46 protein-coding genes and 3 pseudogenes are annotated in these 49,307 nt (G+C 62.4%); 26 read left to right on the top strand and 23 right to left on the bottom strand.

Going from position 1 to position 49,307, the window contains the following annotated elements; translation table 11 throughout:
* From A3AI_RS49125 to A3AI_RS0138160, 4 genes and pseudogenes are all read right to left on the bottom strand, one after another.
* A pseudogene (locus tag A3AI_RS49125) lies at positions 1-180 on the bottom strand (IS110 family transposase); the annotation flags it as partial.
* A gap of 100 nt (positions 181-280) precedes the next feature.
* Positions 281-1,237 (bottom strand): ABC transporter substrate-binding protein, encoded by a 957-nt coding sequence (locus A3AI_RS0138170; RefSeq protein ID WP_051382718.1) that lies wholly within the window; start codon positions 1,235-1,237, stop codon positions 281-283.
* Positions 1,238-1,593: 356 nt separating this feature from the next.
* The gene (locus tag A3AI_RS0138165) at positions 1,594-4,137 is read right to left on the bottom strand and encodes an arylsulfatase (protein ID WP_084801181.1); all 2,544 of its coding nucleotides are present in this window, start codon (positions 4,135-4,137) and stop codon (positions 1,594-1,596) included.
* A gap of 314 nt (positions 4,138-4,451) precedes the next feature.
* On the bottom strand, positions 4,452-5,147 hold the full coding sequence (locus A3AI_RS0138160) for an alpha/beta fold hydrolase (RefSeq protein ID WP_024520548.1): 696 nt from the start codon (positions 5,145-5,147) through the stop codon (positions 4,452-4,454).
* Positions 5,148-6,271: 1,124 nt separating this feature from the next.
* Here A3AI_RS0138160 and A3AI_RS0138155 point away from each other — a divergent pair.
* Positions 6,272-6,565, top strand: coding sequence for a hypothetical protein (locus tag A3AI_RS0138155; RefSeq protein ID WP_156928131.1), 294 nt, complete (start codon positions 6,272-6,274; stop codon positions 6,563-6,565).
* Positions 6,566-6,734: 169 nt separating this feature from the next.
* On the opposite strand, the gene A3AI_RS0138150 is transcribed toward A3AI_RS0138155, so the two are convergent.
* Positions 6,735-8,210 (bottom strand): DHA2 family efflux MFS transporter permease subunit, encoded by a 1,476-nt coding sequence (locus A3AI_RS0138150; RefSeq protein WP_024520546.1) that lies wholly within the window; start codon positions 8,208-8,210, stop codon positions 6,735-6,737.
* Positions 8,211-8,342: 132 nt separating this feature from the next.
* Between A3AI_RS0138150 and A3AI_RS0138145 the strand changes: the two genes are divergently transcribed.
* The 4 genes from A3AI_RS0138145 to A3AI_RS0138130 all read left to right on the top strand — a co-directional run bounded on the left by A3AI_RS0138145 (position 8,343) and on the right by A3AI_RS0138130 (position 11,831).
* Positions 8,343-8,594 carry a hypothetical protein gene (locus tag A3AI_RS0138145; protein ID WP_024520545.1) on the top strand — a complete coding sequence of 84 codons (252 nt, stop codon included), beginning with the start codon at positions 8,343-8,345 and terminating at the stop codon, positions 8,592-8,594.
* A gap of 190 nt (positions 8,595-8,784) precedes the next feature.
* On the top strand, positions 8,785-10,281 hold the full coding sequence (gene guaB, locus A3AI_RS0138140; RefSeq protein WP_024520544.1) for an IMP dehydrogenase: 1,497 nt from the start codon (positions 8,785-8,787) through the stop codon (positions 10,279-10,281).
* A 148-nt stretch (positions 10,282-10,429) separates the two neighbouring features.
* Positions 10,430-11,452: an NADPH-dependent curcumin/dihydrocurcumin reductase gene (gene curA / locus A3AI_RS0138135; protein ID WP_036051274.1), complete on the top strand. Its 1,023-nt coding sequence runs from the start codon at positions 10,430-10,432 to the stop codon at positions 11,450-11,452.
* Positions 11,453-11,546: 94 nt separating this feature from the next.
* Complete coding sequence (locus A3AI_RS0138130) at positions 11,547-11,831, top strand: hypothetical protein (protein WP_024520542.1); 285 nt, start codon at positions 11,547-11,549, stop codon at positions 11,829-11,831.
* 86 nt (positions 11,832-11,917) lie between these two features.
* Here the strand turns inward: A3AI_RS0138130 and A3AI_RS0138125 are convergent, their stop codons facing one another.
* The gene (locus tag A3AI_RS0138125) at positions 11,918-12,751 is read right to left on the bottom strand and encodes a metallophosphoesterase family protein (RefSeq protein WP_024520541.1); all 834 of its coding nucleotides are present in this window, start codon (positions 12,749-12,751) and stop codon (positions 11,918-11,920) included.
* A 128-nt stretch (positions 12,752-12,879) separates the two neighbouring features.
* Between A3AI_RS0138125 and A3AI_RS44395 the strand changes: the two are divergent.
* The 3 genes and pseudogenes from A3AI_RS44395 to guaA all read left to right on the top strand — a co-directional run bounded on the left by A3AI_RS44395 (position 12,880) and on the right by guaA (position 16,330).
* Positions 12,880-13,300, top strand: a pseudogene (locus A3AI_RS44395) (MAPEG family protein).
* Positions 13,301-13,335: 35 nt separating this feature from the next.
* The gene (locus A3AI_RS0138115; protein ID WP_024520540.1) at positions 13,336-14,637 is read left to right on the top strand and encodes an RsmB/NOP family class I SAM-dependent RNA methyltransferase; all 1,302 of its coding nucleotides are present in this window, start codon (positions 13,336-13,338) and stop codon (positions 14,635-14,637) included.
* A gap of 94 nt (positions 14,638-14,731) precedes the next feature.
* Positions 14,732-16,330, top strand: coding sequence for a glutamine-hydrolyzing GMP synthase (guaA, locus tag A3AI_RS0138110; protein WP_024520539.1), 1,599 nt, complete (start codon positions 14,732-14,734; stop codon positions 16,328-16,330).
* A gap of 151 nt (positions 16,331-16,481) precedes the next feature.
* Here guaA and A3AI_RS0138105 read toward each other — a convergent pair whose 3' ends face one another.
* Both A3AI_RS0138105 and A3AI_RS0138100 read right to left on the bottom strand, forming a co-directional pair.
* Complete coding sequence (locus A3AI_RS0138105; protein WP_024520538.1) at positions 16,482-17,081, bottom strand: NADPH-dependent F420 reductase; 600 nt, start codon at positions 17,079-17,081, stop codon at positions 16,482-16,484.
* A 209-nt stretch (positions 17,082-17,290) separates the two neighbouring features.
* Complete coding sequence (locus tag A3AI_RS0138100; protein ID WP_024520537.1) at positions 17,291-18,025, bottom strand: SDR family NAD(P)-dependent oxidoreductase; 735 nt, start codon at positions 18,023-18,025, stop codon at positions 17,291-17,293.
* A 294-nt stretch (positions 18,026-18,319) separates the two neighbouring features.
* Here A3AI_RS0138100 and A3AI_RS0138095 point away from each other — a divergent pair, with 294 nt between their 5' ends.
* Entirely contained in the window at positions 18,320-19,216 is an 897-nt protein-coding gene (locus A3AI_RS0138095) for a LysR family transcriptional regulator (RefSeq protein WP_024520536.1), read from the top strand.
* Positions 19,217-19,657: 441 nt separating this feature from the next.
* Here the strand turns inward: A3AI_RS0138095 and A3AI_RS0138090 are convergent, their stop codons facing one another.
* Together A3AI_RS0138090 and A3AI_RS49650 are read right to left on the bottom strand one after the other, a co-directional pair.
* On the bottom strand, positions 19,658-20,557 hold the full coding sequence (locus A3AI_RS0138090) for an MBL fold metallo-hydrolase (RefSeq protein ID WP_024520535.1): 900 nt from the start codon (positions 20,555-20,557) through the stop codon (positions 19,658-19,660).
* A gap of 225 nt (positions 20,558-20,782) precedes the next feature.
* Positions 20,783-20,908 (bottom strand): annotated as a pseudogene (locus A3AI_RS49650) (oxidoreductase); the annotation flags it as partial.
* A 47-nt stretch (positions 20,909-20,955) separates the two neighbouring features.
* Here A3AI_RS49650 and A3AI_RS0138075 point away from each other — a divergent pair.
* Positions 20,956-22,047 carry a LysR family transcriptional regulator gene (locus tag A3AI_RS0138075; protein WP_245287045.1) on the top strand — a complete coding sequence of 364 codons (1,092 nt, stop codon included), beginning with the start codon at positions 20,956-20,958 and terminating at the stop codon, positions 22,045-22,047.
* Between the two features lie 196 nt (positions 22,048-22,243).
* Here A3AI_RS0138075 and A3AI_RS0138070 read toward each other — a convergent pair whose 3' ends face one another.
* A complete protein-coding gene (locus A3AI_RS0138070; RefSeq protein WP_024520532.1) occupies positions 22,244-23,233 on the bottom strand; it encodes an LLM class flavin-dependent oxidoreductase in 990 nt (329 codons plus the stop codon).
* A gap of 175 nt (positions 23,234-23,408) precedes the next feature.
* Complete coding sequence (locus A3AI_RS0138065; RefSeq protein WP_024520531.1) at positions 23,409-23,909, bottom strand: peptide deformylase; 501 nt, start codon at positions 23,907-23,909, stop codon at positions 23,409-23,411.
* Between the two features lie 275 nt (positions 23,910-24,184).
* Between A3AI_RS0138065 and A3AI_RS0138060 the strand changes: the two genes are divergently transcribed.
* Entirely contained in the window at positions 24,185-25,405 is a 1,221-nt protein-coding gene (locus A3AI_RS0138060; RefSeq protein WP_024520530.1) for an MFS transporter, read from the top strand.
* 85 nt (positions 25,406-25,490) lie between these two features.
* Positions 25,491-25,838 carry a Lin0512 family protein gene (locus A3AI_RS0138055; protein ID WP_024520529.1) on the top strand — a complete coding sequence of 116 codons (348 nt, stop codon included), beginning with the start codon at positions 25,491-25,493 and terminating at the stop codon, positions 25,836-25,838.
* A 1-nt stretch (position 25,839) separates the two neighbouring features.
* Here A3AI_RS0138055 and A3AI_RS0138050 read toward each other — a convergent pair whose 3' ends face one another.
* The gene (locus A3AI_RS0138050) at positions 25,840-26,292 is read right to left on the bottom strand and encodes a MarR family transcriptional regulator (protein WP_024520528.1); all 453 of its coding nucleotides are present in this window, start codon (positions 26,290-26,292) and stop codon (positions 25,840-25,842) included.
* A 101-nt stretch (positions 26,293-26,393) separates the two neighbouring features.
* Between A3AI_RS0138050 and A3AI_RS0138045 the strand changes: the two genes are divergently transcribed.
* Positions 26,394-28,217: a chloride channel protein gene (locus A3AI_RS0138045; RefSeq protein ID WP_024520527.1), complete on the top strand. Its 1,824-nt coding sequence runs from the start codon at positions 26,394-26,396 to the stop codon at positions 28,215-28,217.
* A gap of 39 nt (positions 28,218-28,256) precedes the next feature.
* Here the strand turns inward: A3AI_RS0138045 and A3AI_RS0138040 are convergent, their stop codons facing one another.
* Both A3AI_RS0138040 and A3AI_RS0138035 read right to left on the bottom strand, forming a co-directional pair.
* Positions 28,257-28,901 carry a Vgb family protein gene (locus tag A3AI_RS0138040; RefSeq protein WP_024520526.1) on the bottom strand — a complete coding sequence of 215 codons (645 nt, stop codon included), beginning with the start codon at positions 28,899-28,901 and terminating at the stop codon, positions 28,257-28,259.
* A gap of 36 nt (positions 28,902-28,937) precedes the next feature.
* Entirely contained in the window at positions 28,938-30,158 is a 1,221-nt protein-coding gene (locus tag A3AI_RS0138035) for a hypothetical protein (RefSeq protein WP_024520525.1), read from the bottom strand.
* Positions 30,159-30,381: 223 nt separating this feature from the next.
* On the opposite strand from A3AI_RS0138035, the gene A3AI_RS0138030 reads away from it, so the two are divergent.
* The 3 genes from A3AI_RS0138030 (at position 30,382) to ybaK (ending at position 32,123) form a co-directional block, all read left to right on the top strand.
* The gene (locus A3AI_RS0138030) at positions 30,382-31,185 is read left to right on the top strand and encodes a DUF899 domain-containing protein (RefSeq protein ID WP_024520524.1); all 804 of its coding nucleotides are present in this window, start codon (positions 30,382-30,384) and stop codon (positions 31,183-31,185) included.
* Positions 31,163-31,435, top strand: coding sequence for a hypothetical protein (locus A3AI_RS0138025; protein WP_024520523.1), 273 nt, complete (start codon positions 31,163-31,165; stop codon positions 31,433-31,435). Before A3AI_RS0138030 ends, A3AI_RS0138025 begins: the two co-directional genes overlap by 23 nt.
* 214 nt (positions 31,436-31,649) lie before the next feature.
* The gene (gene ybaK, locus A3AI_RS0138015; RefSeq protein ID WP_024520522.1) at positions 31,650-32,123 is read left to right on the top strand and encodes a Cys-tRNA(Pro) deacylase; all 474 of its coding nucleotides are present in this window, start codon (positions 31,650-31,652) and stop codon (positions 32,121-32,123) included.
* Positions 32,124-32,185: 62 nt separating this feature from the next.
* Here ybaK and A3AI_RS0138010 read toward each other — a convergent pair whose 3' ends face one another.
* Positions 32,186-33,784 (bottom strand): arylsulfatase, encoded by a 1,599-nt coding sequence (locus A3AI_RS0138010; RefSeq protein ID WP_024520521.1) that lies wholly within the window; start codon positions 33,782-33,784, stop codon positions 32,186-32,188.
* Positions 33,785-34,328: 544 nt separating this feature from the next.
* Here A3AI_RS0138010 and A3AI_RS0138005 point away from each other — a divergent pair.
* Positions 34,329-34,673: a DUF1428 domain-containing protein gene (locus A3AI_RS0138005; RefSeq protein WP_024520520.1), complete on the top strand. Its 345-nt coding sequence runs from the start codon at positions 34,329-34,331 to the stop codon at positions 34,671-34,673.
* 3 nt (positions 34,674-34,676) lie between these two features.
* Positions 34,677-35,291 carry a class I SAM-dependent methyltransferase gene (locus tag A3AI_RS0138000; protein WP_024520519.1) on the top strand — a complete coding sequence of 205 codons (615 nt, stop codon included), beginning with the start codon at positions 34,677-34,679 and terminating at the stop codon, positions 35,289-35,291.
* Between the two features lie 34 nt (positions 35,292-35,325).
* Here the strand turns inward: A3AI_RS0138000 and A3AI_RS0137995 are convergent, their stop codons facing one another.
* Positions 35,326-36,192, bottom strand: coding sequence for an SDR family NAD(P)-dependent oxidoreductase (locus tag A3AI_RS0137995; RefSeq protein ID WP_024520518.1), 867 nt, complete (start codon positions 36,190-36,192; stop codon positions 35,326-35,328).
* Positions 36,193-36,262: 70 nt separating this feature from the next.
* Between A3AI_RS0137995 and A3AI_RS0137990 the strand changes: the two genes are divergently transcribed.
* The 4 genes from A3AI_RS0137990 (at position 36,263) to A3AI_RS0137970 (ending at position 38,989) form a co-directional block, all read left to right on the top strand.
* Positions 36,263-36,967, top strand: a complete 705-nt coding sequence (locus tag A3AI_RS0137990; protein WP_024520517.1) for a glutathione S-transferase family protein — start codon at positions 36,263-36,265, stop codon at positions 36,965-36,967.
* A 335-nt stretch (positions 36,968-37,302) separates the two neighbouring features.
* Positions 37,303-38,253, top strand: a complete 951-nt coding sequence (locus A3AI_RS0137980) for an oxygenase MpaB family protein (RefSeq protein ID WP_024520516.1) — start codon at positions 37,303-37,305, stop codon at positions 38,251-38,253.
* A 140-nt stretch (positions 38,254-38,393) separates the two neighbouring features.
* Positions 38,394-38,525, top strand: a complete 132-nt coding sequence (locus A3AI_RS50070; protein WP_283807317.1) for a hypothetical protein — start codon at positions 38,394-38,396, stop codon at positions 38,523-38,525.
* A 107-nt stretch (positions 38,526-38,632) separates the two neighbouring features.
* Positions 38,633-38,989, top strand: a complete 357-nt coding sequence (locus tag A3AI_RS0137970; protein ID WP_024520515.1) for an ArsC family reductase — start codon at positions 38,633-38,635, stop codon at positions 38,987-38,989.
* 37 nt (positions 38,990-39,026) lie between these two features.
* Here A3AI_RS0137970 and A3AI_RS48425 read toward each other — a convergent pair whose 3' ends face one another.
* A complete protein-coding gene (locus A3AI_RS48425; RefSeq protein WP_024520514.1) occupies positions 39,027-39,290 on the bottom strand; it encodes a hypothetical protein in 264 nt (87 codons plus the stop codon).
* Between the two features lie 371 nt (positions 39,291-39,661).
* A complete protein-coding gene (locus A3AI_RS0137960) occupies positions 39,662-40,129 on the bottom strand; it encodes a hypothetical protein (protein WP_024520513.1) in 468 nt (155 codons plus the stop codon).
* A gap of 253 nt (positions 40,130-40,382) precedes the next feature.
* Between A3AI_RS0137960 and A3AI_RS0137955 the strand changes: the two genes are divergently transcribed.
* A complete protein-coding gene (locus A3AI_RS0137955; RefSeq protein ID WP_024520512.1) occupies positions 40,383-40,604 on the top strand; it encodes a response regulator transcription factor in 222 nt (73 codons plus the stop codon).
* 560 nt (positions 40,605-41,164) lie between these two features.
* Entirely contained in the window at positions 41,165-41,392 is a 228-nt protein-coding gene (locus tag A3AI_RS0137950) for a hypothetical protein (protein WP_024520511.1), read from the top strand.
* A gap of 645 nt (positions 41,393-42,037) precedes the next feature.
* Here A3AI_RS0137950 and A3AI_RS0137945 read toward each other — a convergent pair.
* Complete coding sequence (locus A3AI_RS0137945) at positions 42,038-42,928, bottom strand: LysR family transcriptional regulator (RefSeq protein WP_024520510.1); 891 nt, start codon at positions 42,926-42,928, stop codon at positions 42,038-42,040.
* Between the two features lie 166 nt (positions 42,929-43,094).
* Here A3AI_RS0137945 and A3AI_RS0137940 point away from each other — a divergent pair, with 166 nt between their 5' ends.
* Entirely contained in the window at positions 43,095-43,841 is a 747-nt protein-coding gene (locus A3AI_RS0137940) for an SDR family NAD(P)-dependent oxidoreductase (RefSeq protein ID WP_024520509.1), read from the top strand.
* 59 nt (positions 43,842-43,900) lie between these two features.
* Here the strand turns inward: A3AI_RS0137940 and A3AI_RS0137935 are convergent, their stop codons facing one another.
* Positions 43,901-45,898, bottom strand: a complete 1,998-nt coding sequence (locus A3AI_RS0137935) for a hypothetical protein (RefSeq protein ID WP_024520508.1) — start codon at positions 45,896-45,898, stop codon at positions 43,901-43,903.
* A 242-nt stretch (positions 45,899-46,140) separates the two neighbouring features.
* Between A3AI_RS0137935 and ggt the strand changes: the two genes are divergently transcribed.
* Positions 46,141-47,853 carry a gamma-glutamyltransferase gene (gene ggt, locus A3AI_RS0137930; protein WP_024520507.1) on the top strand — a complete coding sequence of 571 codons (1,713 nt, stop codon included), beginning with the start codon at positions 46,141-46,143 and terminating at the stop codon, positions 47,851-47,853.
* A 255-nt stretch (positions 47,854-48,108) separates the two neighbouring features.
* Here ggt and A3AI_RS0137920 read toward each other — a convergent pair whose 3' ends face one another.
* Both A3AI_RS0137920 and A3AI_RS44390 read right to left on the bottom strand, forming a co-directional pair.
* Positions 48,109-48,309, bottom strand: coding sequence for a hypothetical protein (locus tag A3AI_RS0137920; protein WP_024520506.1), 201 nt, complete (start codon positions 48,307-48,309; stop codon positions 48,109-48,111).
* Between the two features lie 706 nt (positions 48,310-49,015).
* Positions 49,016-49,307 (bottom strand): transposase (locus A3AI_RS44390; protein WP_024517233.1); only part of this gene is annotated, 292 nt, incomplete at its 5' end.

Below are 49,307 nucleotides of genomic sequence, written 5' to 3'. Positions count from 1 at the left end.
ATGGTGGGATGACGCGCAAGCCTCAATGCCGACCATGCACGGCGGCAGTTTCTGGAAAAATGCCAAGATGTGTCGGCGCCGCAACTGACGGCGCAAAACGACCTGGCCGGCTGCATCAACGCCGTGTACTTGAAAGACCGACTTTGCGATATCCAGACCGATCGTCGAAATTGACTGCATAGGCTGCTCCTCCGAATCGTGGAGCCTCAATCGGCACCCACTCCTTGGCGCTCTCGCGCCGGTGGAGGAGCCGTCCACAGCATCAACAACAGACATCCTGCTATTCGATCACCTCGTCAGCCCGTGAGAGCACTGTGTCTGGAATGGCTAGGTCCAGTGCCTTCGCAGTTCTCAAGTTTATCGCCAGTTCATATCTGTCGGGCGCCTGTACTGGCAGGTCGGCAGGCTGCTCGCCCTTGAGAATGCGATCGACGTAGCCAGCCGCACGGCGATGCTGATCGCGAAAACTAGGTCCGTATGAGATCAATCCTCCGGCGGCGGCAAAGAGGCCGCGCTCAAAATAGACCGCAGGCATTTTGAGTTGGGCGGCGAGCGCAATTATCAGTTCGCGATTGGCCACCGCGGAGGTGCTTGAAGTAACTATCATGCCACCGTTTGCAGAGCGAGTGAATGCCGCGACAGCGCGCTCAATGTGGGCTGGATCACGCACATCGATGGGGCGCAGGTCCACGCCGAGCGAGGGCGCCACCGATTGGATGACGGCAAACTGGCCAGTGCCCGCAGTTATCGTGGGGTCTCGTAGGACTGCCACTCGCCTGATCTTCGGTGCGACCTCCTTGAGCAGTTCGAGCCATTTGCCGGCCAAGCTATATTCGAGCATGAGGAAGCCGGTCGCGTTGCCGCCCGGTTCTGCGAGACTATCAACAAAACCGGCGCCGACTGGATCGGGAACAATCGCAAACACAATCGGAACGGTGCGGGTTGCATCCAGCAAGGCAGCCACGCTATCAGGGCCGATCGCCAGGATGACATCCGGCGCAAGCGCGGCCAATTCCGCCGCGTATTTCCGAATGCGACCGGGGTCGCTTTCACCCCATCGAATGTCGAACCGCGCATTGCGGCCATCGCTCCAGCCCAATCGCTGAAGTTCTTGGAGAAACGCCGAAAGATTGGCCTGTACCGCCAAATCGCCTTCGCCGACACCATAGAATATAGCGATGTGCCGTACCCGCTCGTTCCGCTGCGCGCGCGCCGCAACTGGCCAGAGCGTCGCCATAGCAACACCTGTGACGAATTGGCGTCGTCGCATCGTGCCTCCCAGGGACGCGAGAACCACTGCGCGCAACCTAACACATTGCGAATTACGAAATTGCTTTAAGTTGCCCCAAATCGCTGCCCGTTCTGAAGTCCGAAACGGATCACGTGCCGAAACACCCGCAACGAGCAAATCACGTCGGCTCTACCCCCGAAAGGAGACCTCAGTGAATTTGGCTGGATTGGTCGCGAAGGGGCATTTGCAGACATGCGGCCCGACAACAACGCTCCGTCGGGCCGAGTAGATCAAGGTGTCAGCTCTGACTTCAAAGTCAGCATTCGGGGGAGCCCTATCAGGTAGTAGCAACCGGCTCAATCTCATTGAACGGCCAGCGCGAAATCCCTCTTTAGCTGTTCAAGTTCACCGCGCTGTTGAGGCGTGAGGGTATCGGGTCCAAGCTTGATCTCAACTTTCTCAAGCTTGCCGGTGAATTTGAATGGCATCTGCGCATCGTACTCATCGATCACCGGCGTTCCGGTATCCTGGCCGACATCGAAGCTTTCATCGAGTGAGAACTTGCCAACTGGAGACGTGTGCTCGATCCGACTCTCGGCGACCTTCTTGCCGTCGACCGTAAGAGTGGCAAGGCCGCCTTTGCCTAACCCGCCGCCATCGTATTTGAAATCCAAAACAATGGTGTGATTGCCCGGCGCGAGCTTCTCAGTACCGGCAATGCGAGTCTTATCCGCCCGCTGGTTTGGATACTTCGTGCCATCCTGATTTGTATAGGCGTAAGCAAACATCGGCTTTCCGTCGAAGATGAGCAGACTCCATCCGCCGAATCGCCCCCCCTGGGTCGCCAGCACGCCGTTCGCTCCGCCTTGTGGGATCTCCGCATCGGCAGCAATACGGAACGACTTGTTATGTACATCGGGAGAGTTGGCCTCGGGGATACGGATCATGCCGGGGTAGTATGTGAAATCCGTCTGGCCGCGCAGGAGATTTGGACGAATTGTTGGATCCATACGGTCAGCAAAACTGGAGTCGAGCGGTAGTACATTGTATTTGACCGCTTCGATCAAAAAGCGGGATTGCATATCGTGGAGCTTTTCGGGGTTATCCTTCGCGATGTTGTTGGCTTGGCTGAAATCGTTGGCGAGATTGTACAGCTCCCACTGGTAGGCATCAGGGTCAGGCGCCGCGCCTATGGTCTCCCAAGGCAGACGCGCAGGAGTGGTGCTGGCGATCCAGCCATCGTGATAGATCGCGCGATTGGCTGTCATCTCGAAATACTGGGTCGCGTGCCGCGTCGGAGCCTTCGCATCGTCGAAGGTATAGACCATGCTAACCCCCTCTAACGGCTTCTGTGGTGTTCCGTTCAGTAGCAGCGGCGCTTGTATGCCGGCTGCTTCCAGTACGGTCGGTACGACGTCGATGACGTGGTGGAATTGGGAACGGAGTTCTCCACCCGCCTTAATGCGATTTCGCCAACTAATGACCAATCCATTCCGCGTCCCGCCAAAATGCGAGGCTACCTGCTTGGTCCATTGGAACGGCGCGTCCATCGCGTGGGCCCAACCGATGGGATAGTGATTGTAGGTTCGATCGCTCCCCAGCTGGTCCATCATCGAAACGAGAAACTCAATAGACTCAGGCGCGAACTGCCCAGAGACTTCGTTGGTTGTCCCTTGCATCGTGCCTTCAGCGCTGGCGCCGTTGTCTCCCTCAAGATAGATGATGAGCGTGTTGCCGAGTTGTCCGGCTTGCTCAAGAGCATCGATGACGCGACCGATCTCATGGTCGGACTGAGCCACGGTGGCGGCATAAACCTCCATCATACGCGCATAGACCTTCTTTTGATCGTCGCCCAGCGAGTCCCAAGCTGGGATCTCCTTTGGTCGCGGGGTAAGTACCGTGCCGACCGGTACGACTCCGAGGCTGATCTGGCGTGTCAAGGTCTCCTCGCGCACCTTGTCCCAACCTTTGTCGAACTGCCCCTTGAACTTGGCGATCCAGTCTTTGGAAGCCTGATGCGGAGCGTGACTGTTTCCCGGAGCGAAATACAGGAAGAAGGGCTTGTTTGGAGCGGCCGCGTGCTGCGTGCGTATCCAGTTGATTGTCCGATCGGCCAAATCACGAATTAAGATGTAGTTCGGGTCGCCAAATGGCGGCAACACTGGTGTCGTATTCTCAAATAGCGCGGGATGAAACTGGTCCGTATCACCGCCGAGAAAGCCATAGAAATATTCAAAGCCCAGGCCACCGGCCCACTGATCAAACGGCCCTCCCGGACCTTGCATCCACTCTGGAACGAGGTGGTGTTTGCCGAACCACGCTGTGTTGTAGCCGTTGTCTACGAGAATGTTGCCGACAGTGCCGGCGCTCTTGGGTATGATCGATGTATAACCTGGATATCCCGTAGCGAACTCCGTGATGTTGCCCATGCCGACGCTCTGATGGTTGCGTCCGGTGAGAAGTGCAGCACGGGTTGGAGAGCACAGTGCAGTGGTGTGGAACTCGTTGTACTTCAAGCCGCTCTTCGCCAGGCTATCGAGCGTCGGCGTTGGAATCGGTCCGCCGAAAGTACTAGCGGCGCCAAAACCAGTGTCGTCGGTCATGATGAGCAAGACATTGGGGGCACCCTTCGGCGCAGTGACGTCCTTCGGGAAATCTGGCGTCGATTCGCTTGCCTTGCGACCAATAGCCCCCCTGAATTGTGGCTGCGGGACAGGAAGCACTGCCGAGCTTCCTGATGGAAGTGTGATTTGGTCGGAAGACGACGACTGCTGCGCAAGTGCAGGATAGAGTCCCGCCGCGAGCGTCGTCCCGAAGCAGAACGCTGCAAGAAGTGAGAGAAACTGTTTTGAGAGCGAAGATGATTTTTTTGATGGAAGAGTCGGGAAAGATGGAACTCCATTCATGAGACCCTCCTTGACCGTCGTGCTTTGTTCCCCCTTCGCTGCCTGCCGGCAGAGTGAGGCATCAGGTCGAAGAGAAATCCAGCGCTACGCAGTTCCATTGATTTAGATCAATAGATGTCGGCTGCGGGTCCATTTGCGTCGCTGTCCCTCAAACGCGTGCAACCGCCGATGTCTGCTTGACCCCGGAAGATTGCGTTGCCACGAAATGACGCGAAGGGGCCAGAAGCTGACATTCACAAGCAAGGGCGAACTCAACGACTTCCTCAACGGAGAGGTCGCGAAGCATGGATGCCAAGAGCAAGGGCTCGCCGTTACTATGCGCCCCGTTGCTGGATGTTGCCGGCTGCATCCCGAATGACTTCGTACACGCGCCGAGGCTGGGAAAGCATCGGCACGTGACTTGTTGCAAGTTCCGTAACCTTGGCGTTCATGCGCTTGGCCAAGAAGCGCTGCAGCTCGGGCTGTATGGTCCGATCCTCAGAACCGACAATGTAAGATGTCGGCTTGAGCTTCCAGGCGGCACCTGGAACGGGTTGACCAAAAAGATCAGCTAGTGGCGCCATTTGCGTAGCCCAAACAAGTTGCTGCTCGGGTTCCGGCAGGTCGCCTGCAAATTCGGGAACGCCGGATGGACGAAGCCATATGCGCCCGTCTGTCACTTCGATGTGCTGGAAAATAGGCGTGGCCGGGTACTTGTTTTGGTCGACAAGCGTTGTGTCGCCGTCCTCCGGTGCAAACGCGCATATATAAACGAGCGCTGCCACACGGTTGTCAGTCCCAGCTGCCGTGATGACAGTGCCACCGTACGAATGACCGACGAGAACGACAGGACCGCTGGCGCGAGCGAACGAGGTTCGTACTGCCGCCGCGTCGTCAGCAACGGTGTTGAGATGGTTTTGTGTCGAGATCACTTGAAAGCCATGCGCCAAGAGCAGCGGGATCACCTTGCTGTAACATGATCCATCAGCCCAAAGGCCGTGTGCAAAGACGATGGTGGGCTTGTCGGACATCTTAAACCTCCGAATGTTGACGAGACGGCGTGCAGCCGGCCATGGCGAAAGAGATGGAGTTACACGTAAACGTCCCAGGCCAAACGTGCCGGGGGTCAAGCGGCGATGTTCAATCCGCAAATCCGGCAATTGCAGGGGAAGGTGAAGGTGGGCGCTCCCCTTGTATCTCTGATCATGTATCGGAAACGAGATGGCTTGGGGAGCTTTCGTCGAGCATCATCATGACCTCCGCTTCTGTTGCGGCGAGCCCCCCGGAACGTAGCGCTATCGATGCGGTGAACAGTCGCAGTTCAGATCGGCGTTCGCAAGGTGATGCATGGACGCACCGATACGCCGGTTCCCCAGGGCCGGAGCTTACCTATGTTAAAAGCAAGTTCTCCTCTCCAGCTATTTGAAATCGATGCCCATCTGACCTTTATGAGTATCCGCTGTCCGATCGCTGCAATAAGGCTCGCGCCGACGAGCAATATTTCTCGGAGACTCCGAGACTGATTTGCCCGTCGAGCGCCGGTGCGGAGCTCCCGTCAAGGACGTCGGGCAAAAATAATTCTGTTTATCGAAATTAAAATTTGGCGTATGGTGCCTATCCCGTCTCGACACGAGGGACGTATCGCGGTCGTCACGACACGTGAGGCGGGGATGCGGTGGACGCGGATGCGCTGACTGACGAGCGGCGTTTTTCGCGGACGGCGAAATCGTGTGGTCCTGGCGCGCCCATGCAGGCGTCAAGTTCGCGGGTGATGCTTGCGCATCACGCGGATGACGGTGGCAAACGCTGGTTCACCGGGGAGAGCCCGTATAAGCCGTAAACCACTGCGCAGGGAAGGCCGGAGTGGTTCCGCCTGTACCTGTGGTCACGCGCCCTTTGCGCAATTCTTTCTGGCGCGAGGGCCCCGGGTGCAGCGGTCACCCGGTCTTCCCTGTGCCCTCGGCTTTTCGAGGGTGATCGGTTGGCAAAACTCGGGCGAATGCCGTTGCGAGGACGTGCAATCGTGTCTTCGCTCCGCCGGCGATGACAGCCGAATGGCTCGATCGTACGATGGGTAGAGCGCAGCGAAACCCGTCGCGGCCGCCAGCATACGATGGGTTTCACTGATCTTATGGGCCAAACCAAAGAGATCGCCATGAACAGAATATCGCTATTCCTGCTGATCCCATTGCTTGCTGTTACACCCTGCACGGCCGCCGATCTGAGCGCGGCCACAAAAGCGCGGGCCGCAGAGACCTCTCAAATTCCAGCTGGTCCGCTGGGTACGTGCAGGATCTACGTCCAGGGACGGTACTCGGCCTGCAAACTCACGACCGAACCCGTGTGCCAGAGGCTGTCGGAGGTCTGGCACAAGCCGCGTTATGCCGTCACGCTGCGGCGATGGTACGCGCTTCCCGACGGCGTGGCTTGGGACATGCCGCCCTGCTGAGCGCCGGACGGCGTGGTGTGGTGTGGTGTTCGAAGGTTGAATCGGAATGCAGCCACGATGTCGTCCCGGCGCAGGCCGACCATAACCACAGGCCGTCGTTGGTGCGCGACCGAGTGCCACGGAAAGACTCCGCGGTATGGGTCCCGACGACCGGGGAACGCGGTGGGGCTCACCCCAGCCGCTGATCCCTTGCATCGTTCGTCGTCTCGCTCGCCACGGAGGCGGCGGCGAGGGCAGCGCCCTTGCGGCTGGAGATGGCGACCGCCTTGCGGCCCGAAATTTCGTGGCCGGCGTCGTCGGGCATCTGCCAGAAGAAGTAGGAGGAGGCAGCCGAAATCAGGGAGACCACCAGGAAGGCGGGCGCGAAGACAGTGGCGTCGAACTCGGTCGCGTGGCGCAGCCACATCGTGGTCTCCACCGAAAAGGCACCGACCGCGACGCCCGCGGAAACTGCGAGCTGCTGGTTGACGCTGACGAGAGTGGTAGCGCGGCTCATCTGCGGTGGTTCGACCTCGGCATAGGCGACAGTATTGATGGCGGTGAATTGCAGCGAACGGAAAAAGCCGCCGACCACCAGGATGATCATGATCAACAGCAGCGGCGTGGAGACCGTGAACAGCGCGCAGGCAGCCAGAAACAGCGACGAGACCACCGCGTTGACGGTCATCAAGTTGCGGAAGCCGAAGGCGCGGATGATGCGCGCGGCCAGGGTCTTCATGCCCATCGCGCCGACGGCGGAGGCGAAGGTGACGAGGCCCGACTGGAACGGCGTCAGCCCGAAACCCACCTGCATCAGGAGCGGCAGCAGGAAGGGCAGCGCGCCGATGCCGAGCCGGAACATGAAGCCGCCGACGATCGCCGCGCGCAGCGTCGACAGCCTTAGCAGGGAGAAGTCGAGCACCGGCGATCCCGTTCGCCGCGCGTGGATCACATAGAGCGCCATCGAGACCGAACCGACCCCGACCAGCGCCGCCACGACACTCCAGGGCAACAGATTAAGCCCTGCCACCGACAGGCCGAAGGCGATGCCCGCCAGCCCGATACCGGCCAGCACCAGGCCATAGAGATCGAAGCGCTCGGGATCCTCGCTCTTGATCGGATCGATGAACTTCAGCGCCATGAAGATGCCGAGCAGCCCGATCGGGATGTTGATCAGGAAGATCCAGTGCCAGGAGAAATAGGTGGTGATGAAGCCGCCTAGCGGCGGCCCGATCACGGGTCCGATCAGCGCCGGTACGGTGACCCAGGTCATCGCATTGACCAGCGCGCTCTTGTCGATCGTGCGCAACAACACAAGCCGGCCGACCGGTGTCATCATCGCCCCGCCCATACCCTGCAGGATGCGGGCGATTACGAAGTCGGTGACCGAGGATGATATCGCGCAGCCGATCGAGCCCATTATGAAGACGCCGACAGCCATCGCAAACACGATGCGCGCGCCGAAACGGTCGGCGGTCCAGCCGCTCGCAGGGATGAACACCGCGAGCGACAGGAGGTAGGATGTGATGGCAAGCTTGAGGGTGAGCGGGCTCGTGCCGATGTCGGCGGCAATTGCTGGCAGCGATGTCGCAATCACCGTTGAGTCCATGTTCTCCATGAACAGGGCCGTGGCGACGATAAGCGGAATCACGCGTTGCTTGTTCATTTTGGAGAAAATCGGACTAAAAATGGGGGCAGAAAAAGCGCTGTATCATCCCCTCGGTCCTCCGACTATTGCGGAACCCGCATGGCCACCTAAATCCTGCGGGACGCGGCACTCGCCGCCGGAGCACTCTCGATGATCTACGTCCTTGCAGCGCTGTTGCCCCCGATTGGCCTGCTCTTCAACGGGCAGCCGTTCTCGGCAATCTTTAATGTCGTTTTGATCGTCTTTTGCGCCATTTTCGGGCTGGTTTTCCATGTCTTGCTGCTGGTCCCGTCGGCGCACGCAGTCATCGCGGTGCACATGAAGCGAGAGCAGCGGCGGCACCGCGAGGTGGTGGAGGCGATCCGCCGGCATGGGCCGCCGCCCGGCTATTCCCGCTATTGAGTGGGGAGCAAAGCGGCGAAAGGGGTTCCCGAAAAGCCTGTATGACGCTTTGATTCGTCACAGGCCCGTGCTATCGACCGCCGTCAACCCCATCGATGGGCACCGATTCGACGGCGTGGCCTTGTGCTTCGCCGGAGGCAGTGTTCATCCCCAGGACTAGCGGCCGGACGGCCGAGAAAAGGAGTTGGCAATGGCAATGGTGCAGGCGCTTCAGGGCATCCGCGAAGCCTACACATTCGACGATGTGCTCCTGAAACCCGGCCTTTCGGACGTGCTGCCCGGCGAGGTGGACATCCGCTCCCACGTCACCCGCGCCATCCCCCTGAACATCCCGATCATTGCCTCGGCCATGGACACCGTGACCGAGGCGCGGATGGCGATCGCCATGGCGCAGGCGGGTGGGCTCGGCGTCATCCACCGCAATTTCGACATCGAAGGCCAGGCCGCTCAGGTGCGGCAGGTGAAGAAGTTCGAATCCGGCATGGTGGTCAATCCGCTGACCATAGCCCCCGATGCGACGCTTGCGGACGCGCTCGCCCTGATGAGCAATCACGGCATTTCCGGCATCCCCGTAGTGACCGGCGGTGGCAACAACAAGCCCGGCAAGCTGGTCGGCATCCTCACCAACCGCGACGTGCGCTTCGCCACCGATCACAGGCAAAAAGTCTCCGAGTTGATGACGCATGAAAACCTCGTCACCGTACGCGAGGGCGTCGGCCAGGACGAGGCGAAGCGGATGCTGCACAAGCACCGCATCGAGAAGCTGCTGGTCGTCGACGAGCAATATCGCTGCGTCGGCCTGATCACCGTGAAGGACATCGAAAAGGCGGTCGCCCATCCGCTGGCCGCGAAGGATGCGCAGGGGCGTCTGCGGGTCGCGGCCGCGACCACGGTCGGCGAGGGCGGTTTCGAGCGCACCGAGCGGCTGATCGATGCCGGCGTCGACCTGATCGTGGTCGATACCGCGCACGGCCATTCCTCGCGAGTGCTGCAGGCGGTCAATCGCATCAAACGGCTCTCCAATTCGGTACAGGTGATCGCCGGCAATATCGCGACCGAAGAGGGCGCGCAGGCGCTGATCGATGCGGGTGCCGACGCGATCAAGGTCGGCATCGGGCCGGGCTCGATCTGCACAACGCGCATCGTCGCCGGCGTCGGTGTGCCGCAGCTCACCGCGATCATGGACGCGGTGGAGGCGGCGAAGAAGGCCAATGTCACCGTGATCGCCGATGGCGGCATCAAATATTCAGGCGACCTTGCGAAAGCGCTCGCCGCCGGCGCCGATATTGCCATGGTCGGCTCGCTACTCGCCGGCACCGACGAGACGCCGGGCGAGGTGTTCCTGTGGCAGGGCCGCTCCTACAAGGCCTATCGCGGCATGGGCTCGGTCAGTGCGATGGCGCGCGGCTCGGCCGACCGCTACTTCCAGCAGGACATCAAGGACACGCTCAAGCTCGTGCCTGAAGGTGTCGAGGGCCAGGTGCCCTACAAGGGCCCGGTCGGCAATGTCATGCACCAGCTCGCCGGCGGTTTGCGCGCGGCGATGGGCTATGTCGGGGCGAAGAACATCGAGGAGTTTCACAAGAAGGCACAGTTCGTGCGCATTACCGGCGCGGGCCTTCGCGAGAGCCATGTGCACGACGTCGCGATCACGCGCGAAAGCCCGAACTATCCGGGCGGGGTGTAAGGTAGGGCGCAATCGTCCCGGGGCGCGTCGAAGATGCGAACCCGGAATCTCGAGATTCTCAGGTGCGCAATTGCGCACCATAGTTCGGTACTTTCACACCGCCCCGGAATGACGGTGCCAAATTCAGATAATCAGGGAGGAAACCATCATGGCCCAGGGCCAACGCATCGTTTTGGCATCGCGTCCTGTCGGTGAGCCGAAGCCGTCTGACTTCCGCGCCGAGACCTACGACGTGCCGACGCCGGGACAGGGCGAAGTCCTGCTTCGCACCATCTGGCTGTCGCTCGATCCCTATATGCGCGGGCGCATGAGCGATGCGGCCTCCTACGCCCAGCCGGTGCCGGTTGGCGGCGTCATGGAAGGCGGCACGGTGAGCGAGGTGATCGCCTCCAACAATCCAGGCTTCGCCAAGGGCGACATAGTGCTGTCGCGCGCGGGCTGGCAGACGCACGCGCTGTCCGACGGCAAGGGGCTCGCCAAGATCGACCCCAAGCTCGCGCCGATCTCGACCGCCGTCGGTGTGCTCGGCATGCCCGGCATGACGGCGTATACGGGCCTGCTCGAGATCGGCAAGCCAAAGACCGGCGAGACAGTGGTGGTCGCCGCGGCCTCGGGCGCGGTCGGCTCGGCCGTCGGCCAGATCGCTAGGATCAAGGGTGCCCGCGCACTCGGCATTGCCGGCGGCAAGGACAAATGCGACTACGTGAAGCGCGAGCTCGGCTTCGACGAATGCCTGGATCACCGCGATCCCAATCTCGCCGCCAGGCTGAAGGACGCCTGTCCCAAGGGTATCGACGTCTATTTCGAGAATGTCGGCGGCGCGGTATTCGAGGCGGTATTCCCGCTGCTCAACGCGTTCGCCCGGATTCCGGTGTGCGGCCTGATCGCGCACTACAACGACACCGAGGCCCATCAACCGAAATGGGCAGCGAGCATGATGCGCACGGTGCTGACCAAGCGGCTGACCATCCGCGGCTTCATCGTGTCCGACTTCGCCGCGATGCACGCGGATTTCCTGCGCGACATGTCGGGATGGGTGCGCGACGGCCGGGTGAAGTACAAGGAGTTCATCACCGAGGGGGTCGAGAGTGCGCCGCAAGCGCTGATTGGTCTGCTCAAGGGTGCCAACTTCGGCAAGCAGCTGGTGCGCGTCGGACCGGAGAAGGCGTGAGGCTTCGGAACCCGGCAGAATTCACGTCGCGTTGAACAGCGCACTGAAACCTGGGGTCGGGCTGGCCGTTGGCTTCTCACGAAAGGAGGAGCCAATGACCAGATTGAAACTCGCCGCCGCAGCGGTTGTCGCCACCGCGGCGTTTGCAACGCCGGCCATGGCGGGCTGGGAGGCCACCCAGGAGCCGGGCGCGGTCGGCTTCAACTATCCCGACTCGCACTACCTGACCGGCGGCTATGGCGTGCGTGCGTCGCCGGGACCGGGATTCTACTTCCGCCATCCCGCGCCGCGCGCAATGTATGAGATACCGGTGCCGGCGTACGGCTATTATGGCTATGGCGGTCCGGTCGGTCCGACCTACTGGGGTGAACCCTATTAGAGCGTTTCGCGTGAAGAAAACGCGCCAAAACAAGAATCCAGAGCTTCGATTCAATCAGGACCGAAGCTCTGGCTCGGACGAGAACCCTAGTCCCGCGCCTTGAGCAACTCGTCGAGGTCGATATCGATCTGGCCGGGCGCGCGCATGTGACGGACCTCGAAGGCGTCGGGCTGGAATCGGTACTCGACCAGCCCGACCTCCTTGATACCGATCCGCTCCTGCCGCTTGTCCGAGATGATGAAGCCCGCCGACGGCGCCCAGATATGTCTGATGCCGTGCCAGGTGAAATCCCGTCGTTGATGGACATGGCCGCTCGCCACCAGGCGCACATTGGCGGTGCGCAGCATCTCTGTCAGCCGGCGCCGGGCCGGGAAGGGGACGTAGCGGATGGCGGTGGCCTCGAGTTCGGGATCCTCCGGTGTGTTGAGGAAGATCGGCTTGTGCAGGAACAGCGCAACCGGCCTGCCACCGCTCATGGCAAGCTCGGACGCCAGCCAGTCGAACTGCTCGGCTTCGGCGACCAGACCGGAATTCATCACCAGCGAGTTCAACCCGACAAAGCACCAGCCTGCCGCCTCAAAGCGCCAGCGGTCGTCGCCGAACGCTGCGATATAGGCCTGCCGATCTCGCTCGTTGACAGGGCACTCGGGGGCGGCGCCAACCTCGGTCGGGTTGTCGCCGATATCGTGATTGCCAGGCAAATAGCGGCAGGGGACGGGCAGCGTATCGTGTAGTGCGCGCGCAAATTCCAGGTTATCGGCGTGGCTTGGCGCGTCGAACGCGAGGTCGCCGGAGTTGATCACGAGGTCGGGCCGCGTCGCCTCGATGTGGTCGGCAACCCTCTCGAAATTGGAGGTGAGCTTGGTCAGGCGGCGCGCGAGATGGGTATCGGAAATCTGCGTCAGTCGAAATTCGTTCATGGGTCAAATCCCCCCGCGCCAGCATAATACCGCCGGGCATCGGAATCATGACGCGCCCCGGTGTTTGTTGTCAGGCAGGCCGGCGATCGGCTATTGAGGCAGGCGCGCTGCCGTGGGAGTGGATTCTAATGTCAATTCAAATGGTTCTGCTGCCGCTATTCGTGCAGATCGGCCTCACCTTCGCGCTGTTGATCGGTATGGTCAGCCTGCGCCGGCAGACGTTGGTCAGCGGAGACCAGGATTCGCGATATCGCACTGGGCCAGCCGAACTGGCCTGTCCGTGCCACGCAGATCGGCAATTGCTACCGCAACCAGTTCGAGCTGCCGGTGCTGCTCTATGTCCTGATCGCGCTGGCATTGCCGCTGCGCCATGCCGATCTGTTCATCGTGCTGATGTCGTGGGTGTTCGTCGTCACCCGGCTGGTCCACGCCGGGGTGTTCGTGACCTCCAACGATCTGGGCCGCCGGTCCATGGCCTGGATCGCCAGCGCGCTTGTGTTGCTCGTGATGTGGCTCTATTTCGCCCTCAAGATGCTGTTGTTGATCTAAGCGGTTGCCACCGCTTCCAAACCTGAAAGATCGAGATGACCCCCGCTGCCCGGCTGTCCGCGGCGATCGATGTGATCGAGACCATTGAAACTGCGCGCATTCCAGCCGCCCAGGCGCTGAAGGAGTGGGGAATCGCCCATCGCTTCGCCGGCTCCGGCGACCGCGCTGCGATCGCGGGTCTGGTCTGGGACGTGCTGCGCCGGCGTGCCTCCAGCGCCTATCTGATGGACGACGACAGCGCCCGCGGCCGTGCGCTCGGCATGCTGAGGCTCGAGCGCGGGCTCGATGTCGAGAACGTCGCAGCCCTGTGCGATGGCGGCCGCTACGCGCCGGCTCCTCTCAGCGAGGCTGAGCGCAAGGCCCTGAGCGAGCGCACATTGGAAGGTGCGCCGCCGCCGGTCGCCGGCGACTATCCGGAATGGCTCGACCCCTATCTCGAGCAGGCCTTTGGTGCCGATCGGGTCGCGGAGGCCACCGCGATGGCGAGCCGGGCGCCGCTCGATCTTCGCGTCAACACGCTGAAGGCCAAGCCCGACAAGGTGCAGGCCGCGCTGGCGCATCTGGGCGCGAGACCCACGCCGTTCTCGCCGCTGGGCCTGAGGATCGAGTTATCGGCCGGCGCCAGGAATCCGGGGGTCCAGGCGGAGGAGGCCTTCGTCAAGGGCCTTGTTGAAGTGCAGGATGAGGGCTCGCAGATAGCAGCGTTGTTTTCGGCAGCAAAACCGGGCGAGCAGGTGATCGACCTCTGCGCCGGCGCCGGCGGCAAGACGCTGGCACTCGCCGCCATGATGCAGGGCAAGGGCCGATTGATTGCGACCGACCGCGACAAGCGCCAGCTTGCACCGATCCATGAGCGTCTGTCGCGCGCCGGTGTCCACAATGCGGAGGTACGCGCGCCCAAAGGCGAGGCCGATCCGCTCGTCGATATCAAGGCCTCCGCGGACCTTGTCCTGATCGACGCGCCGTGCACGGGAACCGGAACCTGGCGGCGTAACCCGGACGCCAAATGGCGGATGCGGCCCGGCGCGCTTGAAATCCGCTTGAAGGATCAGGCCGAAGTGCTTGATCGGGCGGCTGGCCTGGTCAAGCCGGGCGGGCGCATCGCCTATGTCACATGCTCGGTGCTCCCGGCCGAGAACGGCGAGCAGATCCGCAGCTTCCTGGACCGGCATGCCGAATTCACGCTGGCCGCGCCGGCGGAGACGGTCACGGTGCTCTGGGACAAGGCTGAGGATTTCGCGGGAGCCGCCCTGCGGACCCCCGAGGGCTGGCTGATGACCCCCCGCCGCACCGGAACGGACGGCTTCTTCGTCTCGATCCTGCGCCGCAAGGGCTGACTGCGGGGGACTGACCCGATCAAAACACGTGGACGGCGTGCCAATCGCGGGCCGAAGGGTTGCGGGAGCGGCCCTCGTCGCGTAATTCCTGTCCATGACAGCCACCACCCAAGCCCGCCCCGCGTCGACGCCGCTTCCGGCCTCGGCGCATGAGAAGATTCTGATCGTCGATTTCGGCAGCCAGGTCACCCAGCTGATCGCCCGCCGCGTCCGTGAAGACGGCGTCTATTCCGAGATCGTGCCGTTCCAGAAGGCCGAAGAAGCCTTCAAGGAAATGCAGCCGAAGGCGGTGATCCTCTCGGGCGGTCCGGCCTCCGTGCTGGACGATGGCGCACCATCTGCCCCGATATCGATCCTCACCGCCGGCGTGCCGGTGCTCGGTATCTGCTATGGCGAGCAGACGATGGCCCAGCAGCTCGGTGGTCTGGTCGAGGCCGGCCATCACCGCGAGTTTGGCCGCGCCACGCTGGAGGTCACCGACAACTGCACGCTGTTCGACGGCGTCTGGCAGAAGGGCGGCCATTACCAAGTCTGGATGAGCCATGGCGACCGCGTCACAAAGCTGCCCGACGGTTTTCGCGCCGTGGCAAGCGCGCCGGGCTCGCCGATTTCGGTGATCGCCGACGATGCGCGAAAATTCTACGCCATGCAGTTCCACCCCGAGGTGATGCATACGCCGGATGGCGCCAAGCTGATCCGCAATTTCGTGCGCAAGGTCGCAGGCCTCACCGGCGACTGGACCATGCGCGCCTTCCGCGAGGAGGCGATCGAGAAGATCCGCAAGCAGGTAGGTCGAGGCAGGGTGATCTGCGGCCTTTCGGGTGGTGTCGATTCTGCCGTGGCCGCCGTCCTGATCCACGAGGCGATCGGCGACCAGCTCACTTGCGTGTTCGTCGACCACGGCCTGCTCCGGCTGAACGAAGCGGAGACGGTGGTCGATCTGTTCCGGCATCACTACAACATCCCGCTGGTGCATGTTGATGCCTCGAAGCAATTCCTTGGGGAGCTCAAGGGCGTCACTGACCCCGAAGCGAAGCGCAAGACCATCGGCCGCCTCTTCATCGACGTGTTCGAGGCCGAGGCAAAGAAGATCGGCGGCGCAGAGTTCCTGGCGCAGGGCACGCTCTATCCCGACGTGATCGAGAGCGTGTCCTTCACCGGCGGGCCGTCGGTGACCATCAAGTCCCACCACAATGTCGGCGGCTTGCCCGCGCGCATGAACATGAAGCTGGTCGAGCCCTTGCGCGAACTGTTCAAGGACGAAGTGCGCGCATTGGGTCGCGAGCTTGGCTTGCCCGACATCTTCGTCGGCCGGCACCCGTTCCCGGGCCCGGGCCTTGCAATCCGCTGCCCCGGCGACATCACCAGGGAAAAGCTCGACATCCTGCGCAAGGCCGATGCGGTCTATATCGACGAGATCCGCAAAGCCGGCCTCTACGATGAGATCTGGCAGGCGTTTGCCGTGCTGTTGCCGGTCAAGACCGTCGGCGTCATGGGCGACGGCCGCACCTATGATTACGTGGTAGGCCTGCGCGCAGTCACCTCGACCGACGGCATGACCGCGGACTTCTACTCCTTCGACATGAAATTCCTCGGCCGCGTCGCGACGCGGATCATCAACGAGGTCAAGGGCGTCAACCGCGTGGTGTACGACGTGACGTCGAAGCCGCCGGGGACGATTGAGTGGGAGTGAGGGGGAGTACCATGGAGTAGTATCGGATAGCAGAGGACACTCGGGCGAATCCTAGGCCATCGATAGCAGTCGATAGATACTCAGCGCCCCGCAGATCTGCCGCTCCGTTGGGCGTTTTCCCGCTCTTTGAACAGCGTCCATACGCCTTCGATTACTGCTCCTTCTTGAACAAATCCTGGAAAATGAGCGGGCCCCAAGTGCGGCCGCGTGCGTGCACCAGCGCGCCACCCTCGTTGAGCTTTCCCAGCTTGACGGGTGCGAACCCGAGTTGTTTGGCCAAGGCCGCCACGGGAGCGGTCGCGTCCTCGTCGTCGCTCGACAGAAAGACGACCCGGTGGCCGCCCTCGACGATCGGATCGGCAGCCAGGGTGGCCGCAATCAGGTGATTGAAGCCTTTCACGAACTTGGCGCCGGTGAACGCCTTCGCGACGAAGGCGGAGGACGGGAGACCGTCCAACTCCTCAAGGGGAACCAACGCGTTCATCGCGTCGATGACCGTCTTGCCTTTCCAACTCGGCAGGGCCTTCGCAACCTCGCGATGCTCCCCGAACGGGACCGCCAAGATGATTGTGTCGGCCTCGAGTGCATCCCGCAGCGACTTGGCGACGACCGTGGGTCCAATCGCCCGAGCCTGCGGCGCCAACGCCTCGGGCGGCCGGCGGCTCGCGACGGCCACCTTGATGTTCTTACGGGCGAAGGCGTGGGCGAGGGCCCGGCCTACCGCACCGAATCCTACAATCGCATAGCTCATGATACTTCTCCGATCCGTGTTGATATCGATTCCCCGGCCTTCAACGGCGCTGGGTTATCCGTTTCGCTGCATGGTGACCTTCGCGAGATCTTCGGACCGCCACCCCAAGCGATGCGCGTCATCGGTTCGAATTCCTGAATTGACGCGTAGACGTCCTGCCGTGAACGACTTCCGCGCGGCCGGACGGTCAGCCGCGATCAGGCGCGATTTCAGATGGCCGAGAAGCCGCCGTCGACAGACAGCTCCACCCCATTCACGAAGCTCGAGTCGTCAGAAGCAAGAAACACCGCGGCCGCCGCAATTTCCTCAGGACGACCCATCTTTCCCCGCGGGATCAGGGATTCAAACATCCGCTTCGCCTCCTCGGTGAGAACTTGGTCCTGCATCGGTGTGGCGATCGGCCCCGGGCTCAGCACGTTCACCCGGATATGCCTGCCCTTCAGTTCGTTGAGCCAAGTGCGTGCGAATGAGCGCAACGCCGCCTTGCTCGCCGAATACACGCCGTAGCCAGGAAAACCTTTCGCCGAAGCAACTGACCCGGTCATGAAGATCGATCCGCCATCGTTGAAAAGCGGCAACGCCTTCTGAACCGTAAACAGCGTGCCGCGCGTATTCAGGCCGAAGGCCGCATCGAAGTGCTGCTGGGTAATCTCGCCCAGTGGGACTGCTTCGCCCGTGCCGGCGCTCGCGTACAGGACGTCGATCTTACCCTTTTCCCGTTTGACTGTGTCGAACAGACGGTCGAGGTCGTCGAGATTGGCCGCGTCGCCGCGCACGCCGGTCACATTCCGGCCAATCAGCCTGACGGCCTCGTTGAGCGCCTCCTGCCTCCGGCCCGTGACGAAAACATAGGCGCCTTCTTCAACGAACCGCTTGGCGCTCGCCAGCGCCATGCCGCTCGATCCGCCCGTGATGACTGCAACCTTACCCTCAAGTTTTCCCATGACTTTTCCTTTCAGGCTCCGCCTTTGGTCGTTCGGGGAGGCCCCCCGAGAACCTCGACGTAGGTCTGCCGGCGTCAGGCGTTGAGTGCGGAAGCGCGCACATCGGTGGTGCGAAATCGATCCGGTTGGACGGCTGAGGTCAGCCGCGACCATCAGTGTCCGCCGTTGGGAATTGGGCCGGCGCTCGTCTGCATGGGCTATGATGACCGCCCGTGCTACCCACATACGAGATGCTGTTCGATGGTGTCGGACACGGGCTTTGGAAGGCGCACTCCGGCGGTGCGGTATTGCACCATGATCGACTGGGATGACGTTCGCTATTTTCTCGCCGTCGCGCGCGGAGGCTCGGTGCGGGCTGCCGCCGAGCGCCTCGGTGTGAACCACTCGACCGTACTGCGTCGCATCGCCCAGCTGGACGAACGCCTCGGGGTGCACATGTTCGAAAAGCTGCCTTCGGGCTACCGCCTGACCGCTGCCGGCGAGGAGGTCCTCGAGTTCGCGGACCAGATGGAAGCGTCGTCGCACCTGCTGGAGACGCGCGTCTTCGGGCGCGACCAGAGCGTGCGCGGGCTTCTGCGGGTGACGCTGGCACCGCCCCTCGCGACACACCTGCTCATGCCGGACTTCGCCGATTTCGCGCGTCTGCATCCGGACATCGAGATGGAAATCTTGTCGTCCGGCGATCTGGCAAATCTGACCAACCGAGAGGCCGACGTCGCGATCCGCGTCGTCTACGACCGCAAAACCCTGCCGCTCAATCTTCACGGCCTGAAGGGACCGGAGCTGTTCGGCGGCGTGTACATGTCCCGCGATCGACTGGCCGCGTGGCGTGCAGGCGCGCCTGATCCCATCCGGTGGATCGTCATAAGCATTCATGGAATTCCGGATTGGGCCAGCGAAGGTGAGGTTCGCACCGCGGGCGTTGCATTCAGGACCACGGACGCCGAGGCGCAGATCGTTGCTGTACGGCAAGGGCTCGGGATCACGACACTGCCGTGCTTCGTCGCAGATGCCGACCCCCTACTGGTGAGGGTGCCGGGCACCGGCCTGCACATGTACGGAACGCTGTGGCTTCTCACAAAGGGGGAGACACGCAAGACGAAGCGCGTGCGGCTCTTCACTGAGTTCGTATCCCGCAGGCTCGCCGCGTACGCTCCGCTTCTCGCGGGGCTGTCCATATCGCGCGACTGACGCGCGGCCGGTCGCCGGCGACGCTTGCCGCAATCCGGTCGGAAGCCGAGCCGCGATCGCTCCACTCGTGCTGCTGACGGTAGTCTTCGGCTATGTCGGCGGTGCGGGCAAGCGGCGCGCGATGCAGTCGATAGACTCCGATAGGTAGCGGAATTGCCAGTTCTTCCTGAGGAGCAATTTTTTCTGTGAATTCACGACCAAAAAATTGCGGCGGGCATACCGTCGGCATTTGTCCGTCAGATTTGAAGATTTGTGCTTGAAATCAACGACGAAACGTCGTTCGAAATGATCGAGTGGGAGTGAGGGGAGCGTAGTTTCGGATAGTCCGGGATACCGTGTCGATAGATCTGGAATCGCTCACAATGCGCGGGTGCGTTCGCGTACCTTCTCACCTCTGAGGAAGACCGCGGCCACCAGGAGCGGCCGCGGCCTGGACAACCATCACGCGCGTTCGGCGTCCTTCTTCAGATTGCTATAGGCGGCGGGCACGTTGACCGTGTTGTGCGCCCAATCGAACAGGCTGTACTCGCCGAAGCGCGACATCTCGACCGTCTTGAGCGTGTCCTCGATCGACTGCCCTTCGGCGACCGCCTTTTCGACGGCCGCGTCGAGTTCTCGCAGGTAGGCGAGCGGAAATTCGATGTCGGCCGGGCGCATCGGCTTGCCATGCCCGGGGATGATGGTGGCGTCTTCGGGCAGGAAGGCCTTCACCGCCGCAAGAGTCGTGATCGTGTCCCTGTGACGGCCCTCGAGGAGCCACGGGAGCGCCGGCGACGGCGCCTGGATCATGTTGCCTACCCACAGCACCTTGGCATCCGGCGACCAAATCACAAGATCACCTGGCGTCTGTGCGAAGCCGAAGTGGCGGACCTCGACAAGGCGACCGCCGAGGTCGACCGTGATCATGTCGGGAACGATGATGTCGGCGCTGCGTGACTGGACACGCTCGATGCCCTTGCCCTCGCCCATCAGGTCAAGCATGAACTTCCGGTCGTCCTCGAAGTTCTCGTCCATGTAACGCTTGGTCGCCGGGTGCTGGATGACGACCGCGGTGTCTGGGAACACGAAGTTCCCATAAGCATGGTCACCATGATAGCTGGTGTTGACGAGGAAGCGGATGGGCTTCGACGTTTCCCTGCGCACGAGCCCGATGAGCTGTGAGGCGAGATCACCGTTAACCATCGATTCAATGACGAGCACGGCGCGTTCACCGATGATGAAACCGGCGGTGGTGGCGACATGGTCCTTTTCGTTCACATCATCCGGAAGCACCGCGAACACGCCCGGCGAGAGCTCCTTCGAAACAAGATTGACTGTTGCAGCATCCCAAGGTGACGACATGATGTTTCTCCTTCACTCAATGAGCCCGACATCGGGCGAGGCAACGCGCGACCGCTCCGATCCCGCGAATTCAGGATGGACACTTGTCGGCATGATAACCGGCTAGTCCCGCCGGGCGTGCGGTGGGGCCGGGCGTCCATGAATGGTCGCCTTGGGCGCATAGCGCTTCGCGAGGCTAATCGGCGAGGCCCCGCTCTCACCGGACGCCGGCTTCCAGACTTCGTACTCGGTGCCGCCGCCCCAATGATCCGTTCGGCCATTGGTGTAGTCGGTTAGAAACTGATCGAGCAGATAACCATTGGCCCCGTGGATCTCGACGCCATCGAAACCCGCGATGGTGACGGCCAACGCGCCATGGGCCTTGATGCCGGTCACTACGGGCTTCCACGCATGGGTCTATGGCCATTTATAACGCTAGACGCGAAAAGGCAGTTGTCGTCTATCATCATCGGCCAAGCTCTTTCGCCTGTTCGGGGCTTGAGATCAGTGTCGAACAGACAATTAAGGGAGGCGGCAGCCGTACTGTAGTCGGCCTAGCGGGTAAGCAATTTATCACGTATTGTTATAATATGAACCTCGCGGATGTTGAATTGTTCAGGACGATCGCTGCGCTCGGCAGCTTGTCAGCGGCAGCAAGACACCTAGGCACTACGCCTATGCTGGTCAGCCGCAGACTGGCAGCGCTAGAGGGGCAAATTGGCGCGCGGTTGTTTCACCGCACGACACGGTCGCTGTCGCTGACGACCGAAGGTGAGGCCTTTGTCCCTCACGCTGCCGCGCTAATTGAAACCCGCGACGCTGCACTGGAGTCGGTATCGCCGCGCAGGATCGGCCTCTCGGGTACTCTCAAGATTACGGCGCCCAATGTGATCGGTCACGCGGTTGTTGTCCCACTCATTTCCGAGTTGATCGCTGACAATCCATCACTGCATGTCGACCTGACGCTGAGCGACGGCGTCATCGATCTCGCATCGACAGGGCTCGATATTGCAATACGCGTGGCCCCCTTGAAGCCATCGGACATGATCGCGACAAAGCTGGCCGATAATCCCTATGTGGTATGTGCAGCCCCTTCCTATATCGCCCGCCTCGGGCAGCCGGCCACCACGGCTGACCTCGTCGGTCACCCCTGCATAAAGCTTCATGCCATGAACAGCTGGCCTTTCCGCCGCGGCGAGGAGATCGATCGCGTTCGCATTGAGGGGCCGTTCTCGACCAACACGGTCGATAGCGTTCGCGCGGCCTGCCTGGCGGGGGTCGGGATCGCGATGATGACCTATTGGGATGTGCGCGAGCAGTTGGAGCGCGGCGATCTCAAGCGGATCGAGCTTGAAGACGCAATTCCCCACGAACTGGGCATCTGGGCGGTGTTCCCAACACGCCGCCTCATGCCAAGCCGCGTCAAAGTGTTGATCGAAGCGTTGCGAGCAAGCCTCGCGTCACCGGCCGACTCAAATGGCCACTGTGGGCCAACACGACTACCGGATTGAACGGCCGAAATTGGGCGCGGTTACCGATGGTTTGGTTCGCGGCGTGCGGACGGCAGGTATTGTCAGGAGCTGATGTTCGCGCCGCGATAACCGGGATGACCGGAAGTGGGTCGAGAGCAGCCACGAGCCATAAAATTTGCGGGGCGACGCCTCTCTGTCGGTCGAAAGCAACCGTCATCGCAGTCGATCATAACGACTACGGCCGAATCCCCGCGGCCTCGGCGATCAGTTCGAACGAGCGCAGCCGCGTGGGATGATCGTAGACGTCGGACACGACGATCAGCTCGTCGGCGCCGGTTTCCTTCACCAGCGCCTCCATTCCCGCGCGAACCGTGTCGGGAGAACCGATGATGGAGCGCGCGAGCATGCGCATCGCCTGGGCCTTTTCCGCTGGTGACCAATAGGTTTCGATGTCGGCGATCGGCGGTCGGCTCAGGCCGCGCGCGCCGCGAAAGATATTCGCAAACGACATCTGCTGCGTTGTGGCCAGCCGACGTGCCTCGGCGTCGCCAGAGGCCGCAATGATGTTGACGCCGACCATGGCATAGGGCCGGTCGAGCTGTTCGGAGGGCTTGAATCGGTTGCGATAGATCTGTAGCGCCGGAATGAGTTCGTCCGGCGCGAAGTGCGACGCGAAGGCATAAGGAAGCCCGAGTTCGGCGGCCAGCATCGCGCCGAAATGGCTTGATCCGAGAATCCAGAGCGGCACGTCCGTTCCCGCCGCCGGCACGGCTTGGATGCGCTGGTTTGGACCGGCCGGCGCCAGGAACGCCTGCACCTCCAGAACGTCCTGAGGGAAGTTCTCGGCCGCTTCGGGCGAGCGGCGCAAGGCGCGCAGCGTAAGCTGGTCGGTGCCCGGTGCGCGTCCGAGGCCAAGATCGACGCGGCCCGGAAACAACCGTGCCAGCGTCCCGAACTGCTCAGCGATGACATAGGGCGCGTGGTTGGGCAGCATGATGCCGCCGGCGCCGACCCGAATCCTGCTTGTCCCGCCTGCGATATGGGCAAGAACCACCGACGTCGCGGCGCTGGCAATCCCCGGCATGTTGTGATGCTCGGCGACCCAGATACGGTTGTAACCCCAGCGCTCGGCATGAGCAGCGAGATCGCGGGCGTTGTCGAGCGCGCCACGCGCGTCCGTTTCCTCGGTCACGCGGACGAGGTCGAGGATGGACAGAGGCGTCATGGTCTACTCCCGGAAGAAGCCCACAGCAGTTCGGGGTGATTGGAGTAAGCCAGCCACGCAACCGTCGGAAAGTGGATACGCTCTCCACTTTCCCCCTATATGGAGACTATCTCCGTCGGGTCAATGCGGTTGACACTTCGTAATCGCCTGCGAGTCACGCTTTCGCCAACCCGGCCTACGATCTCGCGGCCATCTTCGCGAATCGCTTGATCAATCGCTCGCGCTTGAGGCGGGACAATCGGTTGATCCAGAACAGGCCGTCGAGCTGGTCGATCTCATGCTGGTGGCAAACGGCGCGCAGGCCGTCCGACTCCTCCATATGCATGTTGCCGTCGACATCGTGATAGCTGATCCGGACGCGCGCATGACGCTGGACCTCGTCGTTGACACCAGGCATCGAGATGCTGCCTTCCCGGTGCACGATCATCTCGGATGATGCCCACGCGATCTCTGGATTGACGTAAGTGCGCGCGCCTTCGCTGGAGCCGAGGTCGAGCACGACGACCCGCAAGAAGACACCAATATGCGGCGCCGTGATCCCGATTCCGGGGGCCGCATGCATCGTCTCAAGCAAATCCCTTGCAAGCTCGCGCAACGCGTCGTCGAATTCGGTCACAGGCCGTGCCGGGATCGCGAGCCGCGGGTCGGGGTAGCGGACAATGGGGCGGATGGTCATGATCTCCAGGGAAACTGCAGGTGAGCTTCGGCGCTGAAATAAACGCTATTTGGAGTGCCGCACAGCATCGATGTTAGCGAGATGCTGTCAAATAGGGGCTGTCATCAGTGCGCGGACCCAACCGGCCTCGACGCCGCGGCGAAAGGCCCACAGCCGGCCCGGTGAGCCCATTATAGTGACGTCATCAAGAAAAGTTGTCAGCGTTCGTATCCGCCTGTCGGTTCCGGCCCATCTCGTTCGTCTTCCACCCAGCAAAGCTGCACAGGAGACCAGGAATGACCACTTCTCGCTATCGCTGGGTGATCGTTGCGGCCGGCGGGCTGTTGGGCTGCGTTGCCATTGGCGGAATGTTTTCGCTGCCGGTTCTGCTCCAGCCTATCGCGCGGGACACCGGCTGGTCGGTGACGGGCGTGTCCAGCGCGATGACCATCGGTTTTCTCGCGATGGCAATGACCAGCATGGTCTGGGGAACCTTGTCCGACCGGCTCGGGCCGCTGCCGGTGGTATTGACCGGCTCAATCGTCATCGCACTGAGCCTCGCGCTTGCCAGCCGGGCGACGTCGCTGGTCGCGTTTCAGTTCATCTTCGGCGCCATGGTCGGCAGCGCCACCGCCGCGATCTTTGCACCGATGATGGCGACCGTCACCGGCTGGTTCGATACCCATCGCAGCCTCGCCGTATCGCTGGTCTCGGCCGGCATGGGGATGGCGCCAATGACCATGTCGCCGCTCGTCGCCTGGCTCGTCTCGCACCATGACTGGCGGACCTCGATGCAGATTCTCGCCGTCGTGGTCGCCGCGATCATGATTCCCGTCTCGCTCTTGGTTCGCCGCGCGCCGGCGCTTGAGGCAGCGCTTGCCGCGCCCTCCGATGGAGCGCCGCCGCAAAAGGAGATGTCGCTGGCGCAGGCGCTGCGCTCGCCGCAATTCGCGATTCTGCTCGCGACCAATTTCTTCTGCTGCGCGACGCATTCCGGCCCGATCATCCACACCGTGAGCTATGCCATCAGTTGTGGAATTCCGATGATCGCGGCGGTGACGATCTACAGCGTGGAAGGCCTGGCGGGGATGGGCGGACGCATCGCGTTTGGCCTGTTGGGTGACCGCTTCGGCGCCAAGCGCACGCTGGTGGCGGGCCTGCTCGTACAGGCGTTCGGCGCATTGGCTTATGTCTTCGCCCGTGAGCTTGCCGCGTTCTACGCCGTGGCGGCGCTGTTCGGCTTTGTCTATGCCGGCACCATGCCGCTCTATTCAGCGCTCGCGCGCGAGAATTTTCCGTTGCGGATGATGGGGACCGTGATCGGCGGTTTGGCGATGGCTGGCAGCCTCGGCATGGCGTCGGGACCGGTCGCCGGCGGTCTGATCTACGACACGTTTGCCAGCTACGCCTGGCTTTATATCGGCTCCTGGGCCGTCGGACTTGGCGCCTTCCTGATCGCGCTGACCTTCAAGCCATTTGCCAAGGTCGAGGCTGAGCCCGCAGCTGCGCCGGCATAGGAGGTATGCTCTCCATCCTGCCGCCAAACTGGCATCGCTGTGGCAGCATCGACGCCTTCCGTCGCCAGTTAAGTCAGGAAATCCAATGGCACGCGTGCGCTGTATCACCGAGATGGGCATGGGCGTCGACGTTCACGGCAAGGACGCCACCAAGGCGGCGAAGCGGGCGCTGTCGGATGCGATCAGACATTCGAGCCTCGGCTTCTTCCGCATGCTTGGCAAGACCGCGAACGACATGTTCGTCGATGTCACCATCGGCGTGCCGGACCCGAGCGGCGTCGATACCGCGGCGGTCGCGAAGGAACTGCCCTACGGCACGGTGACCGTGAGCGCGGTGAAAGGCGGGCTGGAAATTCCGGCCGAAAGTGGCGGGGATTCCATCATCATTGCCAACGCGGCTGTCATCGTAAGTCTCGACAACGGCGCGGCCTAGACTAGCCGCCATCCTCCCGCGCCACGTCCCGCAGCAGCGCGATGAGCTCAGGCGCGTCGCGGCGGATCTGGGCCAGATGCTCGGCCGAGAGCTTTTCCAGCAGCCTGTTGGCCTTCGCGGTGAGGCTGAGGAAGACCCTGCGGCGGTCGACATCGTCGCGCTCGCGTCGCACGAGGCCCGCATCCTCCAGGCGGTCGGCGAGTTCGACCGCGGTCTGCGGCTTCAAAAGAAGTTGTTCGGCGAGATCATTGACCGTCATGCCGGTCTCAGGCGCGAGGCCACGAATCGCGAGGATCGCCTGATGCTGCTGCGGCGGAAGGCCGGCTTTGCGGGCTGCGTCCTCGCTAAACGCCAGAAATACCCGCAACGACCGTCGGAACGCGGCCAGCGTCGCGTAATCCTGCTGGTCCAGTGCTTCGGTGAGGAGGCGGCGGCGCTTTCGACTTTCGTTCATGATATCCGTTGAATTAGTTCGTAATACGAGTTATTCGCAGTGCGATATAATCGGAACAGTACAGGCCTCGCTTCACGGGCGGGAGCCCGGGAGAAGCTGTCTTGCATCGTTCGCAATCCGCCAGCGCCGCGCCGTCGCGGCTCGGCGACTTTACCACCGATCGTCGCGTCCTCGTTCTCGTTGCCATGGCCGTCTTTGTCGGGACCGGCGGTGTCGCGGCGGCGTGGGTGTTGTTGCGGGCGATTGCGCTCGTCACCAACCTGGTCTGGTTCCAGACCATCGACGCGCACACGGTGTCGCTTGCAGGCGCCAAGGCCAATTGGTGGATGGTGGCGGCGCCCGCGCTGGGCGGCCTGATCATCGGGCTGATGGCGCGATTCGGCTCCGAGAAGATCCGGGGCCACGGCATTCCCGAGGCGATCGAGGCCATCCTGATCGGCGAGAGCCGGATGTCGCCCAAGGTCGCGCTGCTCAAGCCGTTGTCCTCCGCCATATCGATCGGCACCGGCGGGCCGTTCGGCGCCGAAGGCCCGATCATCATGACGGGCGGCGCGATCGGCTCGCTGTTTGCGCAATGTTTCAGCCTTAGCGCCGCCGAGCGCAAGACGCTGCTGGTGGCGGGTGCTGCGGCCGGCATGACCGCGATCTTCGGCACGCCGATCGCGGCCGTGCTGCTCGCGGTCGAACTTCTGCTGTTCGAATGGAAGCCGCGCAGCATGATTCCCGTCATCACGGCCTGCGCGCTGGCCGCTGCGCTGCGGCCGCTTGCGATCGGATCGGGGCCGTTGTTTTCCTTTGCCGGTGCGCTTGATCCGTCCTGGTGGCGGCTTCTTGCGGCAGTCGGGGTCGGCATTGTCGCAGGGCTGCAATCGGGTCTGCTGACAGGACTCCTCTACAAGGCCGAAGACCTGTTCGGGGCACTGCCGATCCACTGGATGTGGTGGCCGGCCATCGGCGGCCTTGCGGTCGGACTCGGCGGCCTCGTCGAGCCGCGCGCGCTAAGCGTCGGCTATGATGTGATCGGCGATCTGCTCGGTGGCCACATCACGGCGGGACAGGTCGGGATGATCCTGGTTGTGAAGTCGATCATCTGGATCATCGCGCTGGCCTCGGGCACGTCGGGCGGAGTGCTGGCGCCGCTGTTGATCTTCGGCGGCTGCCTCGGCTGGCTCGAGGGCCAGTTCCTGCCGGGCGATCCCAGCGCCTGGGCGTTGATCGGCATGGCGGCCATGATGGGCGGCACGATGCGCTCGCCGCTGACCGGCATCCTGTTTGCGGTCGAACTGACCGGCAATCTCGCGCTGCTCGGACCGCTGCTCGCTGCGACTGGCGCAGCCTATGCGGTCACGGTGTTACTGCTCAAGCGCTCGATCCTGACCGAGAAGATTGCGCGACGCGGACAGCATGTCGTGCGCGAATACAGTATCGACCCGTTCGAACTCCTGCGCGTCTCCGATGTGATGGTGCGGGAGGTCGACGCGCTGTCGGCCGACATGACCGTCGACCAGGCGATCGCGTTTTTCTCGGCCGACGAGCACCGCCACAAATCCTATCCGATCCAGAGCCGGGACGGCCGCGTCATCGGCATGGTCACCCGGGCCGATATCCTGCGCTGGCGGACCGAGCCCGACGTCCACGCGGAGACGCTGTTCGATCGCCACTCCGACGACTCGCCCATCATTGGTCACGCTGACGAGACGGTGGCGCGGCTGGCGGATCGGATGGCGGCGGAAGACGTCGGCCGCGTGCCGATCGTCGAGCGCAGCACCATGCGCCTCGTTGGCCTCGTCTCGCGCAAGGACCTGTTGCGGATCCGCCGCACTGCCCGCGCCGCCGAAGAGACGAGACGGAGCTATTTCGGCAAGACGCTTGCGGCCGAAGCGGAGGGGCCGGCCGGCGCCGAGGTCGTCAGCGCAGCGGATTGAGCGTCTCGTGGTCGCTCGCTGATCCGCCTCACGCGGAGGTCATTTGCCAGCCCGCTTCGGCCGTCTGACCGCGCGGACCTTGCCGCTGGTGCCGCCGCCGCAGAAGAACTGGTCGGCGCCGTCGGACTCCAGTCCCGATATGCCGATGCCGGGCGGCATGTCCAGGCGCTCCAGCGCCTCGCCGGTCTTCGGGTCGATGCGGCGCAGGTCGCTTTCGTCGCCTTCCCATGTGGCGTGCCAGAGCTCACCGTCGACCCAGGTGACGCCGGTGACGAAGCCTTTTGACTCGATGGTGCGAAGGATCTTGCCGGTCTGCGGATCGACCTGGTGGATCTTGCGCTCGCGATAGACGCCGACCCAGAGCGAGCCTTCGGCCCAGGCCATTCCGGAGTCTCCGCCGCCGCCGGGCGCCGGGATGGTTGCGAGCACTTCTCCGGTCTTGGGATCGACCTTCTGGATGCGGTTTTCGGCAATCTGGTACAGATGCTGGCCGTCGAAGGCGGTGCCGGCGTGGGCTGCGACGTCGATCGCGCGCTGCACGTTGCCGCGCCCGGGATCGAGCGCATTGAGCTTGTCGCCGGAGGCAAACCAGACGCTCTCGCCGTCATAGGTGACGCCGTTGATGCGCTCGACGCCTGGAAATGGGCCATATTCCCCGATGATCTCGGCCGCTGCTCGCTTCATATGCTCTTTCCAATCGCTTGTTGGCTCGCCGCGATCCTAGCCACCCGGGAGCGCAGCAGGGAGTAACAAGGTCGTCGCGAATCCGGGTAGCGGCGGCGTCATCCAGCGTCGGGCGCGGCCGCGTCCGAACGACTGGATCTTGCCGGCACCCGCCAAGTCGTCGAGTGCGCGCTGCACCGTGCGTTGGCTGGCGCCGAGCGCGACCGCCAGCGCCGAGCTCGACCAGGATTCGCCGTCGGCGAGAAAGGCGAGCACGGCTGCGTGCTCCTCCTCGACCGGCCGGGCCAGCACGACAACCTCGTGTGCGTGGCGGGGCACCAGTGCAAAACCGTCCTTGGTGGCGCTGATATCGGCAAAGGGCCGCAGCATGCGGCGCAGCCGGCCCATCTCAACGCGCAGCCGCGCGCGATGCGATTCATCGGCATGTTTGGCGCGGAACGCCCGCGCCACCAGCGTGCTCCGCGAGACGTCGCCGGGCCACGCCTCGCCGAGCGCGCGGGCGAGCGCAAACAGGACAGGGCGCGTTGCAAACGAGACCTGCGTCTTGCTTTCGCACACGACATAACGGCAGGCGTCGATGACCAGCGCTTTCGAGGCCAGCAGTGCCTCGACGTCTTCAAGCAGCAGCGGCCGCGTCTCGTCACGGGTGATCAGGCGCGCGGCGGGCGTGTTGAGAACAAGTGCGGCGCTGTCGACCTCCGCATGCAGCGCCGGAATCCCCGCCAGATGCGCGGCGCGCGCGGCCCGGGTCAGTGCGGCACGCGCCAATTTGGTTTGCAGCCGCCGCATCGCGATGCCGGCAACGACCAGCTCGTGAACGGTGCGCGACGCCGGCGGGAAGGGCGAGGGATCGAGATCTCCAAGTTTGCGTTCGGCCTCGTCGAGGCGACCGATCAGAAGCAGCCGGCGGATGTCGAGGTTTTGCGCATAGGCCGCGTTCAGGCGGTCGCCATGCTCTTCAAGCGTGGCGCGCGCCGCGTCGAGCGCCTTGGCGGGCCACGTAAGATCGCGCGAGACCAGCGCGATCTCGGCTTCCGCAACCACACATCTGGCGCGGGCCACGGCCTCCTTCGGACCGAAAGCGCGGGCCGCTCCCCGCAGAAGCGCCTTGGCGCGAACGAGGTCGCCGAGCCGGGCCATCGCGATGCCACGCAGCGCCAGCGCCGGCGCATCGTTGCGCAAGGCAACGCGCTTCAGTGCGCCGAGAGGATCACCTTGTGCGAGCGCGAGCCCGGCTGCCGTGATCAGCGAGTCCATTTGAATCCCGCCAAACTTGTCACTCTCACCATCCCTGACCCGGTACTAGTCTATCTCATACTGACAAGCCAGTACGCCGGAACAACAAGGCCACCGCCATGGTCGATTGGACAATCCTTTCCCCAACGTTTCTCACCGCCATCGTCGAGTGGGTCGTGGCCGTTGTCGCCGTCTATGCCACTGGCTTTGGCTTGCCGACGAAGACCAGCCGAAGGAGCTGACAATGACGACACACATGACCGGAACCCGGGACCAATGGCTCGCCGCGCGGATCAAGCTGCTCGCGGCCGAGAAGGAATTGACCCGCCGCAGCGACGAGGTGGCCACGCAGCGACAGGCGCTGCCATGGGTCCGGATCGATAAATCATATCGGTTCGAGACCGCCGAGGGGAACGTTTCGCTTCCGGACCTGTTCAAGGGCCGCTCGCAGCTCATCGTCTATCACTTCATGTTTGGGCCCGATTACACGGCCGGTTGCCCGTCCTGTTCGTCCATCGCGGACGGGTTCAACGGTCTCGCCGTGCACCTGGCGAACCACGACGTGATGCTGATGGCGGTGTCGCGCGCGCCGCTGGCGAAGCTGCAGGCGTTCAAGAAGCGAATGGGCTGGACGTTCCCCTGGGCGTCGTCCTTCGGCAGCGACTTCAACGCCGATTTCAACGTCTTCTTCACCGAGGCGCAGCAGCGCGACGGCGGCATCGACTACAACTACCATCGCGAGGCGCCGGCGCCCGGCCGTGAGCCGCTGGCAGGCAAGACCGTGCAGGAATGGCGGGAGCCCGGCGGCGAGGGGCCCGTCGCGCAGATCGCTGCTATGACCGGCACCGATGTTCCGACCTACACCCGCGATCGGCCCGGCATGAGTGCTTTCGTGGAGGACGACGGCGTCATCTATCACACCTATTCCTGCTACGCCCGCGGGCTCGACGGCCTTTGGGGCATGTATCAGTGGCTCGATCGCGCGCCGCTTGGCCGCAACGAGCAGGGCATCTGGTGGCGCCGCCATGACGAATACGGCAGGCACTGAAGCGGGCGCCGGAAGGAGCCCGGCTCTCGGCGCGGCCGATGTGCTGGCGCTCGCGGCGGCGCCGACCTTCGCCGCCATGGCGCTGCTGAATGCTATCCTCGGCAGCGCGCAAGCGGACATGATCTGCTCGGCGGCGCAAGGCTCGAGCCTGAGCGGAATGGTCCCGATGTATGTCCTGATGAGCGCCTTCCATCTCGCGCCCTGGTTCAGGCTCATGCTCCGCCGGCGCGGTCGCGGGCGAAGCGGCTGATGCGGATTGTGCCTCGATGAGCGATCTGATGCGCTCGGCGTCCACAGGCGTTGCCGGGTCAAAGATCCGCATCGACAGATCAGGCCGCCCGTCGACAGCGAAGGAGGAATATCCCATCCCGATGGTCGCGCGCATCGTTGTTGAAAAGGTCGCCGATCGATAGAAAACTCCTCGGCCAACGTCCGGTGGACGACGTTGGCTGAGGGAGATCAACATGTCCAGGGTCACGCGCGCGACCAAGGCGCTGGAGCAGGCGGGCGTCGCTTTCACCGTTCACAGCTATGAGTACGATCCCCACGCGGAGCAGGTCGGGATGCAGGCGGCCGACGCCCTGGGCGAGCCGCCGGCGCGGGTCCTGAAGACGCTGATGGCGCTGGTCGACGGCAAGCCGGTCTGCGTCATCGTGCCCTCCGACCGCGAGGTCTCGATGAAAAAGCTCGCGGCCGCCTTCGGCGGCAAGTCGGCGCAGATGATGAAGCCACCGGATGCCGAGCGGCTGTCAGGCCACAAGGTTGGCGGCATCAGCCCGTTCGGCCAGATGCGCCGGCCGAGAGCCGCGATCGAGGAGCAGGCGATGGCGCACGACCTCGTCTACATCAATGGCGGCCAACGCGGCTTGCAGGTGCGGCTCAGTCCACGCGATGCAGCGAAGGTGCTGGAGGCGGTGGTCGCGCCGGTGGTGGCATGAGGCGACGCGATCTAGGGCGCGCCATTCGTAGCTTATGCAAAAGGCGCGCCGGCGACTTGCGTCTATTGAGCGGCACGACTCTCCAATTTCTTCTCAAGCTCTTGCTTAAGGGCTTCAAGGTTGAAGCTCGCGCCCTTTTGCATTGGCGGGAACTCCAGCAAGGTCTGTGCTGCTTCCGCAATCTTGTTTTTTACAAATACGAACCGCCAGAACTCATAGGCGTACCAATTGTAGAAGTTGATGGATTGGTTCAGGCCGGTCCGCTCATACGGGTCCAACCGAAGATTAACTAGGATAGGCCAATCTGGCTTTACTGTACCGCCAAACCAACCATTCGGCTGGTCAAGGAAGCGGTATTTGAAGTCATCGATGCGGACCGCGCCCAGCGTCGTTTCCGCAAAGTAAAATATCTCATGGCGTTTCGAAGGTCCCTTTCCCGTGATCAGATCCGTTTGGTCATAGCCGTCGAGGTGAACCTTGTACGTCTGGTCACCAATTTGTTTGCCTCTCTTGAAGTCTTCGACAATGTTGGGGGCACCAGCGGCCGCCACCAACGTCGGGAACCAGTCGAGACCCGACACTATGCTGTTTTCGACTTTTCCAGCGGGTATTTTGCCCGGCCACCGAATGATCATCGGCACGCGGAAACCGCCTTCCATGACTGTCCCTTTGGCTCCAGCAAATGGCGTCTGACCGCCATCCGGCCAAGTGAAGTTCTCCGCCCCGTTATCTGTCGAGAATGCGAGTATGGTGTTGTTCTCAAGGCCATTGTCGCGCAGATACTTCATGACCGAGCCGACGATGTCGTCGAGCTGCGCCATCCCGGCCTCTTGAATGGACCAACCGTTCTGCGGCGTGCGCATCTTCTCGTACTTCTCAGACAAGTGCGTTACGACGTGCATGCGGGTCGGATTGAGCCAGAGGAAGAATGGCTTGTTGTCCTGCTTTGCCTTGTCGAGGAATTTGAGCGCATTCGCCAGTATCTCGTCGTCGACCGTCTCCATGCGTTTTGGGCAAAGTTCTCCTACATCCTCAATCCTCTGCTTTCCAATTTTTCCCCAGCGTGGCTCGACTGTGGGATCATCGACGTTCGTCGCGTAACTATGAAGCATGTTACGCGGTCCGACCGTCGCCTTGAGCTCGGGGGGATAGTTGACATGGCAGGGATCTTCCATCGCATCGAGGTGATAGAGATACCCGAAAAACTCGTCGAACCCGTGCACCGTCGGCAGGAACCGATTTAGGTCACCCAGGTGATTCTTGCCGAACTGGCCTGTCGCATATCCCATGGATTTGAGCACGGTGGCGATTGTCGGCGCTTCGTCCGGCATGCCCTGGGGCGACCCTGCCTGACCGACAGTCGTCAGGCCAGTGCGGAAAGGTATCTCTCCGGTGATGAAATTTGCCCGACCGGCCGTGCAACTTGCCTCGGCGTAATAGTCGGTGAAGCGCATGCCTTCCGCAGCTAGCTGGTCGAGGTTTGGCGTCCGCCCGGCCATAATGCCCTGATTGTAGACGCCGATGTTGGCCCAACCGATGTCGTCGCCCATGATGAACACGATGTTCGGCCGCTGCTGTTGTGCAGTTGCTGGCGCGCAGCAAAGGGCCGCTGCGAAGGCAGAAATGAACAATAGAATTGCTGATTTGAAGCTAGAACTCATAGTCACCTCCGGCCAAGGTAGGTAGACGGCAATGCTGCCTCGAGAATTGAACTCGCGGCCCCCCTCGTTTCTCTTGATCTAGATCAAAGCGTCCAAGGTGCCGTACCCATCTGGCGTGCCTTCCGCGCGAGCCCTCCTGTTCAGAGCCAAGGGGCTCTCTTAGCCGACCTGGTTCAATGTCCGCTTGGGGGCATTTTCGATGGATTCAGCGGGTGTCGACGGCTCGTTGATGTCCGGCTTGCCCCGAAAAGCGCCAAAGCGTGGCAAGGCCCGCAGCGCGTTTGGCCGGACGGCCGCGATTCAAACTCCAAAACTAGGCTCGCACGGGCGAACATCCCGCCGACTTTCTTGCCTTCGGCTAGCTTGCAGCCATCCGGCTAGGGCTAGCTATCCGCTAATGAGTCCACGCCACAGCCGCGATCGGCAGCCGGGCGTCGACAGCGGGCACTCGGCGGCTTTGAGACAATGAAATTTTCGATGCGGCCAGTCGGATTGTCCTTCACTTGTTCGTCCTCGGAGCGATGCGAACCCAAGGAGGTCCCTGATGGCTTATGTCGACGGATTTGTGATTCCCGTTCCAAAGGACAAGATCGATGCCTACAAGGCACACGCGAAAAGCGCCGGCGAGATCTGGAAGGAACTTGGCGCGCTCGATTTCGTGGAGTGCATCGGCGACGACGTGCCGTATGGCGAGGTGACCTCCTTTCCGCGCGCCGTGCTGGCCAAAGAGGACGAGGTCGTCGTGTTCTCCTGGATCGTCTATCGAGACCGGACGGAGCGCGACGCGGTCAACGCGAAGGTGATGGCGGATCCGCGTCTCGACAAGGAGATTTGCTTCGACGGCAAGCGATTGATCTTTGGCGGATTCGAGATGTGGCTTAAGATGTAGCGCATGGGTTTCTACCAGCGCCACGTGATCCCTTGCCTGACGCATCTGGCGATGAGCCAGAGCCAGCTATTGCCGTTCCGCCAACATGTCGTCGGCGCGGCGGAGGGCAGGGTGCTCGAGATCGGCGTCGGTTCGGGGCTGAACTTCCCGCACTATGGCACAGCCGTCGGCTCGGTGATCGGGCTCGAGCCGTCGGCAGAATTGCTGCGCATGGCGCGGACACGCGCGCGAACGGCCGCAGTTCCCGTTACGCTGCTCGATGCCTCCGCTGAGGCGATCCCGCTCGACTCGAGCAGTATGGATACAATCGTCACGACCTGGACCTTGTGCACGATCCCGAACGCCTCGCGTGCGCTCGCGGAGATGCGGCGCGTGCTGAGACCAGGCGGCGCATTGCTATTCGTGGAGCACGGTCGCGCGCCCGAAGCCGGCGTTGCACGCTGGCAGGATCGGCTCGATCCATTGTGGTCGTCCTTTGCCGGCGGCTGTCATCTCAATCGCAAGATGGACGATCTCGTGACGGGAACCGGCTTCCGCATCGAGGCATTGCAGAATTCGCGATTGCCCGGGCCGCGGACGCACACCTATCTCTACGAAGGCCGTGCACGCCCGGTGTGATGACGGATAGCCGCACGCGCCGTTGGCGCTGGCCTCATTGGCTTTCGCCGCCAAAATAATCCGGCTTGCCGGTGGTCCAGGTCTCGCCCCAGAGCTGACCGCCGCCGTCCACCGTCAGTGTCTCGCCGGTGATGAACTTGCCCGACGGCGCGGAGAGATAGACGCAGGCTTCCGCGATGTCCCAGGGCGAGCCGGCGCGCATCATGGGATTGGAGCGGGGGTAGGTGGCGCGCGCTTCCGGCGCATAGACGTTCCAGCCGTCGGTTTCGATCGCGCCTGGGGCGACGCAGTTGGTCCGAATGCCAAGCGGCGCCCATTCGACCGCGACGGCGCGCGAAAGTCCAATGACGCCGGAGCGCGCTGCGATCGAATGGGCGATGCCGTAGAGGCCATGCGTCGTCACCACTACGATGTTGACAATGGAGCCGCTCGACTGGCGCACGCGCCAGCCACGCGCGGCGGCCTGCATCATGTGCCAGGTGCCGCCGAGATTGGTGTCGATCACGGCGTCCCAACCCTTGACCGAGAAGTCGATCGCGGCTTGCGGAAACTGCCCGCCAGCGCTGTTGACGAGATGATCGAGCCGTCCCTGCGCAACCCAGACATCTTCGATCAGCGCGTTCACCGCATCGGGGGTGCGGATATCGGCGACATGCACGGAGGATTGCAGGCCCCGCGCGCTGAGAGCGGCAGCGAGCGCATCGAGCTTGTCCTTGTTGCGGCCGGCGAGCGCGACATGTGCGCCAAGACGGGCGAACAGAAACGCGATCGCTCGCCCGATGCCCCCCGATGCGCCTGATACCAGCGCGACCTTGCCCTGGAAAAGGGCGGGTGCGAACACGGTTGGATGTGCTGCAAGCTCGTTATCGCCGAGCAGCCCTTCGGCGTGATCCCTGTCCATGCGATCCGGCCCTTGCCACCCCTGCCTGAGCCTCTAGATTAGCCGCGTCAAACAAATGAAGCGAGCTGCGATGCCCGAACTTTCCGCCTTTCCGATCACGAAGCGCTGGCCGGCGCAGCATCCAGACCGGCTGCAGCTTTATTCGCTGCCGACGCCGAACGGCGTCAAGGTCTCGATCATGCTGGAGGAGATCGGGCTGCCCTACGAGGTGCATCTGGTCGATTTCAACAAGGACGACCAGAAAACGCCGGAGTTCCTGTCGCTCAATCCCAACGGCAAGATCCCGGCGATTCTCGATCCCAACGGTCCCGGCGGCAAGCCGCTGCCGCTGTTCGAGTCAGGAGCCATCCTGCAATATCTCGCCGAGAAAACCGGCAGGCTCATGCCCGCCGATCCGGCGCGGCGCTGGCAAACCATCCAGTGGCTGCATTTCCAGATGGGCGGCATCGGCCCGATGTTCGGCCAGCTCGGCTTCTTCAACAAATTCGCCGGCAAGGACATTCCCGACAAGCGGCCGCTGGAGCGCTACGTCAACGAAGCCAAGCGCCTGTTGGGCGTGATCGAGCACAGGCTCGACGGCCGGCAGTGGATCATGGACGATGAGTACACCATCGCCGACATCTCGATGCTCGGCTGGGTGCGCAACCTGATCGGCTTCTATGAAGCGCGTGAGCTGGTCGATTTCGATCATCTCACGCACGTACCGGCCTGGCTGGCCCGCGGGCTGGCGCGCCCGGCGGTCGAGCGCGGGTTGAACATCCCGAAACGGCCATAAAGCATGATCCGGAAAAGCGTGTAGCGGATTTCCATACGTGCCGGGCTGACCGACGTAGAAGCCACCGCGTCTTCGGTGGTGAGCTGGTTCGCCACGGCCGGCTTCCCGTTCGAAGCAAAATAATGCTCGAGATGCTTGGCGATCTGTGTGCGCATGAATTGCTTGGCCTGTGGGGATCGAATGCGGTCGGCATCTACACCGATCGCCTCAGTATCGGCGTGACGTGAAAGTGCCCGCGGACGGGGTAATTCGCGTGCCGCGGTGGGGCGCGGGATCCCGATCATTCCATTTGAAGGTGCTTACGTCCTGGTGCGCGGGAGAATATAAGAGGAGGCATGCCGGTTTCCGCAGCCGAGTTTGAACGCGGCCTTGACCTGGTTCGCGCTGGCGCTGCCGGCGCGCGTGAGGGGGTATTCGGTCCGGGGTCGATGACGTGGCGGGTCGACCGCGAGGCCGCGGTCTTTCTCGGCGCCGGTCGGGCGCTGTTGTTGCAGCTCGCCCATCCCTGGGTCGCTGCCGCCGTGGCCGACCAGTCGCGGGTCTTTGCCGATCCCGTTGGGCGCTTCCATCGCACCTTCGGCGTGACCTTCACCATGGTATTCGGCTCGCTGGACCAGGCGCTGCTCGTGGCGCGAAAGCTCTATCAGCGCCATGAGGCCGTGACCGGGGTTCTGCCGCAATCGGCCGGGCCATTCGCGGCCGGCTCATCCTATCAGGCCAATGAGGTTGCGGCGCTGCGCTGGGTTCATGCGACGCTGGTCGAGACCGCGCTTCTCGCGCATGAACTCGTGCTGCCTCCGCTTTCGGACGGCGAGCGCGAACGCTACTGGTCCGAGGCGCGGCTCTACGCGGCGCTGTTCGGCATCCCGCCCGACAGCCTGCCATCCGACTGGGCGTCCTTCGTCGCCTACGTCGATGCGATGGCCGCGTCCGATGTGCTGACCGTCAGCCCGGCTGCGCGCGACATCTCGCGGCAGATCTTTTCCGGCAAGGTGACGGGAGTCCGGCCGCCGCTCTGGTATCGCGCACTGACCGCACAGCTTTTGCCGGGACGATTGCGCGAGGCTTTCGAGCTGCCACTGGGTGAAGCCGAACAGGCGATTGCAGATCGAGCGGTCGGATGGATGCGGCGTCTCTATCCGTCGCTGCCTCGACGGCTCCGAACCGTCGGTCCGTGTCAGGAGGCGGAGGAGCGGCTGAAGGGCAGGGACCAGCCGTCGCTGGCCACACGCGGTCTCAACCGGCTATGGATCGGCCGGCCAAGCATGGGAAATCCCGTGAGGTAACCGGTGCGGCAAACGGCGCCGACTGCCAACGCCTGAACTATCAATTTACTCTAATTGCACGCAAAGGTAGTGTCTCGGCAGAGACGGATGACCCGCGAGGGCGCGTCGCCGATGTGGGGCAGGGAGGGTAAGGCCCGCCGATGATGCGCTATCTCGGGGCCAACAAGAGTGATTATCCGAGACCTTGGGATCACAAGGTATTCAACCTGATTCTGCGGACCGAGATTTCGGGCGATGAGGTCAGCGTCAAGAAAGTGAGGGAAAAGTTCTGACAACCGGCAGGTGTCGGCCCGGCGAACTGTGCAAATCAGCAGTGCCAGTCCTGTCTTGCGGCTCCCGGGCGCGCTAGAGTGACGCGCTCCGCGAGAGGTTTTGTGCAATGACCATCACGATCTACGGCATCAAGAACTGTGACACCATGAAGAAGGCGCGCGCATGGCTCGACGACCATGGCGTCGCCTATGACTTTCACGACTACAAGGCCGCGGGGGCGCCCAAGGACAAGCTCAAGCAATGGAGCGACAAGCTCGGCTGGGAGAGTTTGCTCAACCGCGCCGGCACCACCTTTCGCAAATTGCCCGACGCCGAGAAGGAAGGCCTCAACGAGAAGAAGGCGCTGGCGCTGATGCTGGACCAGCCCTCGATGATCAAGCGCCCGGTGCTGGAAATCGGAGCCAGGCTGCTGGTCGGCTTCAAGCCTGAGATCTATGCCAAGGAAGTGAAGCCGAAGAAATGATGGCGTGAGTGCGGCCGCGCGGACTGCAGTCAGCCGCTTAGATCGACTTGGCCTTGGCCTCGCGTTTTGTCAGATCGCCGAGGCGGGACATGAACTTGGCCAGGATCGGCGATGCATTGGACTTGTGATAGCCGATCACGTCAACTAAGTTCAATGCAATGTTCTCCAATCCCACGGTCTGACGAGCCAATTTCTGCCAGTTGGGCCTGACGTCGGCACCGCTCCCAACGACCGGACTGTCGAGCAGATGAATCTGGGCGCCGCGATGATCATTCTCGGGACGTCGCTGCGCTGGGGTCAATCAATATCCCGATTGCCCTAAATTCTCTTACCAATTCTGATGGCAACCGATCTCGATAATTAACCCCTGACACTCTCAAGACATATCGTCCGAGGCTGACTCCAGCTCTCAGGTCGTCCATCGCCGCTTTTTCGCGCAACGACTTTTCATCATTATGCCGGATGTTGCTCGGGAGAACGTCCGTATCGCAGTAGATTTCTATCGGTTGTGCTGTTTCAGGCAAGGCAATCTCCTGTGCGCTCGGCCCGATTTCGTCAAACCGGCCCGGCCACTACTCCACAAGAGGCAAAGGTGTAGAGCGCCGACATCACTTCTTCGCCCTCAGCCTGATCTCGACCAGCCGGCGGACAAGGCCTTCTGACGTGCGTATCTCAGTAGCAAGTTGTCGATGTGCCCACGCGATTGCAGGTTACTGGACGGGAAGCCATCCAAGCGGCGGATGCTGCGGACTCTTGAGCCGCGACTGATCGGTTCGCCAAATTTCGTCGTTGCTCTTCCGCAATGATTTCAGAGTTCATCTGTGCAAGTTGAAGCTCACCTTGGGCTCGGGTGATCTTCTTTGCGTCGAGTTCTTCGGCCAGCACCGCAACGGTGGCCCAGCTCTTGTCGAATAGATCTGGATATGTTGCGAAGGGTCGAACCACCTTTGCCGCTTCAAACGAGCATTTGTTGCGAGCCACGAAATCCTTGTTTTCGTCCGGATACTGCGCCTTGCAGGCTCCAATTCCTTGATCCTTGGCAGCAATGGCCGCAGCCATTTGTTCTTGACGCTGCTTCATTGCCATAAGGCCACAACCGCCCAAAGCGGCGCACAGCGCGACGATCGCCAATTTACGCATGAAAACAGCCCCCAGACCCGGGCGGCACCCAAGCGCAACCAGTGCGAGCGCGCAAGCGGATTTCCCCAGCTGCCCCCAGCTATGGCGAGCGCCGCGAGCCTCGCTGGTGCGTTCTGCTGCGTCCGGTCAACCTTCTTGGGGGCGTCCCACCAAAATTAGTGTACTACCTTTAGGTGTAACGGGTTGATGGAACGAAGAAAACAGTCCCACGTTGTCACGCGTGTCTTTGTCAATCACTCGTTGGGAGCTTTGAGTGCGTGGGACAAAGTACGTTGCGACGTTTGGCGATTTGACCGCACGGGAGCGACAAGTCGCGAACCTCGTGGCCGAGGGCTTGTCGAACAAGGGCATCGGCCAACGCCTAAAGGTTACCGAGGGCACGGTGAAACTTCATGTCCACTCCATTTACAGGAAACTGGAGCTATCCGGACGTGCCGCGCTCGTCGCGCTAGTTATCAAAAAAGCAATGAATTAGCTGGCACCGGGTGAGGAGCTTCGGCAGGTCACTCGCGGCCCGCCTTCGCCTTCAGCCCGATCTCGACCAGCCGGCGGATGACCTTGGGATCACGCCTTATCGTTGGCGTACTTCTCTACAAGTAGCCGATTATACTCAGCGTGCACAGCCTTTCGCGAAATATGCCCTTTTCGTTCTTTGGCTATCCTTAGAAGATCAGGATCAGTCGGTGCCCGTGATTTCCGTTTGAATCTGGAAAAGAATTCTCTGGCGGGTCCGGGAGTGCTTCCAAACAGGCTATCGAACAATCCCATTGTGTCCTCCCTGGTTCGAGATAGTTATTTTCCTGCCTTCAGCGCGCCGGCGACAGGGCGTCTGATGGCCTGCTGCGGCCTAGGCGAGCACGGGCATGCCCATAGCGGACCACAACTTCCCCGCTTGGGGAAGTTAATTGACTGTTAGGGCAAATCAGCTGACCATGTCCGTGGGCGTAGAAAACCCGGACCAGAGCTCTAGCCGCATTCCTTGGTCAGGAAATCACTCGATTGGCGTCGAGCGATTGCGGCTGAAGAATTCTTCCTTTGTTCGTGTTCCGCAGGTATGACCTCATCATCGAATCGGATGGGGCAGATTTGGTTCGGGATGTTAGCCTCGACCTCCACAAGGCTCAGGTGAAGCTGAGGAAGATCCAAGAACGCTTGCAGGGCGTGCAGGAACAGGCCGCCGCCCAGGTGCAGTTGCTCAAGGTGACTGAGACCAAGCTGAGCGCGGCGATCGAGGCCGCACTGTCGTCGGGGTGCGGCACATGAAGCGCCGGCGCAGACTGAGAAGGCGTAACCGTCAGCGGCTGGCGACACATGCCAGGCGGCTGAGGCGGTGCTGAGTGAGAAGAGGCCGCCACTCAGGCGGCCTCTATCGTCTAGAAATGCGGATGGAAAGTCGCATAGTAAATTTTCAAAGCGTTTCGGGCTGATGCCCAGCGAGAAAATCCCAATTGGCGAAGCGTTTTGTATATTGCCGGCATTTCGCACCTCCGGCCCAGCAGGCCGGACCCCCTAGCACGGCGCGGCGTGTTAGAATGTGAAAGAAATGTCAGCGCTCCAGTCAGGAGAGGCCGCCAGCTGAGGCGGCCTTAACTCTTGAAGACTAGGAATAGCAGCCCGCCAGCGACGACGACGCAGCCAACTCCAGAAATGGCAAGCCAAGTCGCATAGGTCATGGGACTCGGGCCCCCGTCGCTGCGAACAAGTGGGGCGGCCGGGACCTCGAAATCACCGGCGGTCCAGGCCGAACCATTGCAATGGTGGTCGCGCGGTGCGAATCGCCTTGTCCGTCCCTGCCTCCATGGCGGGGAGAAGGCTACACCGGCAAGCTGACGTGAGCCTTACAGGGCGCGGGGCTTCGGTCGCGCGCTTTTTGGGGTGACTGCTTACCCGGCGCTTACCTGGGTAGATTTACGATTTAGATAATCCTGTTAGTCCATTGATAAGTTTGTCTAATATGTTGCCAGCCGAGCGCTTGGACTTGTGATAGCCGATCACGAGATCAATCGTTGGTGGGGTCCCTCTGACGGGCCGGCTGACGACGGACCATGGCAGGAAGTTCTCGACGTAGCCCGGCAGCAGCGCGAAGCCGCGCGTGGAAGCGACCAGCGAGACGGCCATGACGATGTTGTCGGCCTCGTGCACGGTCGCGATAGGCAGCTTGCTCGCGCGAATGTAATCGCCAATGACCCTGAGCAGCTCGGGAGCCGTGTCCGAGACGTTGACGAACGGCGTTCCCTCGAGCTTCGCCAGATCGATGCTGTCCTGCTTGGCGAGGCGGTGGTCACTCGGCAGCACCACCACCAGAGCCTCCCGCGTCACGACCTTGTAGCTGAGATCGGTGGTCGCGGCCTCCCGCCGCATGAAGGCGAGGTCAAGCTTGCCGCGTGTCAGCGACTCCGCGAGCACGGGTGAGTAGTCGCTTGTCACCGCGACTTCGATATTCGGCAATTCGTCGCGAAGAATACGCATTGCCGCCGGCAGCCAGTCGATCTCCTGGCCGGTGAGGAATCCGAGCGCGAAGCGCGATTTCTCCGGCTGCGCCGCGCGCCGCGCCGCCTCGATTGCGGCATCCGCCTGGGTCAGCGCCAGGCGGGCGTGATCGAGAAACACCTTTCCCGCGGCGGTAAGCTCGACGCCGTGCACGCTGCGCGTCAGCAGCGGCACGCCCACCTCATATTCGAGATCGCGGATCTGCCGGCTGAGCGAAGGTTGGGCGGTGTGCAGCCGCTTCTCGGCGGCAACCGTGAGGCTGCCTTCCTCGGCGACTGCGACGAAATAGCGGAGATGCCTCAGCTCCATGCTTCATGCCTTCCAGGTATGACCGCAAGCTTACAAAGTCTTTTTCAAACACGCTAGATGCCTCCAAATAGCACATGAGCAACGGACCCGTGCGGCCACTCCATGCCTATACGGCAGGGATGGAGCGCGCGAAGCGGACAGCTTCATGCTGCAAAGGAGAATGACCATGGCCGATCTCAAGGGAAAAACCGCTCTCGTCACCGGCGCCTCGCGCGGCATCGGTCGCGCCAGCGCGCTGGCGCTGGCAAGGCTCGGCGCCCAGGTGCTCGTGCATTACGGGCAAGCGGCAAAGGAGGCTGATGCCGTCGTCGCCGAGATCCGCAAGGCGGGGGGCACGGCGGAAGCGATCGCGGCCGATCTCGCGATGCCCGACGGCCCGCATCAGCTGGCGCAGCGGGTGCGCGCAATCGTAGGCGACCGGCTCGATATCCTCGTCGCCAACGCCGGCGTCGCAAAGGCTGCCGTGATCGAGGAGACGACGGTTGCCGATTTCGACAATTTGTTCGCCGTCAATGTCCGCGCGCCGTTTTTCCTGGTGCAGCAATTATTGCCGATCCTGCACGAGGGCAGCTCGGTGGTTCTCGTATCCTCGCTGGCGGCGCATGCGGTCGTCGGCACGCTGCCGGCCTATGCCGCGACCAAGGGCGCGATCGACACGCTGGTGAAGCATTTCGCCGCTGCGCTCGGTGCACGCGGCATTCGAGTCAACGCGGTCGCGCCGGGCGTGGTCGCAACGGACATGTCGTCCTTTGCCAAGACCGACCAGGGCCGCGACTACACCCTCAGCCTGCAGACACTGAAGCGGATCGCGCAGCCGGACGACATCGGCGACGTCGTCGCCTTCCTCGCCTCGCCCGACGCCCGTTGGGTTAGCGGCGACACGATCCACGTCGACGGCGGCTCCAAGCTCTGAGCGAGCGCCGCGCGGCCCACGGCAGAGAGGCCAGCACCACTGGCCGGCCTAGCGTGGATTTACGAGTGCGCCGGCCAGTGCCGATCTCGGAACCAGGCGCGGTATTCCGACATCTTCGCGCGCTGCGCCTGCGGTGCATGACGCTTGCAGGTCGCGGCCTCCTCGCTGCTCCCGGGCGCGCCCCACCGCAGTTCGACGCAGTCATTGGGGTTGTAGGCCATCTCGAAATCCGTGGCCCGCTCGACCACATCCTTGACCGATAGCGTCCACTGCGAGCCGTCGCTGCGGGTATAGGTTATCTTGCGAGAGGCGAGCTCAGAATTGAGCACGCTCTGCAATTCGGATTTCATAGCGGCCGCGGTCTTGCCGGCCGGTATGGCGTAGCGATTCGACCGGCGTACGAAACGGTCGGGGAAGCCGCGCACCACGTCGATGGCGATCAAGAGCCGAAAATCGCGGGCCGGGGTCGAGTAGTCTTCCCAGGGGCCGCTGGTCTCGAAGATCGACGCGCCGTCCGGCATCGCCGCATCGCCGGCCTGCTTGAGCTGATATTTCCGGCCGTTTTCCACGGAGGTGACCCGCGTCTTGATCTGCTCGGTGAGGCTCGTGATGGCGTCGATCAACGCGCGCTGCGGGTCGAGGGGCTCCGGCGACATGACGTCGTCCATGCGGTCGTAGAAATCCTCGGCGCCCATTTGCGATTGCTCGTTCGAAAAATCGCCGTATTGCGGATTGCTGGCGATATCCGTGTTGCTCATCCGTCGCAAGGCGCCGCCCTTTTCGCGCGTGATCGGGCGGAAATGCTTGAAGCCGGGGGTGCCGAGCGTGGGTTCGTGCACGAAAAGGAAATTGCCGCGCCAAAAGCGTTTGCGGGTGATCGATCCATCGGGCTCCGCATCAACGGCCAGGAAAACCCCCGGCGTGCCGTTCACTTCCGGGACGCGCCGCACCAGCATCAGCACATGGCCGTAAGGATCGGCGTAGACCGTCCCTGGGCGCAGCACCTGCTGCGTCAGCGGCACGGTGTAGAAATCGGCATTGTCGTCGCCTGCGCGCACCGCGCCGGTGTGAACGACATCGCCGACATCGCGCAAGTATTCGCTGAAATTCGTCGGACGCTTCGGCGTCGGCTTGGGCGACGGTATTGCAACCGGCGCGGCAGGCTGTTCGGCCGGTTGCTCGGCATGGCCAAACAACCGGAGGAGGTTCGGCGCCTGTGGAGGTGGCGGCAGCGAAGGGGAGGCATCGGCTGTCTGTGCAACCTCCTGTTCGGGGGGCGGGGGCGGACGCGTAACTTCGGGATGCTCGACGTCGAACCACTGGTAGCACTTCGGCGGCCTGCCGCCGAAGCCGCGCGAGCAGTTCGTGTAGCCGAACGGCAGCCCCATCTTGAATGCAAAATAGGCGCGCAGGAAGTAGACGAAGTCGGCGCAGTCGGGACGAAGGCCGGTTTGCGTATTGTCTTCGTTGCGTCCGAGGTAGTTGAAAAGGAAATTGCGCGACTTGTCGCGCAGCACTTCGTGCCAGACTTTCCAGTTCAGGTCCTGGTCGGGCGGCGCATCGAACAGCTTCGCGATCCATGCCGAGAACAGCGCCTCGTTGGTGCTGTTCCAGCTGTTGCGCACCTGCCAGATTTGTCCCGCCGGAAAGCGCACGGGCTCCGGCTTCCGCGCCCCGACCGCGATGTCGCGGGTAACCGGACTGCAGCCGTCGCGGGAGAGTGTCGCGTGCCAGGTGCCGGCGGCCGGTGTGGCGACCTCGGCGAACCAGGTATAAGGCGGGCCATCCTGCCGGTCGGGTGATTTGACGGCGACGCTTCCATCGGGCGCGGTGAGCGACAAGAGCCCCTCGACCGGCTTTGCGGAGACGACCATGACGCGCAGCGGCGCGCCGGTCCAGGGGGCCTGCGGCGATGGCCAAACCGTGACCTCGGCGGCGCTCGCGCAACTATCGGATGCGGTTGCGGATTGCGCGATTGAGAGAAGCAAGAGGAAAGATCCGCCCGCGATTGGCAGCAATGCAGCAATCGCGGCGGTCAAGCGGCGCCCGAGAAGCATTTGGATACACACCCCCCCCTGCTAAGTCTCCGGAACTGAATTCTGCCGGCGGCTGGGTTGCAAGATATCGAATTAGAAGGGACAAGTCAGCGAACTTGAATCAATTTTGCACTCTTGCCGGACGGTTTCGGGCCGGCAAGGCGACACCGAAAGGAGAGACGATTCCCATGTCTTTGCTGCTTTCAGGCGGCGACTTGAAGACCAGGCCGGGTCGATTCGGGATCCTCCTTGGAACCCTGGCGATGGCTCACATGCTGGTTGCCTTGGCCTGGTCGCTGGTCGTGGTTTCGGCGGCCAATGCGGCCTCAATGAGACCAGTGGGGGCCGAAAAAGGCATGGTGGTGACGGCCCAGCACCTGGCGACAGAGGTCGGCGTCGACATTCTCAAGAGCGGCGGCAATGCGATCGACGCTGCCGTCGCGGTCGCATATGCGCTGGCCGTGGTCTATCCGGCCGCCGGCAATCTCGGCGGCGGCGGCTTCATGACGATCCGGTTTGCCGATGGGCGAACGACGTTTCTCGATTTTCGCGAGAAGGCTCCGCGTGCGGCGAGCCGGGACATGTATCTGAGCAAGGACGGAAAGGTCATCAAAAGCCTGAGCACGATCGGCTGGCTGGCGGTCGGCGTGCCCGGGACCGTGTCGGGTCTGGAGTACGCGCGCGAAAAGTATGGGACGATGGCGCGGGCAGCCTTGATCGAACCGGCGATCGCACTGGCTGAGGACGGCTACACCCTGGACCAGGGCGACGTCGACATGCTCGCGTCGGCGACCGAGGATCTCAGAAGATTTCCAGAGACCACCGATATCTTTCTCAACAAAGGAGAGCCCTTTGTAGCCGGTCAAAGGCTGATGCAGCCCGACCTTGCCGAGACGTTGCACTTGATCAGAAAGGAAGGCGCGGCCGGCTTCTACCGGGGCAAGACCGCATCGGCGATCGTCAAGGCGAGCAGGGAAGGCGGAGGGCTCATCGATCAGGACGATCTGGAACGCTACCGGACTCGTGAATTTGCACCGATCGAATGCGATTACCGCGGCTATCACGTGATCTCGGCGCCTCCGCCGAGCTCAGGCGGCGTTGCCATCTGCGAGATGCTGAACATTCTGGAGGGATATCCGCTTCCGGAGCTCGGCTTTGGATCAGCACAGGCGCTGCATTACGAAATCGAGGCGATGCGCCACGCCTTCGCCGACAGATACAGTCTTCTCGGCGATCCCGACTTCACCAGCAATCCCGTCCAGAGGCTGATCGACAAGAGCTACGCTGCAAAAATTCGCGATGTCATCAAGCCTGACAGGGCCGAACTTTCGAGCGACATAAGGCTGGGTGTTGCGCCTCACGAAGGCAGCAACACGACGCACTTCTCGATCATCGACGATGCCGGCAATGCGGTGTCGATGACATACACGCTCAATGACTGGTTCGGAGCAAAGGTGGTTGCATCAGGCACCGGCGTGCTGATGAACGATGAAATGGACGATTTCACGCCAAACCCGGATTCCGCCAACATCTACGGCTTTGCCCGAGGAAATCCCAATGCAATCGTATCAGGCAAAACACCCCTGAGTTCGATGAGCCCGACCATCGTCACCAAGGACGGCAAGCCAGTCCTCGTTCTCGGCAGCCCGGGCGGTGCCCGCATCGTCACGGCCGTCCTGCAGACGATCCTGAATGTCGTCGACTACGGGATGAACATCCAGGAGGCCGTCGATGCCCCTCGCATCCATAATCAATGGTTGCCGGAAGAGACGAAGATCGAGCGATACGCACTCTCACCTGACACCCGCAAAATCCTGGAGAGCATGGGGCATCGGTTCGAGGACTCTACCCCCGCCAACCACATCGCCGCGATCCTGGTCGGCGCGCCAAGTCTTGGAGGAAAAGCCATCGGTCGAAACAGATTCTACGGCGCAAACGACCCGCGTGGCGGCACTGGACTGGCGCAGGGGCATTAGGCCGCGAACGCATGAGCGGTCGCCAGAATGTGCTTCGGGGCGCGAAGCGCCATCAACTGAGGCGGTCCTTCAGTGAGCGTCGGGTCTGGCCTTAAGACTGGACCGCAGCGCCTCCGGGTCGATTGCCTGTCCGCTCGGATCGTGGATAGCGAGCCCGCTTTTGTCTCGCGTTGATGCATCGAATATCGCCAACGCTTCCGCCGCCGTCTCGGCGAAAATGATGAGTGCTCCCATTTTGACTCGAAAGGGCACTGGTCATTTCGGCGGCTGTAGTCCGGGAGAGGTGGCCCAATTGTCCAGATGGGCCGCGATCTCGGCCTGCCGCGCTCTCCTGAGCAGCTCGTCCTTCTCTGGGCAAGACTGCAGCTGAGAAGCTTTCTCGCGCGCTTCTTTGGCGAACGAGATCAATCGGTCTTTCAGGGTATCGGTCGGCTTGAGACGACGCCGCTTCAACATGGCGCTGCTCCCTTGCTAGAGCGGGCGGGAGCGCAACGGGCGTTCTCATCACCGATAGTTGCCACTGGCCTTGCGGCGACGGCTGTTAACGTCCCAGAAACAGGTGGGTTTCGTACCGCCGCCGAATTGATCTTGGGAACCCCACGTTGACAGACTGGGACAGCCTACTGGGGCATGTGAACGCGATTCTGGTCGCATATTGAGGGTATGATCACAAACGCTCTCAAGCTTGTTGCGTCGGCTGGCGTGATAATGATTTCCGCCGGGGCTTGGCATACCCTCTCTATGGTGCAGCTATCTCGGTTGGCGTGTGTGTTATGGCCGCCGTCGTCCTACATTTCGCTGCGCCTTGACTGCCATCCGCCGGATGTTGTTTGGGGTTCAAAAGCGGCGGTCGCGGTCCATTCGCCTGATGTCCGCTTCTCTAATCGGCCGTTTGAGGTCAAGCACTTTCAGACTATCCGCCACTGCAGTGTCGATGTCGCTCACGGGCTCGTGCTTCTCTTCGGAATCGGCACCAGGGCCCTTCCATTATGGGATTCGAGGACAAGGTAGAACAATCTTAGCCGCGGCCTTGCCGTCAGTTTGAACGGCAGGTTCAAGCGGACATGCGGACTCACCTCATCCATCGTCCCGCGAGGGACATCTTTCCACTGCTGGGTGGATCTCGAGTTTTCTCCTTATCGGTTTTGATCTTGAACGGCTTTCATGCTGCGGCCGTGGCCGGCTCCCGGGTCCACCGGAACTCGGTGCCATCAATCCATATGCGGTGCATGATGACGGCCAGCCGGCGGGCCAGGGCGACGATCGCCCTCTTCATTCCGCGGCGCCTGGCGATCTGGATGGCCCAGGCCTTAAGCCAGGACCATTTCTTCGAACGCAACATGCTCTGCGCTGCTTCGTAGAGCATCGTCCGCATCATCTCATCCCCGCAGCGCGATATCCTGCCGTTCCAGTCGATTTCGCCTGATTGATACCTGGAGCTCGTCAGCCCAAAC

The organism is Bradyrhizobium sp. Tv2a-2 (genome assembly GCF_000472425.1).
GTDB lineage: Bacteria > Pseudomonadota > Alphaproteobacteria > Rhizobiales > Xanthobacteraceae > Bradyrhizobium.
Note: the sequence above shows the minus strand (reverse complement) of the source record. Positions and strands in the feature narration are given on the sequence as shown.

Excerpts from the sequence above, each read along its gene's own strand:
- A3AI_RS0138170 (WP_051382718.1), bottom strand. The coding sequence starts at position 1,237 with ATGGCGACGCTCTGGCCAGTTGCGGCGCGCGCGCAGCGGAACGAGCGG.
- A3AI_RS0138165 (WP_084801181.1), bottom strand. The coding sequence starts at position 4,137 with ATGAATGGAGTTCCATCTTTCCCGACTCTTCCATCAAAAAAATCATCT.
- A3AI_RS0138160 (WP_024520548.1), bottom strand. The coding sequence starts at position 5,147 with ATGTCCGACAAGCCCACCATCGTCTTTGCACACGGCCTTTGGGCTGAT.
- A3AI_RS0138155 (WP_156928131.1), top strand. The coding sequence starts at position 6,272 with ATGAACAGAATATCGCTATTCCTGCTGATCCCATTGCTTGCTGTTACA.
- A3AI_RS0138150 (WP_024520546.1), bottom strand. The coding sequence starts at position 8,210 with ATGAACAAGCAACGCGTGATTCCGCTTATCGTCGCCACGGCCCTGTTC.
- A3AI_RS0138145 (WP_024520545.1), top strand. The coding sequence starts at position 8,343 with ATGATCTACGTCCTTGCAGCGCTGTTGCCCCCGATTGGCCTGCTCTTC.
- guaB (WP_024520544.1), top strand. The coding sequence starts at position 8,785 with ATGGCAATGGTGCAGGCGCTTCAGGGCATCCGCGAAGCCTACACATTC.
- curA (WP_036051274.1), top strand. The coding sequence starts at position 10,430 with ATGGCCCAGGGCCAACGCATCGTTTTGGCATCGCGTCCTGTCGGTGAG.
- A3AI_RS0138130 (WP_024520542.1), top strand. The coding sequence starts at position 11,547 with ATGACCAGATTGAAACTCGCCGCCGCAGCGGTTGTCGCCACCGCGGCG.
- A3AI_RS0138125 (WP_024520541.1), bottom strand. The coding sequence starts at position 12,751 with ATGAACGAATTTCGACTGACGCAGATTTCCGATACCCATCTCGCGCGC.
- A3AI_RS0138115 (WP_024520540.1), top strand. The coding sequence starts at position 13,336 with ATGACCCCCGCTGCCCGGCTGTCCGCGGCGATCGATGTGATCGAGACC.
- guaA (WP_024520539.1), top strand. The coding sequence starts at position 14,732 with ATGACAGCCACCACCCAAGCCCGCCCCGCGTCGACGCCGCTTCCGGCC.
- A3AI_RS0138105 (WP_024520538.1), bottom strand. The coding sequence starts at position 17,081 with ATGAGCTATGCGATTGTAGGATTCGGTGCGGTAGGCCGGGCCCTCGCC.
- A3AI_RS0138100 (WP_024520537.1), bottom strand. The coding sequence starts at position 18,025 with ATGGGAAAACTTGAGGGTAAGGTTGCAGTCATCACGGGCGGATCGAGC.
- A3AI_RS0138095 (WP_024520536.1), top strand. The coding sequence starts at position 18,320 with ATGATCGACTGGGATGACGTTCGCTATTTTCTCGCCGTCGCGCGCGGA.
- A3AI_RS0138090 (WP_024520535.1), bottom strand. The coding sequence starts at position 20,557 with ATGTCGTCACCTTGGGATGCTGCAACAGTCAATCTTGTTTCGAAGGAG.
- A3AI_RS0138075 (WP_245287045.1), top strand. The coding sequence starts at position 20,956 with ATGGCCATTTATAACGCTAGACGCGAAAAGGCAGTTGTCGTCTATCAT.
- A3AI_RS0138070 (WP_024520532.1), bottom strand. The coding sequence starts at position 23,233 with ATGACGCCTCTGTCCATCCTCGACCTCGTCCGCGTGACCGAGGAAACG.
- A3AI_RS0138065 (WP_024520531.1), bottom strand. The coding sequence starts at position 23,909 with ATGACCATCCGCCCCATTGTCCGCTACCCCGACCCGCGGCTCGCGATC.
- A3AI_RS0138060 (WP_024520530.1), top strand. The coding sequence starts at position 24,185 with ATGACCACTTCTCGCTATCGCTGGGTGATCGTTGCGGCCGGCGGGCTG.
- A3AI_RS0138055 (WP_024520529.1), top strand. The coding sequence starts at position 25,491 with ATGGCACGCGTGCGCTGTATCACCGAGATGGGCATGGGCGTCGACGTT.
- A3AI_RS0138050 (WP_024520528.1), bottom strand. The coding sequence starts at position 26,292 with ATGAACGAAAGTCGAAAGCGCCGCCGCCTCCTCACCGAAGCACTGGAC.
- A3AI_RS0138040 (WP_024520526.1), bottom strand. The coding sequence starts at position 28,901 with ATGAAGCGAGCAGCGGCCGAGATCATCGGGGAATATGGCCCATTTCCA.
- A3AI_RS0138035 (WP_024520525.1), bottom strand. The coding sequence starts at position 30,158 with ATGGACTCGCTGATCACGGCAGCCGGGCTCGCGCTCGCACAAGGTGAT.
- A3AI_RS0138030 (WP_024520524.1), top strand. The coding sequence starts at position 30,382 with ATGACGACACACATGACCGGAACCCGGGACCAATGGCTCGCCGCGCGG.
- A3AI_RS0138025 (WP_024520523.1), top strand. The coding sequence starts at position 31,163 with ATGACGAATACGGCAGGCACTGAAGCGGGCGCCGGAAGGAGCCCGGCT.
- ybaK (WP_024520522.1), top strand. The coding sequence starts at position 31,650 with ATGTCCAGGGTCACGCGCGCGACCAAGGCGCTGGAGCAGGCGGGCGTC.
- A3AI_RS0138010 (WP_024520521.1), bottom strand. The coding sequence starts at position 33,784 with ATGAGTTCTAGCTTCAAATCAGCAATTCTATTGTTCATTTCTGCCTTC.
- A3AI_RS0138005 (WP_024520520.1), top strand. The coding sequence starts at position 34,329 with ATGGCTTATGTCGACGGATTTGTGATTCCCGTTCCAAAGGACAAGATC.
- A3AI_RS0138000 (WP_024520519.1), top strand. The coding sequence starts at position 34,677 with ATGGGTTTCTACCAGCGCCACGTGATCCCTTGCCTGACGCATCTGGCG.
- A3AI_RS0137995 (WP_024520518.1), bottom strand. The coding sequence starts at position 36,192 with ATGGACAGGGATCACGCCGAAGGGCTGCTCGGCGATAACGAGCTTGCA.
- A3AI_RS0137990 (WP_024520517.1), top strand. The coding sequence starts at position 36,263 with ATGCCCGAACTTTCCGCCTTTCCGATCACGAAGCGCTGGCCGGCGCAG.
- A3AI_RS0137980 (WP_024520516.1), top strand. The coding sequence starts at position 37,303 with ATGCCGGTTTCCGCAGCCGAGTTTGAACGCGGCCTTGACCTGGTTCGC.
- A3AI_RS50070 (WP_283807317.1), top strand. The coding sequence starts at position 38,394 with ATGATGCGCTATCTCGGGGCCAACAAGAGTGATTATCCGAGACCTTGG.
- A3AI_RS0137970 (WP_024520515.1), top strand. The coding sequence starts at position 38,633 with ATGACCATCACGATCTACGGCATCAAGAACTGTGACACCATGAAGAAG.
- A3AI_RS0137960 (WP_024520513.1), bottom strand. The coding sequence starts at position 40,129 with ATGCGTAAATTGGCGATCGTCGCGCTGTGCGCCGCTTTGGGCGGTTGT.
- A3AI_RS0137945 (WP_024520510.1), bottom strand. The coding sequence starts at position 42,928 with ATGGAGCTGAGGCATCTCCGCTATTTCGTCGCAGTCGCCGAGGAAGGC.
- A3AI_RS0137940 (WP_024520509.1), top strand. The coding sequence starts at position 43,095 with ATGGCCGATCTCAAGGGAAAAACCGCTCTCGTCACCGGCGCCTCGCGC.
- A3AI_RS0137935 (WP_024520508.1), bottom strand. The coding sequence starts at position 45,898 with ATGCTTCTCGGGCGCCGCTTGACCGCCGCGATTGCTGCATTGCTGCCA.
- ggt (WP_024520507.1), top strand. The coding sequence starts at position 46,141 with ATGGCTCACATGCTGGTTGCCTTGGCCTGGTCGCTGGTCGTGGTTTCG.
- A3AI_RS0137920 (WP_024520506.1), bottom strand. The coding sequence starts at position 48,309 with ATGTTGAAGCGGCGTCGTCTCAAGCCGACCGATACCCTGAAAGACCGA.